Below are 55,266 nucleotides of genomic sequence, written 5' to 3' on the forward strand. Positions count from 1 at the left end.
AGTGGCTTTCTTCGGAGCAGCCTTCTTAGTGGCTTTCTTCGGAGCAGCCTTCTTAACGGCCTTCTTCGGAGCAGCCTTCTTAGTGGCTTTCTTCGGAGCAGCCTTCTTGGCAGCCTTCTTCGGAGCGGTTTTCCGTGCCGGACGCTTCTTCGCTCCGGAAGCCTTATTCGATGTCGGCTTAGCTGCGGCCTTCTTCTTGGGCGCAGCCTTCTTCTTGGACGCTGGTTTCTTTTTCTTCGTAGCCACGACATGCCTCCGGAACTGGGTGTGTCCGAACGGGAATTCAGGGGAATCGTTGTTACGAAACACCAAACGATGATTCCGCGCAATAGGGATGAGAGGCATGTGCACCGTATACAGTGCTGCCCCAGACTTTCCGCTACGATATCTCGTGCGATAGGTTCTTAGAAACGCATTGGGGATGGGGGGCGTAACGTGCTGACACCGACAGACTTCCTGCACGCACTCCGGGAGCGCGGCACAGTGCACGTAAGATGCGTGCGCTTTCGCCACAACCGCCACACGGTGTGGTCGCTGACACAGCGAGGTACGGTGTTGAACGTCCACGCCGCCTACCGCCGTGCGACACCAAGCCTGCTGGACGCGTTCGCCAGAATAGCGATCGAGGGAGGTATCACTTCTCGACATTCGCGCGCAGCCGCCGAAGAAATCAGTGACTGGCCTGACCTCAAGACAGCCCTCGCCGACCTGCGCCGGCAGCACGCAGACCGCACTGCAGGCTCAGTAGGCGGTGGCGCTGCACATTGTTGCGCCACTCCGGATCAACACGCCTACCTACGGACCTTGTATCACTTCTTCAATACCACTCGCTTCGACGGACGGCTTCCAGACAACGTGCCTGTTCGGCTCAGCAACCGAATGAAGTCAGCCCTCGGTCATATGATGCCGGGCGTCACGAAAGACGAAGAGCGTCGAGTGACCGAGATCGCGCTGAACGTTGACCTCATGCTCCCGGGGAATGGAGCGGAGCGTGCCGACACACTTCTCCACGAGATGGCGCACGTCGCTGACTACCTTGAGTCGGGGGGACGCGGTCACGGTGCATCCTGGAAGGCATGGGCGCAGGGGGTGGGTTGTCGACCCACGACACTGTATGACCGGCCAGTCCGATACCGGAAGCGGCGGCGGGATGCTGTCACGCGCGTTCCGCCTCTCCCCGCCGCGCTGTCCGCCCAGAGGTCCGCGCTCGCTGAAGCGGCTACTCAGGCCTAACGCAGTGCCGTCGCCTCTGGGCATCGGCTGATTGCGGATCGTAACAGTCCTCGCGGCACGTATACGACGCACCCCCCATACGCACACTTTCTAAGAACTCGCTGCGACTGAACCGGTCGACCTTTATCATGGGGCGCTGTTTTTCGAGCGGATAATCCCGACGAGGCCGAGATCCTGTCCGACTCTTACACGACGGGACCTAGCGGCCAGCCCCATCCCGAGCGAGGGCGACGACATTGTCGATCGTGAATCCGAACTTTTCGAAGAGAATTTCTGCCGGTGCGGACGCACCAAAGTGATCGAGCCCAATAGCCTGCCCACCGTCACCGATCCAGCGGTGCCAGCCGAATGTGCTTCCGGCCTCGACAGAAACGCGAGCCGACACCGAAGGTGGGAGGACCTCGTCTCGATACGTCTGATCCTGCTGACCGAAGAGGAACCAGCTCGGCAGACTCACTACTCTCGTCGGAATCCCATCGGCTTCGAGCACCATACGCGCGTCGACGGCCAGGCCAAGCTCAGTTCCACTCGCCATGAGAATCACCTCGGGTTCTCCACCCGTGGCCTCGGCTAACACATACCCACCGCGGCGAAGTCCGTCTGCAGACGCGAGCACATCTCCGGAGTTCTCGTCCGCTGCGGCACTTCCCTCGCGAGCGAGCACGGCCACCTTCTGGCGGCTCAACGCCAGGAAGGACGGGCCGTTCTTTCGTTCGATCGCAACCCGCCACGCCACCTCCGTCTCAGGGCCATCTCCAGGCCTCAGATCCATGACGTTCGGAATCGCGCGCAGCGCCGCCATATGCTCGACCGGCTGATGCGTGGGGCCGTCTTCGCCGAGACCGATCGAGTCGTGCGAGAACACGTACACAACCGGCTGCTCCATCAGCCCCGCGAGACGAATCGCCGGCCGCATGTAGTCGGAGAAGATCAGGAACGTCCCAGCGTAGGGGCGGACACCCCCGTGCAGGGTCATGCCGTTCATGATTGACCCCATTGCGTGCTCTCGGACGCCATAGTGGACGACCCGACCCGCCGGAGTAGCCGGCAGCAAGCTGTCAGCTCCCTTGATATCAGTCTTGTTCGAACCACCTAGGTCGGCCGAACCACCAATGAGGTTCGGCATGCCTGCGGCGAGTCCCTGGATGACTTTCCCTGACCAACCGCGCGTGGCATCGGCAGAGGTAGTCGCAGCCAAGTCAGGCACTTCTGCGTCCCACCCGTCCGGCAATCCACCAGCCATCACCTGCTCGTACTCACCCGCGAGATCAGGATGAGCGGACCGGTAAGCATCAAAGCTCGCCTGCCATTCAGTCTGTGCAGTCTTTCCCTTCGGCACGCACGAGCTCCAGTGCTCACGAGCCCCCGCATCGACGTGGAAGGGCTCGGTCGAAGGGTAGCCGAGGTTCGCCTTGGTCGCAGCGATCTCGTCTGCTCCCAGTGGCGTACCGTGCGATGCAGACGTCCCGGCCTTTCCGGGGCTCCCGTATGCGATGGTCGTGCGGAGGACGATGAACGTCGGGCGGGCGGTCTCGGCCTTGCCTGCGGCTATGGCCGCGTCGATCGCATCCACGTCGTTTCCGTCTTCGACATGGAGCACGTGCCATCCGTACGACGCGAAACGAGCGCCCTGATCAGTAGAGGTGGAGAGGTCGGTCCCGCCCTCGATGGTGATCCGGTTGTCATCCCAGATCCAGATCAATTTCCCGAGCTGCTGATGGCCCGCGATGGCTCCTGCCTCATGCGAGATACCCTCCATGACATCACCGTCGGAGCACAGCGCGATCGTGTGGTGGTCCACGACCTCGTGTCCCGGCCGATTGAACCGCTCCGCGAGCCAACGCTCAGCGAGTGCGAACCCGACTGAGTTGGCGATCCCCTGCCCCAATGGACCGGTGGTCGTCTCGACCCCAGGGATATGTCCGTACTCCGGGTGCCCAGCCGTGGGCGAGCCCCACTGCCGGAAGTTCCGGATATCTTCTTCCGAGACCTCGTAGCCGCTGAGGTGCAGGAGAGAGTACATGAGCATCGACGCATGCCCGATCGAGAGAATGAAGCGGTCACGGTCCAGCCACTGCGGATCACGCGGATTGTGACTCAAGTGACGATGGAAAAGCACATATCCCACCGGGGCCAGGGCCATCGGTGTACCCGGGTGCCCGGAGTTCGCCTGCTGTACGGCGTCCATCGAAAGAACCCGAATCGCATCGATCGCCAGCTGTTCGGTGCTGTTCATGTGACTCGCTCGTCAGAGTAATCCCTGGCCTAACCCATCCCGACCGTGGCGTTAGCCCACGACAAAATTCACGAGGCGTCCCGGCACATAAATCACGCGCCGCTCCTGGACCCCCTCCAGATGCCGACGCACATTCTCGTCGGCCCTCGCCGCAGCGACGACAATCGCCTCCTCGGCGTCCTTGGGCATCTGGATCGCAGCACGCCGCTTTCCGTTGACCTGGATCGCGATCTCGATAGTGGACTCGACCGCCTTTTCCGGGTCAAAGTCAGGCCAGTTTCCGCCATCGAAGATGCTGTCTTCATGCCCCAGGCGTTCCCAGAGCTCCTCTGCCATGTGAGGCGCAAACGGAGCAACCATGACGATCAGCGGCTCGACTTCGGCCCGTGCGGCGGAGCGTCCCCCGGATCGAATCACGTTTAGGCACTCCATCAGTGCCGCAATCGCCGTGTTGTAGCCGAGCTTTGGCAACTGGTCCGTCACCTGGCGAATCGTCTGATGAACCTTCCGTTCCACTGCCGCGTTCGGCTCTCTGTCACCGGCAGAGACCACGGTGTCCCAGAGGCGATGCAGGAAGCCGTGTGGCCCCTGGATCCCCTGCGGGCGATAGTCACCACCCTCCTCGAACGGCCCCAGGAACATCAGGTAAGTGCGGAAGGTGTCCGCACCGAATTCCTCAATAATCGGGTCAGGGACGATCACGTTCCCCTTGCTCTTCGACATCTTCGTGCCGTCGGCAATTATGAGCCCGTGCGCCCGGAAGACCTGGTACGGCTCTTCAAAGTCGATATGGCCCAGGTCCTTCAGCACCATCGTGATGAACCGTGAGTAAAGCAGGTGCAGCACGGCGTGTTCATTCCCACCGATGTACGTGTTCAGCGGCAACCACTTCTTCGTGATCTCAGGATCGAACGGCACATCGTCGAAATCTGCAGATGGGTACCGGATGAAGTACCAGCCCGAATCAAGGAACGTGTCGGACACGTCAGTCTCCCGACGCGCGCCTGCTCCACACTCCGGACACGTCGTCTTGTACCACTCTTCGACCCGAGCCAGAGGGCTGATCCCTGAATCATCGGGCTTAAAATCCTCAACTCGCGGCAGAATGACCGGAAGCTGATCCTCGGGTACCGCGACCGGCCCACACGCCTCACAGTGAACGATCGGAATAGGAGGACCCCAGTATCGCTGCCGCGAAATGCACCAGTCATGGAGGCGGAAATTGACCTTCGCGTCACCCCATCCCTGCTCGGCCGCCCACGCGGTGACCGCGTCCACGGACTCCTTCACGTCTATCCCGTCGAACAAACCGGAATGCACCAGCCGCCCAGCGCCAACGTAGGCTTCCGTCAGTGGCGTATCGGCATTGTCGTCAGGACCCGCGACGACGCGAACGATCGGCAACTCGAACTGCTCGGCAAACTCGAAGTCACGACTATCGTGGCCGGGTACCGCCATGATCGCGCCGGTCCCGTACTCCATGAGCACGTAGTCGGCGACCCAGATCGGGATCAATTGTCCCGTCGCGGGATTCCGACAGAAGCCACCCGTTGGCACACCAGTCTTCGTCTTGTCGGTCTTCTGTCGGGCCACGAGGTCCTTCTTCGCGGCCTTGTCGACATACGCATATACCGAGGGGCGCTGGCCGTCGTCAGTGACCTCCTGCACGAGCGGATGCTCAGGAGACAGAACAACGTACGTCGCCCCGAACACCGTATCCGGACGTGTCGTGTAGACCTCGATCTTCGTCCCGGTGGGCTCCCCGGCTGCGTCGACCACGGGGAAGTGGAGCTGGGCCCCCGTACTTCGGCCGATCCAGTTCGACTGCGCCTTGACCGTCGTGGTCGACCAGTCCAGGTCCTCGAGATTGTCGAGCAGGCGCTGTGCGTATTTCGTGATCCGGAAGAACCACTGCGTGATGCGTCGTTGTTCGACAGGCGTACTGCAGCGCTCGCACGCTCCTCCAACGACCTGCTCGTTCGACAGCACGGTCATGCATGAGGGACACCAATTGACCGGCGCCTCCTTCTGCTCGGCCAGCCCTGCCTTGAAAAACTGCAGGAAAATCCACTGCGTCCATTTGTAGTAGGACGGGTGGGTTGTATCGACCGAGTGCTCCCAGTCGAACATGCCGCCGATACGGCGCAACTGTCGCGTAAAGTTCTTGACGTTCGACGGGATCAGATCCATCGGATGCGTGCCGATCTTCAGTGCGAAATTCTCGGAGTGAATCCCGAACGCGTCGAAGCCCATCGGCTCGAAGACCGTCTTGCCGAGGAGTCGCTGAAAGCGGCCGTGCGTGTCTGCGCCTGCGAATGCGTAGATGTTGCCGACGTGAAGTCCCTCTGCGGACGGATACGGGAACATCATGAGGTTGTAGAACGGGTCCTCCGCGTTCCTCAGCTCCTCACGCGTGAGCGTGTTCGTGCCTCGCTCTTCCCAGAGACGCTGCCACTTCTCTTCGACTTCCGACGGGTTGTACCCGTCTTTTTCTTCGTGGGCCATGATCAGGCGGACTTCGTGACCGGCAGCGAGTTCATGGCCGCCGAGTCAGTACATGAGGACCACAGCGGGTAAGGCCGGTGATCCGAAGGAACCGCAAAGCTACATGGCGCGGGAAGTCGTCCCAAGGGGCGACAGCCCCGGTCAGATACGCCCCAGCTGTATCGTCAGGACAGCAGCCCGCGCGCCCGAATCGAAATCGTACATCATGGCCGCGCCCGTCAGCGTCATTTCGACATCGTTGTCCACGATGTCAAACACGTCGCCTTCAATGGTCAGGGTGCCAACCGTGATATCCACCGTCCCGCCGCCGGAGACTTCCATTCCCGCACCATCGGCAAACGTGGTGCTGATGATCGGAGGCCTCGGGCCGTAGTCAACCACAGCAGTGAACATCGCGCCGTCTCTTGCGACGAGATCAACTGACGGCTCTTCACCGGAGACGTCACTGTAGACGTAGCTCGACGCGACCCACAGACCGGAGATATCCCCGATGGCGAACCCCAGGACCGTGTCCGGCTGACAACCGGTCAGCGACACGCACGTGCTGACAATCAGGAGGTAACTCGTTCGCATCAAATCAGGTCTGTACGGGATCGGGACTTGGTCCAGCGCCGCGAAGAGTCCCGCAGCGACTCACTCATAGTGTATCTTCCGAGACAATGTCGAAACCCAAGAAAAAGATCTCCGGCGCGAGCCTGCGCAACGCGTTCGAAGAGATCATATGGCCGCGGAAGAATCTGATCGGAATCGGATTGATTCTGATCGTCATGAACCGCCTTTCAGGACTCGCCCTCCCGCTCGTGTCGCGCTACATCATCGACGGACCCACGACTGGCGATACCGACCGCCTTCCCTTCTACCTGAGCATTGTCGCAGGAGCTATCGCGATCCAGGCGTCGACGTCATACGCGATGACGATGCTGCTCAGCGTGGAGGCACAGAACCTCATCGCGAACCTGCGGTCACAGGTGCAGAAGCACGTGCTGCAGCTTCCCGTGCGCGTCCATGACAACACCAAGACCGGTGAACTGGTGTCCCGGATCATGGATGACGTCGAAGGTGTCAGAAACCTTGTGGGGACTGGACTCGTGCAGCTTGTCGGCGGGACGATCACCACGATCGTTGCGTTCGTATTCCTCATGCGTACGAACGTCGCAATGACAGGTCTGGCCCTCGTGCCACTCGCCGCGTTCGGCTTTGTGTCCATAAGGGCGTTTCAGACGCTGCGCCCCGCCTTCCGCGAGCGTGGAAAGATAAGGGCGGAGGTCATTGGCCGCCTGACTGAAGCCCTCGGTGGCATCCGGATCATCAAAGGATTCCACGCGGTCGACAAAGAGGGGGACATCTTCCTGGAAGGGGTCATGAAGATCTTCGCAAACGTGAAGACGACCCTCACCACATCGAGCCTGGTGACGAGTCTCGGCACGTTCTTCATAGGCATGGCGAGCGTTCTTATTCTCGGCTACGGAAGCCTTCTTATCGGTCAGGACCTGCTCACCGCAGGTGAGCTCATTTCGTTCATTCTCCTGCTCGGTTTCCTGATTGCCCCGGTCCTCCAGATGGCGAACATCGGGACCCAGATGACCGAGGCGTTCGCTGGACTCGATCGTACTGCGGAAGTCTTGGGCTGGCCCCAGGAAGACGATGACCCGGAGCGTACGGTGACGATGCCCGCGATCACGGGACATCTCGTATTCGAGGACGTCCGCTTCCGGTATGATGACGACAAGCCGGTACTGCATGGTGTTTCCTTCGAAGCGACGCCAGGCATGGTCGTGGCACTCGTCGGAAGTTCCGGTTCAGGTAAATCCACGATGGCCGGGCTCGCAGCGACGTTCCTGACGCCGGACTCAGGTCGCGTGGTCATGGACGGTGTCGACCTGCGCACGGTGAACCTCGCGAGCTATCGGAAGCAGCTTGGACTGGTGTTCCAGGACGACTTCCTCTTCGACGGGACGATTCGAGACAATCTCCGATTTGCGAGCCCCGAGGCGACGGACGCGGAAATCGATGACGCGGCAGAGAAGGCTTATATAAGGGAATTTTCCGATCGGTTCCCGGACGGCCTGGAGACGATCATAGGCGAGCGAGGGGTCAAACTGAGCGGTGGTCAGCGTCAGCGCGTAACAATCGCACGAGCCCTGCTCGCCGACCCACGTGTTCTGCTCTTGGATGAGGCGACGTCCAGCCTCGACACCGAAAGCGAAGCTTTGATCCAGGCGAGCCTGGACGACCTGCTTCGCGACCGTACCACCATCGTGATCGCACATCGCCTCACAACGATCCAGCGAGCAGACCTGATCCTGGTGCTTGAGGGCGGAGAGGTGGTCGAGCGCGGCAAGCATGATGATCTCATGACGGCCGAGGGCCGCTACCACCAACTCTACACCGTGCAGGCACGTATCTAGCACCCGTCTCAAGGGCGGTAACCTACCAGTCCCCAGTGATGGCCTGCACAGCTACCACTTCCGGCGGGAGGTCACCGGCCGTCATCGTCGATAAGAACGCGGCACAAAGTCCTGAGCGGCTCATCGAACCTGTTTCCCGGAAAGCGGGTGGGCACGGAGAGAGCGAAGGGTCAGCGATTGGGAGCTTCCGTGCCTTCCCAGGCACACCCCGTACTTACATCAGCTCCGATTTCAACACGCGCGGTCCAAGTGAAGACCGCCCCAACCATGCTGTCGCTACAGGGTCCGGCCTCGAACACGGCCCGTATCCTGATGGCTTCGGGACCGGTGGCTCGGGACTCGTAAGCCCAACCGTCCCCGAACCGAGTCGGAGAGGCGGGTTCGAATACCGTCTCAGGGATGTCCGGCGTGGACAGGAAGATCCCCGAAGGCGTGACCCTGAGGTGCCAGAACGGCTCCTCGCCGGAAGCTCGAAAAGCGAAAGTACTCACGTCCTCGCCGCAACCAAAACCCTCAGTCGCAGGCGCCGCGCGTCGGAGTTCCCGCACGGTCAACAGTCCCTCATAGGCAGCACCGAACCCGGTCTCGGGCGCCGGGCCCGAAAGGGCCTCGACCTCCACGAAGACAGGCGCATAGGGCTCTCCACTGAGCGCATCGTACACCTCCACCAACTCTCTCGTCGGGATCACCCAGAACTCACGGTCTTCTGCGCAGGGTTTGATGCTCCGAACCTCCAGACCCAAGACGAGAGACCCTCGGACTAAGGAGACACCCGAGGCACTCGGAGTGGGCTCGCTGGCGGTGACCGAGGCCGCCTCACTTTCGCCATCTGACACCGGCTCGCACGCAGCAGACCCTAACGCGACCGCGATCGCCGCGAGAGTCGCGAGCGGTCCCTGTCTGGACACACTGGAATTCTTACTCACTTTTCCGTCAGTTAACCTGGACCTAGCGGCAGATCCCGTTGAACGCGACGAGCATGGCCGGGATCCTGGTTGCAACATCATCCCCCGGGCCAAGCATCACATCACGAGACACGCAGCGCGGCCCAAGCGTGATGTCGAACTCCATGTGCACCGAGCGAATGCCGTCCATGGGATGGTAAAACGTCTTGGTCTGGTTCCCACGGAGGGATCCAAGGCGCTCACGCTGCCCGTCCACAATCAAGTAGACACGGGCGTCCTCGAGCTGCTGGTTCTGAATTTCGATCGTGAGAACCGTCGAGACATCGCCACTGAAGGGCTCGGGTGGGGGAGTTGCTACGCCGCCGCCGCATGCCGAACCCATGATGGCAAGGGCCGCTATCCCGAACACACTCGGTACAGATTTCGAAGACAGCATCGAAGAAACTCCGATTTCAAGAATTCAGAAACGGCCCATATCTGATTCAAACTGAATGACGAGTCAAAGAAACGCCATTGCACATAGGTCTTACTCGCCTAAGGTGAATAAATTACTCGTCCAGCGGGGAGCCCCTACTCGGCCGTGGCGGAAAATATGTCAAGCGGCGGCACCAAGCTTGATCAGCCTCGAAAGATCGATGCCAACCAACACCCGTCGGGGCCCATCTGAATGACTCGAAATAGTCGGGACGCGGCCAGAAAGACGGCCGCAACCAGATTCAGGGAGAGAATTCGAAGTCCGATGTTGGCTGTGAGGCAATCCAGTACAGCCGAACTCCGATTTGCCGCGTGGCCTCCGGACCACCAAAGGTCGATCATCGTCTACAGGCTCCCGTCGTCCGCACACGCGATACATCGGGGCTTCCTAGGGCAGCTCGCCAACCACGCCCTCGATAGAAGCGGAGAGCCGACCGCATGGCCGCCCCCCTCAGACAGCCCAGAATCGGACCGTCAGATCTCAGCCTTTCATCAGCCGATAATGAAGCCGGCCTTGAATACGATCGGATCGTTGTCGAGGTCCGGGAGGGATGGGTCGTCCTCAATAAACTCCACCGAGCCCTCGAGGAACAGCCTGCTGATCTGAACGCCCAGCCCGACAAATCCAACGTTCTCCAATCTTTCCAAGCCGCCGAGGCTCGTCGCGCTGCGCTGATAACCACCGAGGAGATACGGGGAAATAACCGGGACCGGGACACCGAGCTTCCCCATGACTGACGCCGTGTAGTACGACACCTCGGCATCGTCCGTAAAGAAGTAGGTGCCCATCGCGTAGACGCCAATCGGAAACATTGGCACCTCAAGGCCAAGCCGGGCACCTGCGCCGAACTTACCGTTCAGCCCCAGAGTGTTGTCGATGGCGTCAGCGAAGCTTGAGACCATGGCCACATGAGGAGCAAACTTTAGCTGTGCGTCGACTGGCTTCGCCGAAACAGCGAGCACCCCGGCCACACCCAACACAAACACGAGACGTCGCACTAGGAATCTCCCTTCAGAACGAAACATACGCATACGAACAAACAAGTGGCCACGGAAGTTCATCCGCAACAGATAGCGCTTACCGGGCACCCCCACCGTACGCTCCATCGGCACCTCCGGTTTCGATAACTTTGGGGAGATCGAAAACCTAAACATGGGTTGCCGGTTGGCAGAGCATCTATGCTTAGGCAGCCCGGCAAGATCACCTAGAGTGGAATCCTCAAACCTTCGGTCGCGATTTCGAAGCCGCGAGACCGTACTTCCGCCGCTTCGGGGCTGTCCTCGAAGATGGCCGGATTCGTGTTGTTGATATGCGTGAAGACGACCCGGTCGCCCGACTCAACACGTTCTTGAAGCACATCCATCGAGTGTGGCATGAGCGGATGCGGAATGTCTTCGATATTTCGACCCGGCACTTCCGCACCTGAATAGAACGACCCATCGAGGAGGGCGGTGTCCACGCTCGCGACGACATCGGCTACGTCGAGCTCCCACCGTTCCCAAGAGTCGATGTCGGGCAGGTATAGGACGGTCTGGCTCGGTCCCCGGAACATCCACCCTACCGTATCGGCATACTCGGGGCGGTGCGGCACGAGGAGCGCCCGGGCCTCGAGTTGCGGGTCGATGTGTGTCCACGCGTCGGGCGTAATCGGATAGAGATCGAGACGTCCCTCACGCACCATCAATTCCCAGGGACCGTTCTCCCTCAGGTAGGCCGCCATTCGCTCAGTGCAGTACGTCGGCGTCGGAGCCATGCCGAGTCCCTCGCGCCCGAGGACGGCGAGACCCGCGTAGTGGCCGATGTGGGCATGGGTCAGGAAGATCCCATCGAACGGCCTTCGCTCCCCTGCCCTCGTCCGAAACCTGGGCTCGTCAATCAGGTCTAGCTGTCTGGTGATGTCCGGTGTCGCATCGACCAGGTAGAAGCGGTCGGCATCAGGATTCACGAGTGCGAGTGACGATGCGAAGCGGGGCTGCTCACGCTCACGAGCCTTGTTGCAGCGGTCCGCATAGCAACCGACCTGGGGCATCCCGGCATCCTGGGCGATGCCGAGCACGATGGCATATGGGTCAATGGCAATCTTGCTCGCCATCCGCATCGCAGCCGACAGCCCCGCAGGCCCTGCGGCGAATCCGACGCCAGCCATCCCTAGCGTCCGCACGAAGTCACGCCTTGAAGAGTTCATGTCGACAATCGAACCGACGAGTTACGGATCCGCGAGAGGCCACGTACTTTCCGAGAATCCAAAGTGTTCACGTGTTACCCCCCTGCGAGCCATGGCCAAGAAAGAATCCTTCGACATCACGACGAGTATCGATCTCCAGGAAGTCGACAACGCTGTAAATCAGGCGACCAAGGAGACGCTGACTCGCTATGACTTCAAGGGGACGAGTTGCGAGATCGACTTCGATCGGGCGACCAGTTCGGTGAAACTCGACGCAGACGACGAGTACCGTCTCACGCAACTCCTCGGCGTTGTGAGGGAGAAGCTCGCCCGCCGACAGGTACCGCTAAAGAATATTGATGAGGGCCCGGTGGAGGTCGGCTCACTCGGGCGTGCACGAATGGTGATCAGCCTCAAGTCAGGTATCGATCAGGAGACCGCCAAGAAGATCGTGAAGGACATCAAGGACGACGGCTTCAAGAAGGTGCAGGTACAGATCCAGGGCGAGGAATTGCGCGTCACCTCCGCGTCCCGAGATGACCTTCAGGCCGTAATGGCGTTTCTGAAGCCGAAGGACTACGGGGTCGAACTCATGTTCGGGAACTACCGGTAGCGGGGACTCCTTGCTGTGTCTCGCGCCCATTTTCGTCTTGTCGATCGCAGTCGGCGCTCGCTCGTCACACACACCTGCACAGTTGCCGGATGCTACCGAGGCTTATGACGATCCACATCAATGGAAATGTGGCATCGACGTTCACCGTCGACGTCCTGTCGTGACTCCGTGACCCAGTCTCTTGCGGAGACGGTCGACGCGCTTCGCCGTCGAGACATCACCGCACGACAGCTCGTGCAGGAGGCCGTCGAGTGCCATAAGGCGAGGGACGGAGCGCTCGGGGCCTACAAGCACTTCGACGCCGAGGGAGCCCTGACTCAGGCTGCCTCCGCTGACGCGGCCCTCGACGCGGCCGCGATCAAAACCAGAACCCCACTCGCCGCCCCCGCCCCACCACTGTGCGGTATTCCCATTTCGGTGAAGGATCTGTACGGCGTCGAAGGCATGCCGAGCTTCGCCGGCTCGGCTCGTCAGCTGCCGCCGGATCCGTGGTCGCAAGATGCCTGGATGATCGAGAGACTCCGTCGGGCAGGAGCTGTCATCGTAGGAAAAACCCACACAGTCGAGTTCGCATACGGAGGCGTGGGGTTCAACCCGCATTGGGGCACACCACGGAATCCTTGGGATGCCAGGGTGCCGAGGATTCCCGGCGGATCGTCCTGCGGGGCTGGTGTCAGTCTCTGGGAGGAGTCAGCGATGGTTGCCCTTGGCTCTGACACAGGCGGATCCATACGCATCCCGGCCGCCTTTACCGGCGTGGTCGGTCACAAGACCACGAAGGGCCGATGGCCAACGGACGGCGTGGTCCAGCTCAGCACGACCTTCGATACCGTCGGGGCGCTTACCCGTTCGGTCGAGGACAGCGTCCATTTCTTCGGATCCGTTGATCCGCGGTGGAGCGACCCATCCCTGCTCATGGAAGCGCTCGAGACGAGCATACTGGATGGGGTCAGAATCGGATTGCCTGAGTGCACCATCTGGGAGGCGTGTCAGCCCGACATCCGTGATGTCCTCGAGAGTACACTCGAGGACATCGAGAGCGGAGGCGCTCGCCTGAGGCGAGTGGTCGCAACCATGCTGGACGACGCGGCCGACCTGTACATGAGCTCGGGGATCGGGAGGGCGGAGATCAATGCCTTCCTGCATGAGACCCTGCCAGAGTGGCCTCCCATCTTGCACCCTACAGTCGGTCAACGACTCGACGGGGCCCTGCCCTTGAGCTCGGAAGAGTACCGCGCAGCAATCGCAAAGCACCGACGAATGGCCGCGTTCGCAGACACGCTCTTTTCGGACGTCGACGTGCTCGTCCTCCCGGCCAATCTCATCACTCCGCCCCCTGTCGCCGAGATCGAAAACGATCTCGACCGCTACGCCGAAGTGAACTACGCGACGCTACGGCCGGCCTGCGCCATCAATCTTCTCGCCCTGTGCGCGATCTCGATTCCCGTCGGACTCGATGCGACCGGGATGCCGGTGGGGATGCAGGTCGTCGCTCGAGGTGGTGATGATGAGTTACTCCTTGGCGTGGCCCTCGCCATTGAGCGAGCCATCGGAAACGGGCACGATCGGCTGGGTCAGCCTCCCGTCCCCTCGCTGTAGATCCAAGGGCCGACAGACCACACGACAGAAATCGAACAGCCTTGGATATCATCGAGTGAATCCGAGGACCTATCCTCGAGACGAAATGATCCGCGGATCCCTAGCGGTCGCCCCCCCAGCTCGCCTAAACAACCGGGACAACGAAACCTTCAGATTTCTGATCGGCGGCGGACCCTACAAGACCGACATCACAGGATCCACCCCGATCAAACTCGGCGATTAATTCTGGTACTATCTAAGCCAGGCCGACTCGCTTGCAAATTCAGCCGATACTCACGTGCCCCTGGCAGGACGCTCGTACCCCTATCCGATCGGCTTTTTCGAGCGGAGACGGTCCTGCTGCTCTATGTAGGAGAGACCACGTGAGATCCAGTCCGGGGCGGGCTCGCCTTTCAGGTAGTGCGCGAACCACTGCAAAATCCGATTCTGGTAGTCGAGCTGGTTCGGCTCGCGAGCAAGTCCGTGGTTCTCCCCGTCGTAGGACAGGAGCACCATCTCTTTTCCGGTCCGTCTCGCCGCATTGTAAAATTCGACGCCCTGATTGTACTCGACCGCTCCGTCGTTCGTCCCGAACATCATGAGCAGCGGAGTCTCCATGTTCTGGATGTTGTGAACGGGTGAGTTGGCCTCATACGAGTCCCAGTCTTCCCACCACGGAACCTGCATCCGGCCTTGGCTGATCTCGAAGATCCGCGCGTCCGTGCCTCCACTGTTCCAGTAGTAGGAGAGGTACATGCTCATGAGGTTCGTGAGCGGAGCCCCCGCGACGGCTGAGGCGAATAGATTGTCCTGCGTGACAAAGAACGCGGTCTGATAGCCGCCCCAAGAGTGCCCGATCAGTCCGATCTTCTCTTCGTCAATCGGCGCCTGAGCCACGGCCGAGGCGACGGCTGGCCGGAGTGTCTCGACGTTCGACTGCCCCGGACGCCGGTCGCGGTACACGATGTCCGGCCTCAGGACGAAGTACCCGTCCTGGCTCCAGATCTGCTGGTTGTAATACTGCGTCGGATCCGGGATCTGATACTGGTGCATACCCTGCGAGAGTAACTCGTAGTGGTACACGATCATCGGGTATTCCTGAGACGGATCGTAGTTGGCCGGATACGTCAGAACACCCTGGAGTCGGCGTCCCCACTCGTTCACGTAGTCGACCAACTCGGTGCGCCCCCATGCATAGTCACCATGGAACGCATTCGTCGTTGTAACCTGACGTGGATCCGAGAGGTCGGGGCCGGCCACGAAGTAGTCCGGCGAGTCGCCGAAGGCCTCCATGCGGAACGCATACACTTCGGCGTCCTCAGCCTTGAGGAACGGCACGTTGAAGCCGCCGAACATCCGGTCCTCCCACACGAGCGTCTCCGGCTCGTCACCCGGCTCGGCGCTCGCGAACCCAGCGGCCTTCGTCCACTCGCTGTACATGGCATAGTAGAGATCTTCGTCTGCCGGGAAGCCTTCGCGATCCTCGTCACGACTTGCCACCCGGTACCTGATCTCATCAGGCGTGCCGTGGGTGAGTGCCTCACCGCCCGAGCCGTCGAGCTCCACCTGCCATACGTCCCACCGATCGTAAAGGAGAACCGCCTGGTCGTCCGCAAGCCATCCAGCGAAGCCGAAAGGCGGCATCTGCTCACGAGTCGGCGTGACATCCAGATTCACGAAGGCAGTCGCTACGCTCTCGGTCAGGTTGTGGGTCTCTCCTCGCTCGATGTCGTGGGCGAACCAGTCGTTACCGGAAAACCACGTGATGTATCGACCTCGGGGACTGCCACTACCCACGATGGTGACCCGTTCTTCGACGAGCATCTTCGCTCCAGTGGCGACATCGATCGTATAGAGGTCTGCGTACTGCTGCCGGAACATTGCTTCTTCGTCGTAGGGGCTTTCGTCGCGTCCCATGACGTGACGTCCGCCGGGCACCATCGACGTGATCTCAGTCAGGTCGTCACCGAGCTGAACGAAGGTGCCCGTGTCAACATTCCAGGCGGAAAGGAAGTTGATCTGACGAAGCTGGCGGTCACGAACCCGCTGGCCGGGGACCGGGTCGAGGTCCCGTGAATGCCAGATCTCGACGCCCGCCACGTCGTCGTCGTTGCACTCAACAGTGGCATCGTCGCTGCCCTCAGCTTCGTCGGACTCGCTGTCGGGCTCGTCCCCGGTGGACGCGCATTTCGGAGGCGCAGGCCGGCGAGCCTGAATCCCGACGAAGAGTGTCGCACCGTCTTCGGACCAGCTCGGGTCACGAAATTCGACGACCCGCATCGAGCCCGGGAAAGACGCATTCGTTTCCGGATCTAGCACGCGCTTTTGCAAGGCATCACCCTCGAGCCCTTGCCATACCAGCGCCACGTGCGCCGTGTCTTCAAACGCTTCGCTCTCCACGGTCCTGTAGACGACCAGGTCATCTGCATCATCGCGCCACGAGAGGTTGCGATACGTAGCCTCGGCCGCATCCAGAGAGCGGATTCGGCCGGAGGCTGGATCATAAAGGGTGATCCCGTTGCCAACGCGGTCGTCCGCATCGGTCGCAAGCGCGAGCAAGCTGCCGTCATCCTGCCAGGCCATCTCGGAAATGTTTCCGAAACTCATGTCCGAGCCTGAGGAAAGGTCGTGTACGACTACGTCGACGCCCTCGCTCTCCTTGTCCTCGGGCTTGTAGCGTTGGAGCGCCAAGAACCGACCTTCGCCGGAAAACGTGAACGATTCGAAATCATCACGTTCTGCCTGAGCGCCGGTCCCGAGATTCAGGAGCCCGAGCTTGTTGTACACCTGCTCGTCGCGTGCCTCCGCAGCATCCCGATCGTCTTCCGACGTCCCGATCGAATAGGCGACCCACTGATTGTCCGAGCTGAACGACGGACGGCTTCCAAATGGAACGATGACGACCGAGTCGGATGTCGTGCTGTGAATCCGCAGTTCCCCCTCATCACTCACTCGATCAATCGAGACGGCCATCCAGGCGCCATTCGGGGAAAGGACCCCGGCACCAAGTCGCTCCCACTGGTCGTAGTCGTCAGGTGTAAGGGTCGGCTTGTCCTGTGCCATGAGAGCGCCCGAGCTGACCAGGATGCCGACAACGGCAGCCGTGCACGTCTTTTGAATCATCATTCCATATCTCCTTCGATTTTTTCGAATGCTACTGCTCTACCGTCCCACGCGCTCATCCAGGATCTGGAAGAAATACTGGACGCCAATCAACCCGCTCGTCGCCCCCTCGGCCGGTCCGCCACGCTGGAGCATCAGCAAAGCGCTGATCGTCCGCGGCGACGTTGCTGTGGTGCTTAAGATCCTCGACGAGGAATACGGTGGCCATGCCGCCTCCCCGATTCATGGTCGACTCTGTGTCGGCCCTCGAGGGTAGCGAAGCTACCGACGAGATCGTCGAGAACCCGGTATTTATTCGCAAGTTCAAAGGGCCTGAGGAGCACTCTCGGCTAGCGAATGATCCGCAGGAACTTCGGGTCGGCATGAAGGCTTTCGAAATTCCCGTCTCGGGGCAGCATCGTGCGCCGCCCGGGATTCAGCTCGACGGCCTGGCTCAACGAGGCAAAGGCACCGTCGCGATCGTCCATCCGGAGCAGCACGCTTGCAAGTGCAACGTGCGCATTGTCGTTGCCAGGTGACTTCTCGACGGCAGCCTCAGCCACTCGGAGGGCTCCGGTGAGATCTTCAGCCTCGATCAACGGTCCGATATCACGGATGATCTCACCCGACCGCTGCAGGTCCAGAATCCGACGCAGTTCGGCGAGCGGAGTTCGATGGTCGTCGACACGGATGTCTACCACTCGGTCGTGGAAGGCCTCACGAACGCGAGGCGCCACCACGAGGATCGCACCCGACTGCATGCCGCGGGCGTCCCCACCCGCACCTTGAGCGGCATCGAGCGCATCCATCAGCCGTTCCGCAAGCGAGCCCGATGACGCCTGGAACGACGCGACCATCGCGTCGACGACCTCAGGCCCTGCCAGAATGTTGCCCTGAGCGCAGAAGTCCACACCGCAGGTGTGACCGTGCCAATCGTTCGTGCTCTCACCAGTCCACGCAGCTGTACGTCCCTGAATGTCGATGACGGCGTTCTGCCGTCTGTCCCGACCCTCATCCGACCGGACGAGCTGATCGAGCGCCTCTTTGGGAGAGTATCCACGCTCGATGAGGTCGATCGTCATCGGCCCGTACATCGGATTGGCCGAAGCCTGATGAGCGATGATCGCGACACCACCCTTGGCGGTCATCGCCCGATTCCCGGCACCGAACGCCTTCGACTGCACGCCCATGCCGAGCTCGCCAGTTGCTCGGTCGAGCGCGATGATCGAGAAAGTGGAGAGGTAGTCGTCGGTGTAGTCCGAGTAGGGATCGGCGACCTGCACTCGCTGGGCGAGGGCCCCTGTCGCCGAGGCCGCGTATGCGACCCCGGCAATCAGGAAGACTGTCTTCGACAGGCGTCCCGAGGCTCGACTGATCATCCGGCGGCCTGCATCTCCGCGGCCACCGCCTGAACCTCATCGAGGACGCGAAACAGGTTGCCGCTCCAGATCATCCCGATCTGCTCTTCCGTATAGCCACGGCGCACGAGCTCAAGCGTCACGTTGAACGTCTCGGACGCGTCGTTCCAACCGGTAACGCCGCCACCACCATCGAAATCAGAACTGATACCAACATGCTCAAGGCCGATCAGGTTCACCAGATAGTCGATGTGATCGACAAAATCCGACACGCCGACGGGAGGGGTAACCGGGTCCACCTCAGCCTCGACCCGTGCCGCAGCGGCATCCTGAACGCTCTGGTACTCGGCCATGAACGTCTCCTGCTCGGCCGGACTCATCGCGGACATGGCGCGGAACATTGCACCGCGGCCGCCGGACGGCATCTCGAAGCCCATCTCCTCAGCGACCTCGGCAATAATCGCTTGGGACGCCTCGTTGTGAGCGGTGTTTTTCCCAGGGCGCAGGTAGCTACGGAAGGCTACGGTCTGGATCACGCCACCGTTCTCCTTCAGTGCCATCAGGAGTTCGTTGTCCATGTTGCGGCTGACGTCGCCAACGGCACGGGCGCCCGAATGTGATGCGATAACCGGAGCGCGGCTGAGCTGCATCGTCTCGAGGTTCGCCACCTTCGACGGATGCGAGAGGTCGATCATAATGCCCCACTTGTTCATCTCCGTGACGACCTCACGGCCCAGATCACTCAACCCGTTATGGAGCCAGACGTCGTCCCTCTCACCCGTATTCGAGTCGGAGAGCTGGCTGTGGCCGTTATGGGCGAGAGACATGTAGCGGCCACCACGTTCGGCGAACTCCTGTACCCGGCCAGCGTCCATGCCGACCGGATAGCCGTTCTCGATCCCGATCATGGCGATCTTCTTGCCCTCGGCATCGAGCCGGCGGACGTCATCCGATGTCAGAGCGAGGCCGATCTGGTCGGGCGCGATCTCCTCGGTCAGCCGGTGGATCGCATCGAACTTCTCGACGGCCTGTGCATACGCATCGTTGAAGCCGGCATCCGTCAGCTCGCCCTGGCCGACGTAGACGATCATGAAGGACACGTCGAGACCACCAGCCTCCATCTTCGGCAAGTTCACCTGGTTGCCGAGATCCATCGTGTAGTTCTGCTCAGCAGTGAAGTTGGCAGCGCTGATGTCGTTGTGGGTATCCAGGGTGATCACGCGCTCGTGGATGCCTCGTGCACGAGCTACGAGATCGGCTTCAGATTCCTGCACGGGCTCACCGCCACCGCAGCCGACGAGCGTGGCCAAAGCCACAAACGGGAGAATGCGCGAACGGCGAAAGTAGGTGTCAGTCTTCATGCTCATCGGTTCGGTCACTGTGGGGTGGTTTGAGGAGCCCAAGATTGTACGCGACTGCCCGGATGCAGGCCACGGGCCCACAGGATTAGCGGCCCGTGCCCGCTCTCGTGTTCGGAGCCTCAATCCCCACCCAGTCACGCCGCTCGAGGGGTCGCTGCTCGGGCCATGTCTCGTTGAGCGTATCGCCCTCGTAGAGGCGGCCGTTCTTCATCACCTGTGAAATGGTGTTGGTATTCCGAATGTCATCGAGTGGATTTCCGTCCAGGATGACCAGATCGGCCAGCTTGCCGGGCTCGATAGTGCCGAGGTCGCCATCGAGCCCGATCGCCTCGGCACCGAGGATCGTGGCCACCCTCAATGCGTCGTACTCGTCCATTCCACCGGACTGAATCGACCAGAGCTCCCAGTGATAGCCGAGGCCCTGTAACTGCCCGTGACTGCCGACGCCCGCGCGGCCTCCAGCTTCGACCAAGGCCTTCACACCCTCCGCATGACGCTGGAAGACATGCTCATCGTCGCGGAACCACGCCGGGCGGCGCCTGCTCTTCTGATCAAGCTCGCCGTGCGCGGTGAAGTACTGGAGCTTCGGATCGTCATGCGGATTCTCACGCGAGTAGTAGTAGTTCTCACCCCACGGACCGCCGTACGAAACCAGCAGCGTGGGCGTGTACGTCGTCCCGATCGTCGTAAACGCCTCGACGACGTCTGAGTAGAACGGCGCGATCGGTAGCGAGTGCTCGAGCCCCGGGTACCCGTCGAGCGTGGTCGTGAGGTCGTATTTGAACATCAGGCCACCCTCGAGCGTCGGCATGATGCCCTGCTCTCTCGCGGCCATGACCACCCACTGCCTCTGCTGACGATTCCCGGCCATGTACATCTTGATGGTATTCGTGTCGTAGTACTCGCTGTACCTGCGCATGATGTCGCGCGCGTGGTCGAGGTCGCGGATCGGGTCCTCGACGTAGTCACCGAAGATTCCAGGGCCCGTCGAGTAGATACGCGGCCCAATCATCTGGCCTGCCGTAACGAGGTCGGAGTAGGACAGAACGTCTGTCGTGGCCGTCTGTGGATCGCGCGTCGCGGTCACCCCGTATGCGAGGTTCGCCAGGTAGATCCAGGACTGCGTCTTGTGGAGGCCGGACGCCGACCACATGTGGGAATGGGTATCGACGAATCCCGGCGTGACAGTTTTTCCAGAGATGTCGATGACGTCCGCCCCACCGGGGACATTGACCGAGCCCTGAGCACCAACTGATTCGATCCGGTTGTTTCGGATTACGATGTCGGCGTTTTCGATCACTTCACGTCCGTTCATCGTCAGCACACGTCCGCCGCGCAGCACGAGCACGCCCTCAGGCGTATCACGGGGTGCCTGAATCAGGACTCGCTGCTCGGAGGCGCGATAGCCCGCGTCGTCGTCTACGACGTCTTCTGCGTCTTCTACCCGGGCCGCCGCCTCAACGGAGTCCGCGTACGCCTCCGAGGCGTCTAGATCGTACACGAAGTGCGCGTTTCCGACGGAGTAATGGACCGTCCGACCGTCCACGCCCCAGCGAGGGAAGTCGCCACCGATATCGGTGAGCCTCTCTGCCGGAAAGGCAGCGTCGTCGGGTTTGGCCACAGAGATATTGGGTGTGTCTCCTCCGACCTGAGGCACGGTAACCACGTAGATATCGTCGTTGACCTTGGCCAAGGCCCGGTCGCCACTCGGAGCCATGAGGATCTCGGAGGCGCGATTCGCCTGAGTGCTACCCGGCCTCGTATTGCCAACCACGGTCACGTGCGCTTTCTCGTCCGTGCCGTCCCATCGAATCGAAACGACGCCACGCGCCTCATGGTGGAAGTAGATCCGGTCGACTCCCTCCACGAAGTGCGGTGCCTGCCGCCCGCTCGCGGCGGTGATAACCGTCGCACCTCCGCCAGTGGCCGGCACCCACACGATGTCCATCTCCGCGCCACTGAACTGCGGACCATCTGACTCCTGGAATGCCCGTGCCGGATTGCGCATCGCCACGATTCGATCCCCCGTCCCATTCCAGGCCACCTGCTGATACTGGGCCGGTGCAGTCGTGAGTTGCTGCACATCGTCACCATTAGGGCGTGCCTTCACGATATGACCACCGGTCGCATCCCAAGTGACGTACGCGATCCACTCGCTGTCGGGCGACCAGGCCGGTTGTGCCTGCGTACGATCCGATGGGTCGACCATACGCGGAGTGCCGCCCGGATAGTCCATGACGTAGAGATCGTCCAGCGCCACGAAGGCGAGTCGAGACCCCTCGGGGGACGGGACCCCGTCCCGGATCTGGCGCACGGTAAACGTCGGTGTGTCCTCGATCGGGTAATCGAACTCGACCAGGGGCCCTGCAGCCACATCAGCTCGTACTCGGAACGGGACCGCGATTGGGTCAGCACCATCCGTGACTGGGATACGCCAGATCTTCCCACCGTAGGATGCGACAACCTCCCTCGAATCCGGAGTAAAACTCATGCCCGGATAGGCGTCCCGATCTCCGACCGACTCCTGATCGTCCCGCTGCACAGGGTACGCAAGCCAGCGCTCGTCACCCGTCGCGAGGTCACGGAGCCGAAGGCCAGTCTCGTTCTCGTATCGCGAGGCATAGACGAGCCACGCACCGTCGGGTGAAAGCGTCGGCCGTACCGCGGATCCGTAGCGCGACGTGCGAGTGAAGACTTCCCCGGTCTCACGATCGTACACAGCGATCTGATACTGAGGATACTGCGCGTTGTAGTCCCACGAGTTCCTGCGCTGCGCGTGCCAGATGTATCGACCGTCGGGGGATACTGCGGCCCCGTTGGTCTTCAGGTTCTCAGGTTCGTCCCTGAGCATTTGGCCCGAACCACCATCGACGTGTCCCATCCATAGGTTGACTGTCCCCAGTCGAGTCGCCCCTTTCGAGGCGACGATGTAGTCACCGTCCGGTGTCCAGTCCGGCGACATCCAGCTGGACCCATTCCCTTTCGTCACCTGCGTGGTGTCCCCGCTCGCTACATCAAGCGTCCACACGTTGTCCCCGCCGCTTCGGTCGGAGATAAACGCGACCTTCGTTCCGTCCGGGCTATACCGTGGCTGAGTGTCATAGGCGAGCCCCTCCGTAATCCGCGTCGCATCTCCACCGCCAAGCGGGACTGTGTAGAGGTCTCCGAGCATCTCGAAGATCACGCTCCGCCCGTCGGGACTGACATCAAGGGAGAGCCAGGTCCCCTCATCCGTGTCTAGTTCAATTGTTCGCGACGCTACGAGCGGCAGTGGCGCAGCCTCCTCCTTCTTTCTGTCGGCCGCTGTATCGGGAGCCTCCTGAGCGAAGGCAGTAACGGGCATGGCGACCAGGAGCAGAGCAGCCGGAATCGCAACCGCCAGAGCACGCTTAATGTTCTTGATTGATGGAAGCATCGAAAGACAGGGCATAGGGGAAATTCGAGTGCGGGGCGGAGAGTCACCCAAACGGAAGGGTTCCCAAAGGAAGAGCCTACCCAAGGGAAGGAGCGAAGGTTGGCGGACGACGCATCTGCGTCGCCTGCTCGTACGCATATGCGACGCGCAGGAGCGTCGGTTCGCTCCACGCCCGCCCGAAGAAGGACAGCCCGACGGGAAGCCCAGAAATCAGCCCCATAGGAACGCTGATGTCCGGGTATCCTGCGATCGCCGCCGGGCCAGCGCTACTACCACCCTCCAGACGATCTCCCCTGATGTGATCAGTCGGCCAGGAGAGATCCCTGGTCGGTGCGATGATCGCGTCCAGGCGGTGGCCATCCATGAGGCCGTCGATGCCATCTTCGCGGTTCGAGCGCTGAACGGTCCGCTTCGCCTCGACATAGGCTCGATCAGTCAACGGCCCACGCGCCTGTGAATCGTGCATGCGCTGTTGGCCGAAGTACGGCATCTCCCGGTCTGCGTTCGCCTCGTTGAAGGCGATCACCTCAGCGAGGCTCTTCACCGGTGCGTCAGGGCCCAGTCCCTCGAGATAGGCGTTGAGATCTGCCTTGAACTCGTACTCAAGCAGCACGAGTGACAGTGGATCATTCCATGCGGAAGCATCCAGGTTCGCAGGGTCCACGATGACGGCACCGGCATCACGCATGGCGTTGATCGCGTCGTCGAACAGCTCGATGATCCGGGGGTCGAATCCAGTGAAGCTACGAGCGACTCCGATGCGTGCTCCCCGCAGGCCGTCAGCGTCGAGGAACTGGGTGTAGTCCGTGTGGGCGTTCCCTGCGCTGGCGGCTGTCGCCTCATCGCGAGGGTCGACCCCCGTCAGTGGTCCGAGAAGAATCGCTGCGTCACGCACCGTGCGCGCCATCGGGCCGGCTGTATCCTGGGAATGGGAGATCGGAATGATGCCCGACCGGCTCCAGAGGCCGACCGTGGGCTTGATTCCGACCACGCCATTGATCGAGGATGGGCACATGATCGAGCCACCCGTCTCCGTCCCGATCGTGAGCGGTACCAAGTTGGCAGAGACGGCGACGCCCGAGCCTGAGCTGGAACCGCACGGGTTCCGATTCAATGCGTAGGGCATCCGGCACTGGCCACCGCGAGCGCTCCAGCCACTCGACGCAGCATAGCCACGGAAATACGCCCACTCACTCATGTTGGCCTTCGCGAGCACAATCGCCCCGGCAGCCTTGAGCTGAGCGGCGATATACGCGTCCTGAACAGGAATCGACCCCTCGAGAGCCAGCGAGCCCGCAGTTGTCGTCATGCCGTCATGTGTATCGATGTTGTCTTTGATAGCGACGGGGATGCCGTGTAGCGGTCCGCGCACATTCCCGGCGGCACGCTCGGCATCGAGCTCGTGAGCCAGCGCGAGCGCGTCGGGATTTGTCTCGATAATCGAGCGCAACTCGGGCCCTTGCCGATCGAGGGCTTCGATTCGCCCCAGGTACAACTCCGTGATCGAACGAGACGTGCGTTCGCCCGAGGCCATGCTCGCCTGGAGCTCGGTGACCGTGACCTCGTCCAGCTCGAACGGAGGAACCTGACTGTCCTGTGATGAAACTGTTGCCCCGCCGCTCGAGTCACCCCCGGGCGCGCACCCGGAGGTGCTCATCGCGAGACCCGCAGTCCCTGCTGCGGTCGTTCCCAGGAATCGACGTCGATTGATCATGTTGGCGGTGCTCCTTGCAGATAAATCGCTGATTAATGCGTCTGGGTCGGCTGTCTACCCCGCGTATCCCGGGCCTTTCAAGGCCTCGCCCGGTCGCTCGTCGGTGATCTCGCCGTCCTTCACTACTGCGATGCCTCGGACAAATACATGTGGAATTCCGTCCGGATACTGGTGAGGGTTATCGAATGTGGCCCGGTCGATGACCCGCGCTGGGTCAAACACGGTGAGATCGGCCACGAGCCCCGGTGCAATGCGACCACGATCGGTGAACCCAAGTCGGTCCGCGGGCACAGCGGTCATGCGACGCACCGCTTCAGGCAGCGTGATCACTCCGAGATCGCGCGCGTAGTGACCGAGCACCCGCGGAAATGTCCCGTACCCACGGGGGTGTGGGCTGGCCTCACCGTAGTGACTGAGGCCCCCATCCGACCCGATCATCCCGAACTCCGACTGCATGAGCGTCTGGACATCGCCCTCGTCGAATGCGTGGAAGATCGCGCTGCATCTCCCTGCCTGATCAATCTCGAGGATCAGATCAGCCACCGCTGTCGGCCCCTCCGTCTCACGATCGGCGAGAATGTCGAGCAGCGTCAGGCCCGCCATATCCGCAGGGAACGCGGCTCCTGCCTCATCATCGAAGCCACAGGACACGAGCTGGATCTTGGACGGGTCGTCAGCGAAGCGCATCTCGATCCACGTGACCATGTCCGTCACGATCCGGCGGCGTGTTTCTGGATCTGCGAGGCGCTCCGCAAGTCGATCGCCCTCCCGAGCCCATGGAGGAATAATGCTGGACAACCCCGTCGAGGACGCTGTGTACGGGTACTGATCGAAGGTCACATCCACACCCTCCGCACGAGCGGCCCTGATCAGGTCGATCGACTCCTGGGCGCGCCCGAAATTCCGCCATGCACCGATCTTGTGGTGCGTCATCTGCACCGGGATACCAGCCTCCCGGCCGATGCGAATCGTCTCTCGCACAGAGTCAAAGACTCCTTCGCCCTCATTGCGCATGTGCGAGATATAGATACCCCCGGCCGCCGCGGCCACGAGCGAAAGCGCTACGACCTCCTCGGTCTCGGAGAAAGTCCCGGGCACGTAAAACAGCCCGGTCGACAGTCCCAGCGCCCCGGCAGCCATGCCGCGCTCGACGAACGCCTCCATCTCTCGGAGCTCTTCCTCCGTGGGCGCCCGGTCTTCGTTGCCGATCACCTCGGATCGAATGGAGCCATGCCCGACAAACATCGCGAAGTTGGCGGAGGTGCCGCCGTTCGCCGCGAGCGAGTCGTACCATCTCTCGAGGTCGAGTGGTGAGCCTCCGTCGTTTCCCTCGACCAGAGTCGTGACCCCCTGCCTTACGAAGTTTTCCGCCGAGGGGATTTCGAAAATCGTCTCACGCGAGTGCGTATGTGGGTCGATAAATCCTGGCGCAACCACGTGGCCCGTGACGTCGATACGGTCGACGGCCGTCCGCCCGCTCAGGTCACCCACCTCGATGATCAGACCGTCACGTACTCCGACATCCGCGAGAAGGCCTGGGGCTCCGGTCCCATCGAGAACCGTCCCTCCTTGAAGAACGAGATCGAACTCCTGAGAGCAACCGCCGAGGCCAACCAACAGCGCGGCGAGAAGCGAAGTGCGACGAACGAACGGGTTTGTCTGCTTCATATGCTCTCCGAATAGGCCCGTGAGCTTACGTAGTGGTTCCTGCCATCGCTACACGTCAGGCGCCGATCAGCACCAGAATGACCGAGATCGTCACCATTGAACCCACCGTCGTCAGAAGTACGGACCGAGCCGCGATGCCGGGTGCTGCGTCGTAACGCGCTCCGAATAGATAGACATTCACTGCGCTGGGCATCGCCGCGAGAAGGACTGCCACGGACATCCACAGGCCAGACAACCCGAGCAGCGGTCCCGCGATCAGCCAGACGAGAAACGGATGCACAATGAGCTTGAGCGACGACAGCGCGACTGCGGGTGCGACATCGCCCGTCAGGGGGTAGCCCGCGATCGAAGCGCCCATCGCGAACAGCGCGCACGGAACGGCGGCGGCACCCAGGAAGTCCAGCATACCGGCGGCCGGCGGCCAGATCTCGATTCCCGTGACGTTCAGAAGCAGTCCTGTGAAGATTCCGAGGATGATCGGGTTGCGGATCACATCGACGAGAACGCGAGCCGCACGCTGCCCGAATGATCCCTCGCTCCCTTTCCCAGCCTGGATCAGGATCACCGTAAGGGGCATGAACGTCGCCGAATGGAATCCGATGATCAGAAGCATGGGGAGAGACGCTTCCGGGCCGAGCGCAGTGAGCACGATGGGTATCCCCATGAGCACCAGATTCGAGAACGCGGCACCCATGCCGAAGATCGCCTGCTCCGAAAGCGACCGACCGAAGACGAGGCGGCCGAGGAGCGCACCGCCACCGTAGACGAGAAGCGATGCCCCGTAGAACGCGATGAGGAATCTCCAGTCCATATCAGGCGGAAATTCCAGCGCCACCATGCTAGTGAGAAGCAGCGACGGGATCGAAAAATTGAAGACGAAGAGAACGAGTCCCTTCACACCCGTCTGCTCCATGAGTCCAACGCGCACAGCTGTGAAACCAAGCGCCATGAGCCCGAAGATGGGCACCATCGTCTGCAACAGCATGCTCACGCGATCACCGCAATCACGCCGTCAGTAACCGGTAGTGATGTGGTGCCAGCCGATGGCCCGGTCCATCGGACGCCAGCCCGCCTTGGTCATCTCGATGCGGCAGCGCGATGAGCGCCGCGACGATCTTCAACGAAGCTGTAAGGAGCGCCCGTTCAACCGGATCGGCGACTCCCCATGGTCGATCCGGTCCGACGAGTTCCCATAACCAGGGCAGTCCCCAGATCGCGAATCCGATGCCGGGGGTCAGGTGGCCGCCGAAGGTGCCCGAGGGCCCAGCCATCATCTCATGATCCACGGGAGTCGCTCCGGGTGGTTACTGTGGTGGTCTCAGCGCGGATTCGACGGGAAAAATGATCAGTCTCGGCGGTGATCACCACCTTAACAGTGCCGAGATGCCCGGCATGTCTTCTCTGGTGCGGAATACGTAGAGACTTTCGGCGACGAAGGATGACTGACCGCCGTGGTCAAGATATATGACGCGAGCTGGATTGCCGGTGCTCTGCACCTGCCCTACCATCAACCTGCACCCTTCAAGGAGCGCCCTTCGTGAGTCCTACGGAGCTTCCGACCACCACGATCTTGCTGCCCGAGACCCGGCCCCGATGGTCTCGCCGCGACTTCATTAAAGGCGTCATTGCGTCGGGCGCGACTGTGTCTGGCCTCACTTGGTTCGGCACCGGCGTACGAGGGCAAAGCCAGGCGGGAGGTCTTGAACGCCTCGTCACGCTCACGGTCAACGGGCAGACCCGGCGGGTCGACGTGCTACCGAATGAGACCCTAGCGACGACGCTGCGCTATAAGCTCGGACTGACCGGAACAAAGATCGGGTGCGATCGGGCAGAATGCGGTGCCTGCACCGTGATTCTCGGGGATACGACGAGCTACTCGTGCTCGACGCTGACCCACCGGGTGCGCGGCCGGGAAATTCGGACCGTCGAGGGGCTGGAATCGGAGGATGGCACGCTGCACCCGGTACAACAGGCGTTCATCGACGAACTCGGGCCCCAGTGCGGGTTCTGCACGCCGGGTCAGGTCATGTCCACTGTTGCGCTGCTCGAACGCAATCCTTCGCCCACCCGCGACGAGGCTCGCGATGCACTCGCCGGCAACCTCTGCCGATGCGGGGCCTACGACCACTACCTGAACGGCGTCATGCGCGCCGCACAGGAGGCCTGAGATGCCAGAGCTGATCGGAAAGGACTTCACTCCGCCGGATATCCGAGCCAAGGTGACGGGGGCTGCGAAGTACGCGGAAGATTTCCGCATGGATGGCATGCTCTTCTGTCGCCTCCTCAAGAGCCCCATGCCGCACGCAGTCGTCAGAAGTATCGACGCTCGGACAGCGCTCGCGATGGACGGGGTCGTGGCGATCCTCACCGCCGCCGACGTGCCAAAACAGCCCGCGCCCGGCAACAGCATCCTGACGAACGAGCCTCTCTTCGTCGGCGACCCGATCCTCGCGGTCGCGGCCGTCGACGAGGAGACCGCTCAGAATGCGATCGACGCGATCGTGCTCGACCTCGAGCCGCTCCCCTTCTGCACCGACCCACTCGACAGCCTGAGGCCCGACGGGCCCAACGCGAGGAGAGACGGGAACACCTTCTCTCGCGACGAGGGCGTTTTCGAACAGAAATGGTCGACTGACGATTTCCTGGACAGTTCCGATTCCGAGATGCCTCGCGGAGCACCTGGCGCGGAGTGGACGTACGGCGATCTCGATGCCGGATTCGCGGCCGCGGACCTGGTCCTCGACGAGAGTTTCGTAACCGCGAGCACAGCACACCATTCGATGGAGCCACGGACCGCCTTCTCATACTGGCAGGGTGGGAAGTGCTTCGTCCACGGCTCGACTCAGAGCCAGTCGATCGTCCATCCCGGATTAGCGAACTATATCGGGATTCCGCCTGAGGACCTGGTTTTCGTTTCGGAGTTCTGCGGCGGCGGATTCGGATCGAAGGCGGGAGCCTATCCGATCATGTCGATCCCGGCGCATATGTCGAAAAAGACCGGACGTCCGGTCATGATGCGGATTAGCCGCGCCGAGGAATACTTCCTTGGCTCAGCCCGGTGTGGATTCCAGGGCCGCATTCGAATGGGCTTCCGCGCCGACGGCCGGGTCACGGCCGCAGACCTTTACATCGTTCAGGAGAACGGGCCCTACAGCGGCTTCGGCGACATGGGGAGCGCCGCGGGGGCGGTCTCACTCGTCTACACTCCCGAGGCCATGCGCTATCGCGGGATCTCGGTACTGACCAACACCCCACCGCGCGGAGCTCAGCGGGGACCTGGCCAGAACCAGATCGCATGCGCGGTCGAGCCGATCATCGACAAAGCCGCGCGAGAACTGGGGCTGGACCAGATCGCGATCCGACGCATAAACGCTCCGGACAGCAGTGCGAAGTACAACGGCAGCCAAGGTCCGGTCACGAGCGCACATCTTGGCGAGGCTCTCGATCTCGGACGAGAACGATTCAACTATGACGACCGACGCGCGCGCAGCGGTCAACGAAATGGATCCAAGGTTCGAGGCGTCGGCGTGGGCCAGGCCTTCCACTCGGCGGGTGCGAGCGGATTCGACGGGCTCGTGCGGATCGACGAAGACGGGAAGCTCCACATTCACACTGGTGTCGGGAATCTCGGGACGTACTCCTACGCCGCGACCTCTCGTGTAGCCGCTGAGGTCCTTGGGTACGACTGGGACAACTGTGTCATCCACAGGGGTGACTCCAGCCGGCACCTCCCCTGGAACAACGGTCAATTCGGCAGCAACACGTCGTTCACCATGACGAGGACCAACTACGTCGCTGCGATGGATGCGTTGAGCAAGCTGAAGCAGATCGCCGCCATCAGGATCGGCGGTCGAGAAGCCGACTGGGACGTCTCCGGCGAGAGTCTGGTTCACCGTGAAAACCCATCCTGGCGAATGACGTACTCGAGTGCAGCTCGTTGGGCGATTCGCATGGGCGGTCACTACAGCGGGGAAAACCTGCCAGCCGACCTGAACGCGATGACGCGACGATCGGCGGAGGCGCTTGCGGGCACTGGACTTCTCGGCGTCGCCCGAGACAGCAACCGGCACACAGGTACTGTCCCGGCACTCGCCGCGGGCTTCGTAGAGATCGAACTGGACGTCGATACAGGGCGCGTGGAGATCATCGACTACCTGGGCGTCGTAGACTGTGGTGTCGTACTCCACCCACAGAGTCTGGGCGCGCAGGTGCGCGGCGGAGCCGTCATGGGCTTCGGCATGGCTCTCACGGAACGGCACGTCTACGACCGACGGTGGGGCTTGCCGGCTGGCATAGGACTCCATCAGGCCAAACCGATGACCTACCTCGATGTCCCAACCACCATGGATTGGGCGGCAGTGGGCATTCCCGACCCCCAAAATCCGGTTGGCGCAAAGGGAATCGGAGAGCCGCTGATGGGATGCGCGGCCTCCGCCGTCCTGTGTGCGGTCTCGGACGCGCTGGGCGGTCACTATTTCAACCGGACCCCGATCGCGACGGACATGATTATCAATGCCGCCAACGATCGCGAGCCGTCGCACCGACCGCTCGCGGTCAACACGCAGTAGGAAAGGCCGATGCTGAAAGATGCGATGGCAGGCTTCGAGTTCTATCAGCCTGCGGACCTGGACGGCGCAGTCACCTTGATGGATCGCTTTGGACCGGATGGCTGGGCTCTCGCGGGTGGATACGACAGCCTCGACTGGTTCAAGGAGCGCGGTAAGTCTCCACTGGCTGTGATCGATCTCGAAGGGGTGACAGAACTCCGTGGTATCCGGGCCTGGGAGGGGGGGCTCGAGATCGGTGCGATGACCACTCTCAGCGAGGTGGTCGACGACTCGGCAGTGCGCACGCAGTTCCCACTGCTCTCAGAGGCTGCGGGCCGCGTGGCGAGTCCACAGATCCGCAACGCGGGGACGCTCGGTGGAAACGTCTGTCAGGATGCGCGTTGCTGGTACTACCGCTACGGGGTGAATTGCTATCGGGCGGGCGGGAATACGTGTTATGCCGCAGCGCCCGATGCCATGAACCGCGAGCACGCGATCTTCGGGGCCAGCCGCTGCGTGGCGGTATCACCCTCTGATACCGCGCCGGCTCTCGTGGCCTTGGATGCGTCGATGGTAGTGCGCAGCGCAGGAGGCGAGCGAGTGATCAAGGCGGAAGACTTCTTCATGCAGCCATCCGTGGACATCACACGCATGACGGTGCTCGAGCCGGGAGACCTCCTGGTGTCGATTCGGCTGCCGGCAGCCTGGACCGGCGCAGACTACTACTTCGAAAAGGTCGCCGATCGCGACACGTGGGACTTCGCGCTCGCATCTGTGGCTGCGGTCTTCCGGATGGACGGCCCGACGGTGGCTGAGACACGCATCGTATGTGGGGCCGTGCAATGCGTGCCTCGGCGATTCTCATCGGTCGAGCGAATCGTCCGCGGCCAGGCACGCACCCTCGATGTGGCTGAAGCAGCAGCGGCTGCGGCCGGGCGGGGAGCAGACCCGCTCGCACACAATGCATACAAGGTGCCGCTTACCGAGCGACTGATACGGCGAGCGGTCGAAGCCGCCTAGCTGAAGGCCGCCTGGTTCGAGATCGCCTAGTTCGAGATCTCGTGGCTAACGGACCCTGAGGTGCTTCCGTAGCATCCGGGGACCGACCTCTGCTCCATAGATGTTGCCGAGTGCGTCGACCGCGACTCCTTCTGCGGCTGTCGTTCCGCGCACGCCAAGCCGCCACTGCGGATCCGGAATGAAGGCAGTAATGAGGCCGTCGTGCACGCTGCCAACCCGGATGCCACGGGAGAAACCCATGTTTGACATGCTGCCTGCGTCGGTCGACTCAGAGTCCGCTGAGTAGAGGACATCGTTCTGGTCGATGAAGAGGCCGCTAGGGCGCCCGAACTGGGTCCAGGTCAGAAGGTGCTCACCGTCCTGTGTGAACACCTGGATTCTGCTGTTGCCTCGGTCACCTACGAACAGGCGGCCCCGAGAGTCCATCGCGAGCGCGTGCGGATCACGGAACTCTCCGTTCTCCTTCCCAGTTTCGCCCCATTGGAGAAGGAATTTTCCTGAGCTGTCGAACTTCACGACCCGATTGTTGTTTCCGGCCCCGTGTCCGTCCACGACGAAGATCGATCCATCGGGAGCCACCAGGATGTCGGACGGCTGGGTGAACGTGTCCTCTCCACTGCCAGCCACCCCCGCCTGACCCAGGCTCATGACGAGTTCTCCGTCGGGACTGAACTTGTGAACCTGATGGCCACGACCGTCGGCCGAGCCACGCGCATCCGCAACCCAGACGTTTCCGTCCGAATCGACGTGTAATCCGTGGGGCCAGACGATAATCCCGGCACCGAAACTCCGAACGAGTTCACCCTCACTCGAAAAGAGAAGGATCGGGTCCGCATCGGAATCTTCGCACAGGTTCGCTCCACAGCGCTCGCCCACCCACATGTGCATGCCATCGGCAGCCGGGTAGACCGCGCTCGTCGACCCCCAGGTGCGTCCCTCCGGAAGCTGACCCCATACGCCCTCGACCGTGCGGTACGGGTTGGATGCATGGTTCTGCGCCGCAGCGTCAGGGGCAGGAAGAAGCAACGCTCCTAGAAGCAGCGTGAACTGAAGGCCAATATTCACTGGGCGTCGCATTTCGATCTCCCGGTCGCACCTGATTGACTGCACTCAATGACCTGCAACCTGAGGACTACGCATGCCCGAAGCCAGCGACGGTGCGATCGTTGCGACGAACGGTGGCGTGTTCGAGCCGTCCAGTCTTCAACGTGGGGGGCGACCGTGGAGGCCAGTTGAGATCCAACCGCCTGAGCGAACGATGCAAGTTGCGATATCATCGCCGATCCCGACCTCGCAGACCTGCCACGTCCAGGCACCTCGCTGAGCCTCTCCAACAGCCAGGTGGTCCTGAATGGCGGAGGCAAACGCAGGCCCCCGCCCGTTCCTTGGCGTGATCTCATAGACGAACACAAGATTCGCGCCCTGCGCTAGCGCATCGGACAGGACACCTGAGGCCATAAGCATGGCCACCAGGCCTATGACGCACTTCGTACGCAGGTGCATCTCCCCTGCTTGTGGTCGGTGCCGAATGGACGAGCGGGGTATCGCGCAGTGAATACGCGATACTCGGTGAGGCCCGTCCCCTGGCGCACCCGCCCGCCCGTGCACGCCTACGTTGCCGCGGCCGGGGCATCCGAGCTTGCCCCATCTCCACCACATCAGGGGCCTTGTCGCAACGTCACCTGCTCATAGGTTGGCTTCCCTGCGGTAGCCATTCTCATCGCCTCAGTCCGATGCACTTGAAGGAGCCTAGCATGCCACTCGTCCATTCGTACGTCCCGACCCGACTTCGGTCCGGCGTCGTCGGACTCATCGCCCTTCTCGCAGTCGTGATGCTCCCTGCGCCCGCCGTGGCCCAGGACGCGATCCCGACAATCGAAGACCGAACCGCCGGCATGGACCGGATGGACGGCTTCTTCAACATCTTCTGGGATGCCGGCACCGGCTCCCTCTTCTGGGAGATCTCGGCGCTCGATACCGAATTTCTCTACCAGATCTCGATGGGGTCGGGATTGGGCAGCAACCCGATCGGAATCGACCGGGGACAGTTGAGGGGAACGCACATCCTCGAAGCCCGGCGCATTGGGCCCCGCATCCTCTTAATGGAGCCGAACTACCAGTTCGTGGCTCAAAGTGACAATCCGGTCGAAGTGCAGGCGGTCCGGGATGCTTTCGCACCGTCGGTTCACTGGGGCTTCGACATCGAGGCCGCGACGGGCGATCGAGTCCTCGTGGACGCAACGAGCTTCTTCCTTCGTGACGCACGCGGCGTAGTCGACCAGATCGCTGCAAGCGGCCAAGGCACCTTCACGCTCGACGGCTCTCGCTCGGCAATTCACATGCCTGCAACGGCGTCCTTCCCGGAGAACACCGAAGTCGAGGCGATGCTCACCTTCACGAGCAGGAATCCCGGTGGCCTGGTAAGAGGGGTCGCAGCCTCGGCCAACGCGATCACGCTCCGACAGCACCACTCCTTCATCCAGCTTCCTGGCCCGGGCTTCAAGACTCGCATCGCCGACCCGCGCGTTGGCGTGAACGGACCAACGCTGTACGACTACGCTACCCCGATCGACGTCGACACCCGGGTGCGTCTCTCCGCGAGACATCGCCTCGAGAAGGCCGACCCCAGCGCCGCAATGTCTCGGGCTGTTGAACCGATCGTCTACTACGTCGATCCAGGCACGCCGGAGCCGGTACGGTCCGCCCTGGTGGAAGGTGCCGGGTGGTGGGCAGACGCCTATGAGGCCGCAGGCTTTACCGACGGATATCGCGTAGAGGTCCTGCCCGAAGGCATCGACCCGCAAGACATCCGCTACAACATGATCCATTGGACGCACCGTCGAACCCGTGGCTACTCCTACGGAAACACGGTCATCGATCCTCGTACTGGCGAGATCGTTCGAGGTGTCGTGAATCTCGGCAGTCTGCGTCTCCGCCAAGACTATCTGCACGGTCAGGGCATGGTGCCACCATATCCGACCGGCATCTCCGCACCACAGCAGGACCCGGAGCTCGGCGAGTTCGCCGACGCACCATCCTACGAGTATCTGGCACAGGTCGCCCCCGGATCTGAAGCGATCGAGATGGCTCTCGATCGCGTCCGCCAGCTGTCAGCCCACGAAGTGGGGCACACGCTCGGATTTCCGCACAATTACATGTCGAGCAGCTACGGACGCGAAAGCGTCATGGACTACCCGGCACCCCGCGCGGAGATCGACGGGAATGGCGACATCGACCTCTCCAACGCCTATGTGCAGCGGATCGGAGAATACGACAAGCTGTCGGTGAACTGGCTCTATCGTGAGTTCCCTGCGGGCACGGATGAAACTGCAGCGCTAGCTGAGATCGCAGCCCAGGGCGTGCGCGACGGACTCATCTACATGGGGCACACGAACAACAACTTCATTGGTGCCGGCCACCAGTACGCCGGCGTCTGGGACAACGGCGAAAATCTTGTCGACCACCTGAAGCTGGAAATCCGGATTCGGGAGATCGGGCTGAACCGCTTCGGCACCGACGTTCTGCGGGCCGGAGAGCCGATGTCGAATCTGGAGTACGTACTCCTTCCGCTCTACATGCACCACCGCTTTCAGCTCCGCTCCGCCGTGCAGAGTCTCGGCGGGGCCGACTACCGGTACGCGCTCAAAGGCGACGGACAGACGCCCTTCACTATCATTGATGGTGACGAGCAGCGCGACGCCATGGAGACGGTGCTTTCGACGATCTCGCCTGAATTCCTCGCACTCTCGCCGGAACTCATCTCAATGATTCCACCCCCGGCCTTCCGGCACGGCGAGGGAGAATCCTTCCCCGGAAGAACCGAGCAGATCTTCGACCCGATCGGTGCCGCCGAGGCCGCGGCAGCGTTCACCGTCGGTGAGGTTCTCCAGCCCGCCCGAATGGCTCGCCTGGTTCTCTACGGCAGCATTGGCGATTACCCGGATCTCGAGGAGGTCGTCGATCGACTCATGGCGGTCAGCTGGGGCATCGACGACACTTCGAACGAATACGAGACCCAGGTCGTACATGCGGTGCAGCGCACCGTCGCTGACCAGATGATGAGGCAGGCTTCACTCAACGGAAATCCGGCCGAGGTTCGTGCGATCCTAGCCGATCGTCTCGAGGCGCTGGCAGTTGAGATCGAGGGCTACGGAACGCCCACACCTCACCAGAGACTGGTTGCCGGGGATATCCGGCGCTGGCAGTCCGGCATCGAGAACACAGTTCCCGGGCCGGCGATCCAGCTCCCGGCAGGTGACCCGATTGGCGGCAGCCCACGAGGTGGAAGCCCTCGGGGTGGTGGACGCTGATCTGACATCACACTTCGCCGGCGAGTGATCTCGTCAAACGAACGATGCCCCCGGAAGCCAGGCTTCCGGGGGCATCTTCGTAATCATGCCGACAAACAGTCGGTCATATCATCCTCGAGGCCGATCAGACCGCGCAGGCCATATCGTCACCGCAGCACATTGGCGACTTGATCTTGCCGTGGCCCTCGGGGCACTTCGAGACCTGAACCTCAACGCCTGAATCTGTCGTGATCGTGTCGTTCACAAGCTCACTGTCGCAGGTGGCGCAGGTCATGTTCACGCTCATGCCGCACTTGTCGCAGGTGTACGTCGCCATGGGCAAGTTCCTCTCCTGAGTAGGTCCGATATCGAGTGTGGGGCGCGGACATTAGCGAATCCTCCCGCTTCCGTCACGGCCAAGGCGTTCAACGAACACCGACCCACCCTTTCACCGAGTCGAACAGCCCAGCCGAGTCGTACCCGACACCGTCCTTGAACACGAGCGTCATCGCACGCAGCGCCTCAGGATCGGCTCCGGGGTCTCCCCACATCAGCACGAGGTCAGCGCGCTTACCGACTTCGATCGTACCGATCTCGTCGCCCTGTTCGAGGTACTCGGCACCATTCTTCGTGGCGACCTCGATGGCCTGCTCAACAGTCAGCCCGACCTCCATCAAGAGCTGCACCGCGCGCTGATTCGCATACCCAGGCACCACGTCGCCACCGCCGGTTGGGTCCGTGCCGAGTACGAGCGTACCGCCGGCGTCATAAAACGCCTTCTCCATGGCCATGTACTGCCGGAGAAGCTGGCCTCCGGTCTCGCTCGCCCGATCGAGTCCCGCGATGACCCGTTCGTGCAGCTGCGGGAGCATGGCCTCCTGCGCCCCCTCAGGAGGCGGCGACCGATCGGGCGCGCGACGCTCTACAACGGTCAGCGTCGAAGTCAGCGCCACGCCCTTCTCAATGAGGTGATTGGAAACATCGGTAAACGCCGCACTCGCAACATCCAGATCCAGGTAGCTCTGGTTCGCTCCGCGCGGGCACGAGTCAGGCTCCTTGCCTTCGACCCAGTCCGTCGCTGCGAAGAAGCCATGCTCCAGGTTGTCGATTCCGAGGTCCGCGGCCTCCCTGTACGTGATCGAACACAGATGGCCGGTGACTTTAACGCCGCGCGCGTGCGCAGCATCGATGGCCGCCCCGAGCGTGGCTCTGTCGATGAGGTTGTAGGCCTTGAACGAGGTGACGCCCTGGTCGATCCAGAAATTGACGTGCGCGCGAGCCTGCTCAGCTGTCTGCAATTGGGGCATCGCCCGCACAAATCCGTTGGCGCCCTCGAGATAGGGCCCGGTGACGTTTATGTGCGGCCCCACGATAAGGCCTTCCTCGACGTGCTGTGCCACCCTGAGGTCGGTATAGGTATCCACGCTCCCGCCGGTTCTCATCGTCGTCACACCACCGGCGAGATAAAGCGGCGGAAACGAGATCTCGTTCGTGTTGTAACGTGCCTGCCCAGACGGGTAAAAGAGGTGCTCGTGTAGCATCACGAAGCCGGGCATCACTGTTTGACCCGTACCGTCGACGATTTCGGCTCCTGACGGACTGCCGATCTCCCCAGAACTTCCGACGCGGACGATGCGTCCCTCGCGAATCTCGATCGACATGCCAGTGCGGGCGGGCGCGCCGGTGCCATCGATGAGTCGCACGTTCTGGACTACGACATGGTCCGCAGAAACTGACACGAACTCCTGCACCTGCGGGGAGAGATCGTCGTAGCTCTGGGCGGCGGCCGTGCTGGCCAGGGACAGGCTCACCGTGACCAGCGCCACGAGCCAGGCCTCTCGTCTGTAGTGCCTCAACCTCGTCATGCCATCTCCTGAGTTCGGCCGTCACCAGCCAAGTAGTATGTGGGTGGGCGCCTGCACTTGATCAGGTCCCAAACTGAAGCGGGGCCCTCGGCTCAGCCGAGGGCCCCGCATTCATGTCATCCGGCGCGAGCGCCGTCAGCGGTACTTACTGCGGCAGCACCATGGCAAAGTTTCCACCATTAGCGTTCACCACGATGTACTGCCGACCGTCGTGCTCGTAGGTCATCATCCCGTAGCGATTGGACGCCGGGATCTCGACACGGCCGAGCTCCTCACCCGTCGCCTTGTCGATGGCGAAAAGGTGCGGGTCATTGTCGCTGTTGTGTCCGGCATACACGACCATGCCCGGAGTCGCGAAGAGTGCGGCCTGACGGCCTGAACCAGTCCTCGGGTCAGGGCCACTGCTCACCGCCGGGTGCTCGAGCACATTACGCGGCGTATCCCCGATGGGGACATACCAGAGGTGGTCACCCGTATTGAGGTCGATCGCCGTGATCCGGCTATACGGCGCCTTCCAGATGGGCAGACCCTCCACTCGACCGGGGCTCGCTGCGGAGCCCGGTACCCATGCGTTGATCGTCGTGCCGGTCGGCTGCGTCGTGAGATCATCGGCCACGCCACCGTCATCCTTCTCGGCCCCGGGAATCATGATTCGTGACCCACAACCCTTCTGCGACGGCACGTATATGATGCCTGATTCAGGATCGAAAGCCGGCGTACCATCGATGTTCGTTCCCCCGACATCAGCCGGGCACCAGAGTGCCGCGCGCTTGCCGATGTCGTTGTCGCGATGAAGCGGCGGCATAAAGAGCGGTCCGATCTCGAAATCCTCGAGCGCCTCGATCGCTTTCTGACGAAGCTCCGGCGAGAAGTCGATCAGCTCGTCCTCGCTCAGCCCCTGCATGTCGTATGCGGCCGGCTTCGTCGGGAACGGCTGCGTCGCTGCAAGCTGCTCTCCAGGAATTTTCGACTGAGGAACAGGACGATCCACGATGGGCCAGATGGGCTCACCCGTCTCGCGATTGAAGACGTACAGGAAAGCCTGTTTCGTCGCCTGAGCAACGATCGGCGTCCGCACACCATCAATCATGACGTCTCCGAGCACCGGTACCTGAGGTGTGTCGTAGTTCCAGATGTCGTGTCGGACCAGCTGATAGTGCCAGCGACGCTCACCCGTCTCGACGTCCAGCGCGAGAAGACTTCCACTGAAAAGGTTGTCGCCGGGTCGGAAGCCACCGTAATAATCCTGCGTGGCCCCGTTGGTCGGGATGTATACGAGTCCGAGATCCGGATCTGCGGAGAGCGGGGCCCAGGATGAAATGTCACCGGTCCACTCCCAGGCGTCGTTCTCCCAGGTCTCATGGCCGACCTCACCCGGTCCCGGGATGACGTCGAACTTCCAGAGGTGCTCACCCGTCCGAGCATCGTACCCGAGGATGTCACCTGGAATCATCTCTGCGCGGGTCTGGTTGTACCCCTGCTCAGCCGAGTTTCCGACAACCACCACGCCGTTGACGACGATGGCCGGCGAAGAACTCGTGATGTAGCCCTGCTCCAGCGGGATGCCATCCGCAGCGTCATCGTACTCATACCCGAGGCCATTCGGCCCGAGTAGATCCACGACGCCTGTCGCCGGGAAGCCCTCGATGTCGATCTGGCCGCCAAAGCCCTCGATGTGCTGCCCGGTGTGGGCATCGAGCGCGTGCAGGAAGAACGCCGGTGAGATCAGATAGACGACGTCGCGACCATCGATGTTGGCGTACGAGACACCCTTACCGTGGTTCTTCCGCATCGAGTAGGCCCACCGGAACGTCTCAGGCTCGGTATACGTCCAGATCTCCTCACCCGTGCCGGCGTCGGTCGCCACCACGCTCCGGTGCTCGGAATGCACGTTGATGAGCATGCCATCGACGTATACAGGGGTCGAACGTGCGTTCACGGAGCCGAGGTGCGACGCGTCATACTCCCACGCCACTTCCAGGTCCGAGAAGTTGTCGCCGTTGATCTGAGTCAGCCCGCTGTAACGCTGGCCTGACATGTTTCCGGCGATGTTCGCCCAGTCGCCGTCGGACGTGATCCCTGCCCCGCGATCGCCGCCCATAGACGCAGAATCTCCGCAGGCAGCGCCCAGGAGGACGAACATGCCAAGCGCGAGCCAGCGCATCGGGGAGGATGTCGAAATCCCAGTGCCCATCTGCAAGCCTCTCGATGAGGTGAGCGCCTTGTTCAGGCGCGTTTTCGAAGCGTTGGCATAATGCCCGCCCGATCCTGTTCTCGCCAGTATTGGCCACGCTTTTTCGATCGCCCCCCCCTCACATCATCGCTAGCACCACCGTACTCGAACCCGCTACTACACAACTGTTTCTCCGTTCGCTTCCACCTAGGAAGGAGCGTAAGCGTCCACGCGTCTGTCTGCTCGAACAGGTAGGTCGATGAAAGGATATCCCCGGCGTCGCCGACCGGATCTACCGGCATCACTTCGACGCCTTCGCCCTTGTGATTCCGAAGGCCAACGCTCTCTGTGCTTTCAGAGACGTAGCCCGAGATCACCGGTTAGTCCATCTGTCGACGATCGGCCACGGCATCCGAGGACCCTCGGTATGGAAGGTGGCTCACTGGATCTCTCATCTTCGTGTTGGGATAGGCGGACCGACCGCACCCAATCGCACGCACATCCGGCCGCGACACCGTCCGCCACAGGGTCGATTCGGTGACACACAACGTTATCCGCACTACGTTTTTTCCTCTCGTGCCAAGGGCCAACTAGGCTCCACTGGACAAAATCCGAGCTACTGAGGCCCGCATGAAGCGCATCTCTACTGTGACCGCACTCCTGCTGACCGTGGTCGGCTGCTCCGGTTCCGAATCAGCCGAAATAAATGCAGGAGTGCCTGCCGCTGATCCTCTCGACGCGTACACACCGACCGCGGCACAGCATGCCGAAGTCGTCGGAACGCTGCAGAGACTGTTCGACGCGCTCGAGTCAGGCAACGAAGCGCTGCTACGATCCGTGACGGACGCCTCCGTGGTGATGCATTTTTCGGAGACCCGCGACGGGGCCACGACCTTCGGAAGCGCGACGCTCGACGGCCTCGCGACGAGAATCACATCGAGCGAAGTGCCGCTCATTGAGCGGATGTGGGACCCGACCGTCGTGGTGAACGGGCCGCTGGCGACGATCTGGACGCCGTACGACTTCTACGCCGGAAAAACATTCAGCCATTGTGGTGTGGATGCGGCCAACATGCTCCGCACTGAGGAGGGCTGGCAGATCGTAGCCCTGTCATGGACACGCCTCCAGCCCCCGACATGTGAGCTTCACCCCGACGGCCCACCCGCGTCCTGATCAAACGAAGCCATCACCACCTGGGGCAGGGGCATCTGTGCGCCTCCGAATCGCATACGTCGCTCTCTTCGTCACGCTGACAACTTCCTGCTGAAAGCCTGTGCACCCAGAGCGACTTGAGGCTTGTGTCCGTGCAGTGTGGCTTCGAGAGGGCCTTTGAATTTCCCGAGACTGAGTCAGCGCTACGTCGACGGTGTTCTGGTGGAGACTCCAGAACACCAACTCTGCTATTCCAGGCTCTTCCTGAGCGTGTCGACGGTCATGGAGAAGCTCCGCATACCGGAAAGCGGATCGTAGGCGACCAGCATCGCGCCTCTGTAACCAAGTCGGTCGGAGCTCGCTCCGGAGAACGCCATCAGGGTCCGCGCGAGCCCTTCCTGGGTCTCCCTGCTGAGCTCTCCACCTGACGTACCAGCGAAGGCTTCGTCAAAGAGTGCATTGAGCGGGAGCCCCTGAGGCTTCGACTCAAGCAAGGCCAAGGTCACGATCGCGACCAGCGCGTTGTGCGGGAAATTGAAGTGGAGCGCGAGGGGTGCGTAGCCGCTCCGCTCGGGACGAAACGCTTCCAGGTCCTCCAGCAGCCGTCCTCCGTGCTCGACGAGCAACCTGCGCACCTCGGCATACTCTGTCTCGTACGGCTGGAGCAATGACGGCACCGTGCCCCGAAACGCCCAGGGATCCGCGGCCAGCGCCTGTAGAAGAGAGCCCAGGATCGCGTCCCGATCTGCAACTTCGCCTAGGTCATCCCCAGCGACTCCGGCCGCCTCATCTGGAACGGACCCCGTGTATGCTTTCATCAGCGTGCGTGTCGCATACAGCAGCCAAGGATAGTCACCCACGTTGTCGTCCCGCATGCGAACCACGTCTCGTCCGTACATCAGCCAGAAGCCCCAGCGCAGGTGCGCACTGAGGACAGCGGCGCTCACTCGTGCGAACTCGAGTTGATGCGACCAGGCCAGAGTCGAGACGCGTTCGATGATTCTGTCGTAGGCCTGCTCCTCGGGGTGAAACTGGGACAGCGCATAGATGAGGAGTGTCTCCGCATTGGACACGAACTGATGCCCACTCCCCTGTTCCCCCTGGAGTGTCGTCACGAGACCTGTCAGCCGGTCCAGCAAGGCATCGAGGTCCTCTGCATCCCACACGCGCATCGCACAAAGGGACAGGAGGTGCAGAAAGTAGTAGTCGAGGAGGATCTCCAGCGTCATGCGATGATCCGGGTCTTCCACCTCCACACGTTCGAAGAAGTCCAGAAGCAGTACCGGAACTAAATCCTCAGTGAAGCGATGCGTCTGATGATTCCACGAGTGAAGAACTCGGAAGCCATCTTTTCGGGTACGACCGTCGAGCTTCCGGACCAGGGTAGCGAGTCGTCCGGACACACCGTCGAACCGGTGATCCGCCATCGCCGACCTCAACGATGTCAGCTTCGTCGAGAGGTCCGCGCCTGTTGAGAAGCCATCGACGAGGCGGGCTCTCGTGCCGTCCCCCAGCATGGCTTCAAGCAGGTCGCAGAGCTCGAGCACCTCGGCGGCACTCGATGCAGCATTCGCGGGGGCACCCGAATCAGGCATATGTGTCAGCGGTTGAAGTAAGTGCGTAGCTCATCCGGATTGCTCGTGTGGGTCATCGCGACCATGAGCAGTACCCGGGCCTTCCACGGACTCAGATTGTCCGCCTGAACTGCCCCCATCTCGAGGAGATCGAGGTTGTTCGCGTAGAGCGGTACGATCCTGCCCGTACTAACACGAGAGGCTACGACAACTGGAATCCCGGCTGCTCTGACCCGTCTCAAGGCCTCGAGCGTGGGTGTGCTCACATGGGCCAGACCGAGACCCGCTACCACGACGCCGTCGAGATTACCGTCTGCGAGGAGCAACTCGAGCGCTCGCCCGTCTGAGCCGGCGTATTCGCTGATGAGTACGACGTTCCCCAGTTCAGGGTCGTCTGGCAGCGGCACGGTCTGTCGACGCATGGGCGCACGATAGAAGCGCACTGCCTCGATGTCCGCGACGCCAAGCAACCCGAAGTCGAGTGTCTGGAAGGTTTCGACGTCGAGCGTGTTGGTCTTCGTGACTTCGCGCGCCGCGTTGATCTGACCGTTCATGACAACCATCGTGCCCATGCCCACAGCTTCATCGGAGACGACGACCCGCACGGCGTTCAGCATGTTCCTTGTGCCATCAGTGTCGTACATCGTAGGTGCGCGCTGCGCACCTACAACGACCACCGGCTTCTCGCTCATGACCGTCAAGTCGAGGAAGTACGCCGTCTCTTCGAGGGTATCCGTCCCGTGCGTGACCACGATCCCTGCCACACCAGGCTCTGCAAGCAACGCGTTCGCCCGTGCAGCCAGCAGCAGCCAGATGTCCGGGGTCATGTCCCGGCTATTCACGTTCGCGATCTGCTCTACGGACACCTGTGCGATCTCGCTCAGCCCCTCGACCGAGCTGACGATCTCGTCCCCTGTCAGTGCCGCTCGTAGTGCGCCGATCTCCTCATCGTAAGTACTGGCAATCGTGCCGCCGGTCGCAAGGACGACCACGCGGGGCAACTCAGCGACTTTAACCCCGGCCGTGGTGCTGGCCGTCACCGACTGGGCTGAAGCGCCCGAGGTGCCGAGCCGCCCTGAGCGAGCGCTTGGACTTACAAGGACCGAAGCGCTGCCGAGCAGCATAAACGCTGTCGCTATTTGTAGAAGATGAGCGCGCATCATGCGAGATCCACCGTGCCATTGGGCGTATTCAACGTCGCGATTACCCGAGGTGATTCGCCGCCTGAAACAGACGTGTCGAGTCCGAGAGCCTGGAACCACCCACGAACGATGTCCGGCTCAGGATGTTCGACCCTCACACCCTCCAACGAGCACACCGAGGGAAGATGGGTACCGGGGTGCACCGTGTCCCCCCAGTCGATAAAGAAAGGGATCACGCCGCCGGCGCGGTCCGCCCATGGGTCCGTAACCGTCCAACGCAGAGCACTGCCGTCCGGGCGCACCCTGCCACCCTCCGACAGTTCGCCGAGGTCGATACCGGCCTCACGTCCCGTGGCCACCAATCCCGACAAATCGCTCGCCTTCGCACACCATGTGACTAGTCGCATCTCCTTCAGGTCGCTCAGACCAAACCATCTGGGCCCAGCAGGATCAGGCTCGTCAGGGTCCACGCTGACCACCTCCATATAGCAGTCCGGGCCAAAACCGATCAGTCGATTGCGGGTGCCGAAGCCGAGGTGCCGCCCGCCTGGTGACATCTCCACACCGAGGCGCTGCTCGATGTACTCGACGCCATCGTTCAGGTCGGGTGAGGCAAAGACTAGATGGTCCATTCATGCTCTCCAGGTTGTAGAATTTGAATGTCCTCAATCACCTCACTGCTCGCGAGCGCCGCAGCGTAGCCTACCGCCGTCTTGAAGTAGCGGAGGCGTTTCGCGTCGATGGCTGCCTGGATGTTCAGCTCTCCGACGTCGCCCTTCATGAGGCGCAGGCCCGCCCCATGCCGCTTGGCGAGCGCCTCCTTCGCCGTCCAGAGCCTCATGAACTCGGCATCCGCCTGCTCCCGGCTGAGTCCGGTGAGACGGCTGGCTTCGGCAGCCCCGAACCAGCGCGTCGCGATCGCTTCGGCTCTGGGTACGGTCCGCACCTGCTCGACGTCGATGCCGAGGCTCCTCACCCCTCCTAGCGCCACGGCGAACAGGTCGCCCGTGTGCGCCACCGAAAAGGCGAGGGGTGTGGCATCCGGTCTCCCGATCGGGACATAAACGGGCTTACCGCCGGGCGCGACTACGACCCTCACCTCTCCCGGTGCGCAATCCGCCTGACGACCCAGGAGCACTCGTACGGCAGCATGTCGAGCCAGCAGAATTCGACCGCGCGCGGGATCCGCCATGCTGTCGGCCCGCCGCCGATCCTCTTCGGTTGGGAGATCGGTATCAGCGAGCGCCTCAAATGCTTCGTCCGTCACATCGACAAGCCACACGCACGGCCGCCGCGGATCGATCATTTACGCTCCCGAACGCACTCGAACCGCAAAGCACGGGACTTCATAAATTCGGAGGCCGTCCACCCACTGCGTACCGAATATCTCCACCGTGACGGACTCGCCTTCGACGATGTCGACCTTGAGAGCCTCTACCTCCGTGACGACTTCATCGCGAGATGGAACGACCTGTCCGCGGTACTTCCAGGAAACAGGGAAGCCCACGATCGGATGCTCCCAGACTGGATTCTCGAGACCGTCGAGCCATCCCTTCAAATGGACGAGTGCACGAGCAGACTGGACGAGCGCCTCGAGTCCGAGCGAACCGGGCTGGACCGGGTCGTCGTAGAAATGCGCCTTGAAGTACCAGTTTTCGGCACGGATTTCCTGTAACGTCCGAATTCGACCCAGGCCGGCATCTCCGGCGTCCGGCCAGAATCCAGTGACCGCGTCCAGCATGCGGATCGCACCAGACTCCATCCCAGGCAAATGCGCGAGTTCTCCGCCATCAGGGATCAGAGACATAGGGGCGAGGTCAGAAGGCTCGATGAGGCGAGCCCGCATCTCATCGGTCATGGGAAGACCCTTCTGTTCTTCCAGAATCTTCGGACTGAAGAACCCGAAGTCCGTCTTGAGGGTCAGCACAACACCCTCCGCATCGCGACAGGTGACGTTAAAGAACACGATGCTCGTCCCGCCGGCCTTTGCGAAACGAGTCAGCTCTGTTGTGAAAGTGAGCGTGCCGATGTCCGGCCCGATGTCCTTGTAGATGGTGCAGTCATCTCCGTCGAGATTCCGGAACGCGACGTCGCCTTCCGTATCCGCGAAGAAATTGAGGTAGCAAGAGAACCAGCCGCAGGGCTGGAGCAGAGCCTCCACAACGACCGCGAACGGCATCGTACCCTGCCCCTCTGCGAAGTACCACGCGTCCGGGTCAACTTCGAGGGTCGATACGAGCGTGCCGGAGTCCGAGGCGGAGCCGGGCGCAACGTCGACTTCGACGATGCTGCTCATGAAGTGGTAAGGAGGACCAGGCAAGCGCGGACATTTCAGTGCCCCGTCATACTTCTCAAACATCGTCCCGAACGCGTCGCTCGGCTTGCCCCAGGCACAGGACAGCAACGCCCCGTAGTCGCCGCGCACATCGCTGTTTCCTGGTCCGACGAGCCGGATCGGCTCCGCACCCTCCAAGAACTCACCCTTCGTCGTCAGTGGGTAATCCGGAACCAGCCGTAGGCCGAAGCGTCGGCACTGGAAGACCTTGAAGCCATCACTCGTACACAGGAGCGACGCGTAGACCTCGGGGAGGTCACCATCGATGACCTCCTCGATGAACACTTCGTAATCCAGATCGTGCGGGCCCGTGGGAATCACCTGGCCGCGGCAGAGGAAGCGCGCCATCTCACCGGGGACCGGCTCGAAGCGCCATCCGTCGCGCGGGAGTGTGAAGCCCATCGCGGCCATCGCGAACGACAGTGCCTGAGTAGCTGCATCGGCCATCAATGTGCCGGGCATGCACGAGTCATTCTTGAAGTGCCCGTCATAGAACCAGGCATCGGCAGGTACGTGCGCCTCAGCACGGACGTAACCACGTCCCCACGGTCCACCTTCCGGCTCGAACTCCGGTACCGAATCGATTAGACGCAGCAATCCGTTAGGTGTATTCGGCGTGCGGGTGTGGCATGAAGCCAGCTCGAAACCTTCCCCGAAGCAGGCGAAGGCATCCCCTTCGACCCATGCACCGAACTCCTCTGACGTGAAGCTCCGCTTGGTGCTCAACATCGGCGCCGGATCGAGGCGAGCGTCCGGATCGGGCGTGTCCTCGGCGGCATCCCAAAGGACACCACCAGAACCAGACAGCTCCTCTTCGGTGAAGAATCCGGCCTGTCCGTTTCGTACAGAGATCAGCAGCCGGTCACCGACGTAGCAGTCGTAGTGGAAGAAGAAGAGACGAACGTCACCAGTCTTCGCATGACCATCGACGTAGATGTCATACGTGAGCGTCTCACCCGGCGCCGGCAGGTCGCCGTGGAACGTCAGGTCACACCCGAGCAAGCGGTATACACGATCTCCCTTGTTCAGGAAATCAGCGCCCAGCCATGAGATCAACAACAGGTCGGCCTGACCGGACTCGATCACGACGCCCGGGGCCATCCGGCCCGTGTGCAGGTACCACGCGTCTTCTTTGACGTCCGTCTCCGTGACGACACGCCCTTTCTTCATCGTCCCCGGCTCGCCCTCGATGAGCAGCGCACGATCGGTGAAGAGGAGCGGCGGCTCCGGCATACGCACCTGACGTGCGTATCCATCCTGCTGCTCAAATAGTTCGCCAAAGATCTCGGAGATCTTTCCTCCCGAGTGTATCTCAAGCTGTTCGCGGGTGAGGAAGACTGTGTCCGGCAGTTCGTCACGGTTGATCGGTGGTGCAACCGGGATCACCGGTGACGGCGCAGCGGACGAAGCCTTCTTGTCGGCCTTCGCCGGAGCTGCCGGAGCTGCCGCGAGGGGTGCCACTGAGGGCGCCGGAGTGTGCGCAGCAGGTGTCGCCGGCGCATCCACGACCACGCGCAGATCTGGAGCGCGCGGTGCGGCCGGTGTCGAAGTTGGAGCCGGCAGAGCAACACTACCGGAGTCCACGACGGCGCTCAGTCCGAGCGACAGGAAGGCATCGTGCGTCTCCTTCTGCTCGCGCAGAAAGTCTGCATGGACCTGGGCGATGGAATTAAACAGGTCGAGCGCGGCGTTTCCGGTCGGCGCCTGAAGAGCCTCGGCCGCGATCGAACCCGTGCCACCGGCCGAAGGCGTCACGGGAATCGCCGCAGGTGGCGACGCCGGCACTACGGGAGCGTCCGCAGCAGGTGTGGTCGGCGCACCGGGACTGAACTGGTGGCGCACATCGTACCCAACGCCCGATGAGGGCGGTGGTGCCATCGTTTCCCCATCTGGGGATGAAGTCGTTCCAGGCATCTCGTTCACTGCTTCAGAATGCGACGGGGCGGGCGCAGACGGCGCCACGACCTCTGTTTTCAGTACAGCGTTCTCGCCAAACGTGGCGGGCCAGACGACGGCTGGTGGGTGCGCAGCCAGCCGCAGGAGTGAACCCGCTGGCTCTTCGAGAGGCTGACCGCCCTCCCGGAGACCGCGCAGACGGTCGACAAACGTCTCGAGTTGCATGGGCACGCCCGTCGCCCAGAGCTTTGCGACCGACCGACCCACCGCTTCGAGACCCGCTCCTTCATGCGGATCGAGTGCCACAGCCATGTGGGGTCGCCCTTCCAGAATGCGACCCACGGCCCCTGTGACAATGGCTCGTGGCCCGTGTTCGACGAAGATCCGAACGCCGTCCGCGTAAGCCTGCTCGATCGTCTTTGGGAAGTCGATCGGATCGATCGCCTGCTGCGTGATCGCGTCAGCGGCGGCCTCTCTGGTCGGTACATAGGCACGGTTTCCGGCATTCGTGTAGAACCGGATATCGGGCACCTCGCGCGTGTCGCGCGAGTGAATGTCATGCCAGGTCTTCTTGAATGGGGCCAGTGGCGCGGCGTGAACGATCATGTCCAGGCCGAGCTGAATCGCCTTGTTCCGTCCAACCGCCTCAACCACTCGATCACAGCCAGCAGCGTCTCCGCCGATGACCACGTCTTCGTAGTGGTGGATAACCGTTAGATAGACACGATCCTCGCCCTCCATCGCCGCCTCGACGACCGCGAGCGGAGCGGCAATGCGGAAGTTCTTCCAGTCGGGTAGCTCGCCTTCGGGCAGTCCCCAGTATGTCGCCGCAGACCGGCACTCGCCGGTCAACTGATTCACGTACATCTCGGACGTATTGATCTCGACGAGCATGTCATCGAGGTCGTGCCAGACACCGAACGCCATGAGGGAGTTCGTCTCACCCGACGAGAGTCCAAGAGCAACCTGAGGTCTCATGCCGAGGATGTCGCGCGTGAACTCCGTGTGCGCCTGACAGACAAAGGACGAACCCTGTAGCTGGGTCGCCGGCGAGAACGGCTCAACGTCGGCTCCGTACAACGTGGCAGCGAGGCTCGGAGTTCCGTCGAATTTCACTGCGAGGTTGTGACCAATCTTTGGGAAGGCGAGGAGGAGATCTCTCGCCGCGCCTGGGTAAGCGGCCGCCGCCCCGGTGTAGCAGAACGCGACTTCGCCTTCCGGCCTGCCTTCGCCATAGAACAACCCCGGTGCAGACGGCACACGTCCTTCCGCCAACTCACCGGCGGCATGGGCTCGGAGACGCTCCACTTCTTCGAAAGTTTGCCCCACGAGGGCCAGTCGAACGCTGCCCTGATGGACCTGCAGGCCAGCAGCCACCGTCGCAGCTAATTCGCTTATCGAATCAGCGGCATGGAAGTGGATCACAGGCGCGTCGACAGGCGAGATGGCATCCGTCGTAGCCGCAGGAGCTGCCAGCTGAACGGTCGACGCGAGCCCCGAGTACGAGGTCACGGACGCGGTGGTGTGAACCAGGTCCTGACGTCGAGGAGCAGGCCACGCGCCCTCTCGATCAATCACGGCGCCCAGGTGGGCCGTGACTGCGCCCGCTGCGACGTGAAGCAGCCCCGACGCTCCGTGGGCGTGGCCGAACCGCGCCGTCACTTCGCTCTCACCGGTCTCCGGCACGAGGGCGAGGTCTACCGCTCCGACTTCGGGCTCGTCCATATCCTCGACGAGCGAAGCGAAGATGGGATAGCCCTTCTCGGTCGCATCACGCTCACGCATGAGGACCATCGCGACCGCCACATCTCCGGGTCGCTGGCGATCTGCGGGCAGCACGGATGCCGCTGCAGCGCGGTGCGACAGCTCGTGGGAGAAATCCGATGCCCCCACGAGAGCCGCGTCGATCTCACCGGCCTGGAGCGCACGGACTGCGAGCTTCAGCGCGTCGAGGCCAGACAGCTCCTCGCTCGCAACCGTAAAGCCAGGGGCGCGCCAATCCTGCTGTGCGTGTACGCGATTCGCAGGAATGTTCGGCATGCAGCCGATCACTCCGGCAGCCGTCAGATGACGCGCCGCCCGATCATTCACATCGCGCCAACCGGCCATATCGGCGTCGGGGCCAAGCAATTCCCGAAGCCGAACACGCAATCCGTGTCGAGCTACCTGAGGATCGACGCACATCCCAATGTAGACACCCGTCCGATCAGGATTGAGGCCGCCGACCTGACCCAGGGCCTCTTCGACCACTTGGAGGATCGATGTCTGTTGGGCAAGGCTTTCCTGCAAATCATTCGGAGGAAACCCGAGCTTCGTCATCGAAAGGACGATCTCTTCGGTCCGCGTTGACTCCTCTCCTCTCGCCTCGACCAATCGACGCACGAAGGCCGGAAGCCCGACCTGGTCGCCCGCGATCACACCGAGGGCCGAGATTGCCACGGCCTGCGCGATCTTTTCGGCAGGATCAGATCGCGGCAAAGACACCGCAGGTGCCTCGCCCGTCCATTCCTCGACGATCAGGTGGGCGTTGTTCCCGCCAAAGCCGAAGTTCGAGATCGCCGCGCGGCGCGGGCCCTTGCTCTTCCAGGGCTCGGCTTCAGCCAGTAGACGGAAGCCCTGCTCATCGATCATGCTGAGCGGATCATCGCAGGGCGTTGGTGGGAGGAGACCCGCTTCGAAAGCGCTGAGCATCTTGAGGAGGCTCGCGACTCCCGATGCAGTAATCGGATGCCCGATGTTGCCCTTCAGTGACCCGATCACCGGCTTAGGTCCGTCACCCCAAAGCAGAGCAAGAGACTCGAGCTCGATGCTGTCGCCTCGAGGCGTTCCCGTGGCGTGGCACTCGATGAACCCGATGTCCTGAGGGGTTAGTCCGGCCTGGGCGTACGCGGACTTCATGGCCCGCACCTGTCCGTCCGCCGAGGGGGCAAGGAATCCACTCTGCCGCCCGTCGTTAGAGAGGCCGATCCCGCGAATGACTCCGAAGATCCGGTCGCCCGACTCCACAGCATCGTCGAGCCGCTTGAGTGCGACTAGTCCCGCACCTTCAGCGGGGAGCAATCCGTCTGCGGCCTTGTGGAACGGACGTGACTGGCCTGTCGGGCTCAACGCCTGAAGCGCGGTGAATCCCAGGTGAATAAAGAGTGGATCCGCACGTGCCACACCGCCCGCCAACATGAGGTCGGCTTCGCGGTCCTGGAGGCGCCGACAGGCGATCTCCAGGGCGTAGAGTGAGGACGCGCAGGCAGCGTCGAGCGCAAACACGTCCCCTGTGAGCCCATATGCAGCCGCTACGACATGCGCCGGCCCACCCGAGGAGAAGCGATTCCGGGCATCGGACCTGCCATCATCCAGGCCAGGCTTCGGCGCATTTTGTCCCTCGCCAAGCCAGAAATCCTCAACGAAGCGAGTATGCTCGACTGTCGGATATGAAAGGTTGCCGATCACCAGCCCCGTCCCAGGCGGCGGTGTATCAACGCCCGCTTCCCCGAGAGCGACCCCCGCGCAATGAAGCAGCCACTGGGTCAGCGTGTCGAGACGGTGAGGCTCATCGATGCGGTCGGCAAGCGTAGATACGTCGAAGACCTCGTCGAAGCCGGTGACATACCCACCACGATTGCTCACGACGTGCTCTGCACCGACACCTGGCGACTTGTCCGCCAGCAGCTTCTCGGAATCGATCCCCCAAGCTCCGGCAGGCGCCTCTCCAATAAGAACACGGGCGTCCCGAACGGCTTCGAACAAAGCCTCAGGGCTCAGCGCCCCGGGCAACACGCAGGATCGCCCAACAACCGCGATGGGCTCAAAACTACTCATGTACGACTCCGTTCAACTTTTTCGATCAGGCGCCCGGCGCGTCGAACTGCACTTCGCGCAGCTCGGCAACGAGGTCGCCATCTTCAGTCGCAAGAATGAAATCGAACAGCGTGCCTCGCTCCGTCTGCCGTGCCCGGAACGCCGACCTCAGCTGCTCAGGAATCGACTCGAGGTGGTGCACGACCATCGTGCCCATGCTGGCGATCTTCTCCATGGCACCGGCCTTCTGGTGCGTCCAGAGCTCTCCGAGTTGCAGGAGCCCCTCGAACGTCGCCGGGTCAAACCCACGCGAGAACGCCTTGGGCGGCCACCCAAGACTGGTGGCACTTCTCAGCAACGCCATCCCACCCTCTTCGGATACGCCCTCCAAGTCGACGATCGAGCGGTAGGAACTCGCGTTCCCGAGAACCTCATAGGCGCCTTCCGGCTCGAACGGCCACGGCTCTAGGCCACCTGACGGGACCGACGGTGGCGGGGTCGCGCCATTCTCATCGTACCGAACCGTCGTCTCATGGTGCACCGTACCTACCGCGTCCTTGAACATGAGGCGGTACCCGGGGATCGCACCCTCGATCGGATGAACCTCGACGGTGTGACCACCCTCCGACGGGTTCGTGTCCTGACCGGGCATCGCGATCACGAAGTCTTCCAGGTACATGCGCATGGTCCGGACAGGCTTGAGGGCCTGTCCGATCCGCAGCGCAAAGTCAGCAACCATCGCAGGAGCGAGTCGGCCATTCGCCGATCCGTTGCCCGCAGCCTCGAGCGCTGTCGCGGCCGGGAACGAAAGCGTGTGCATGCTCGCCGGGAAAGAAGGAGCCGCGAGCACGACGCGCTCGACGCCCTCACCGTCCAAACTGAGCTCATCGACAAAGAACTGAGCGCCGAGATCGACATCAAGAAGCGCGATGCCCTGCTTCTCGAAGTGAGCGGCCAGGCCTGCATCGACCATTCCGCCCGCCCACGGGCCCCAGTTGTAGGACCGCACCCGGCACCACTCGCCGCGGCGTTGTGCCTCAGCGGCAGCAACCTTGTTGAGCACTTCATTAGCAGCAGCGTAGGCCGACTGGCCTGCGTTTCCAGCTCGTGCTGCGATCGAAGAGAAGATCGCGATCAGTTGGATCGGGTCCTCTTTCGTCGCCTCGAGCAGTACGGACAGACCGCCGACCTTCGGGCCGAACACATCTGCTACCCGGTCGGGCGTCATGTCTACGATCGCCTTGTCACGCAGCACCCCGGCCCCATGAACGATGCCGTCGATCGAGCCCCAGGTCTGGCGGACCTGATCGAGCGCTGCCTGAACCTGCGCAGGATCGTTGACGTCCGCGCTCAGATACATGGCGTCGACGCCGCGGGCGTCGAGATTGGCCAATGACATCTGCACCTCGGCACTCGCCGCGAGTGACTGCGCCTGCTTCTGAATGCCTGTGAAGTCGACCGTCTGGCCCTTCTTACTCGCGACAGCCGCGAGGGCTCCCGTGATCTGCACGGAGTCGGTCGAGAGAGGAACGCCCTCAGGCCACTCAGCAAGAGCTGACCGCCCAAGGAGAGCAAGCTTCACATTCCACTCTTCGGCGAGGCGCGCGACCGAACTTCCGGTAACGCCTCGCGCTCCGCCCGACACGATAATCACGGATCCAGGCTCGAGTGCCGCAGACTTTGTTCCGGTCATCGTCAGCGGCTCGATCTGCACGACCGCCCGGGCGCCGTCGGCCCCAATGCCAACTTCGAGGGCCGGACCGCCAAGGAAGAGTTCGTCGATAATCTCGGCCGCCGCGGTCGAGGGATCGGCTACATCGATGGCCTTGAGTGATGCACCGGGCCATTCGCGCGCCGCGGTCTTCACGACACCTGCCAGGCCACCGGTCCACGCTCCGGCTCCGGGATCGCCGGCGAGACCGAAGTCCCCGCCAGTCGACTGGATCGTAACGAAGACCCGCTCTGACGACTCCGGGTGCTGCGCGACCATACGGGCCGCCTGAATCGCATTCTGGTGAACGGCGATCGCGCCGTCTGCGCCGACCTGATGACCTCCCAGGCCCGCCAGGCTAATCACGGCCCGGGCAGAAGCCGACGGGACCTCAACAATGACCGGCTCGAGCCCGCGTTCCTTGAGTCCTTCTGCAAGCTCGCCCGCCAACTCCGTGTGCTCTGATGTAATCTCGACCGAGGTACCCTCGGAAAGCCCAGCGAGACCGAACCCAGGCCGGAGCTCAGAAACGATCCGCGGAACGAACGCAGAGACGGTGGTGGCATCCACGACCATCGGTGTCACCGCAGAAGAAGCGACCGGCGCCGCTGCTGCTGCCTGCGGAGCCACCTCAACTACTGGCGCCTCGACAACGGCAGGAGCCGCCGGTGTTTCTACCGGAGCCGCGATACCGCCAGCCAGCCTGTCCGCTACATCCCGTAGTGTGCGAAGCGTGGCCAACTCAGACGGAGCGATCTCCGGCATGCCAGGGATTCGCTCCTGGAGCTCGGACAGAATCTCGACCTGCTTGATCGAATCGATTCCGAGACCGGCTTCCATTTCCATGTCCAGATCGAGCATTTCGACCGGGTAACCAGTCTTCTCAGCTACGACCTCGAGCGCGAGCGCCGTCACGTCTATATCGGGCGTTGCGGCTGCAACCAATGCCGCAGGTGTCGCAGGTGCAATGCTCGGTCCCGCCGCTGCCGCAGGCATACCGGCGATCAGCTTGTCCGCGACATCACGCAGCGT

At 62.1% G+C, this 55,266-nt stretch carries 38 protein-coding genes; 9 read left to right on the forward strand and 29 right to left on the reverse strand.

Annotation, left to right across the window (positions count from 1 at the left end):
- Nucleotides 1–246 (reverse strand): hypothetical protein (locus tag OSA81_10580; GenBank protein MDE0899453.1); only part of this gene is annotated, 246 nt, incomplete at its 3' end.
- A 189-nt stretch (nucleotides 247–435) separates the two neighbouring features.
- On the opposite strand from OSA81_10580, the gene OSA81_10585 reads away from it, so the two are divergent.
- Nucleotides 436–1,233: a SprT family zinc-dependent metalloprotease gene (locus OSA81_10585; protein MDE0899454.1), complete on the forward strand. Its 798-nt coding sequence runs from the start codon at nucleotides 436–438 to the stop codon at nucleotides 1,231–1,233.
- A gap of 199 nt (nucleotides 1,234–1,432) precedes the next feature.
- On the opposite strand, the gene tkt is transcribed toward OSA81_10585, so the two are convergent.
- The 3 genes from tkt to OSA81_10600 form a co-directional block, all read right to left on the reverse strand.
- The gene (gene tkt, locus OSA81_10590; protein ID MDE0899455.1) at nucleotides 1,433–3,469 is read right to left on the reverse strand and encodes a transketolase; all 2,037 of its coding nucleotides are present in this window, start codon (nucleotides 3,467–3,469) and stop codon (nucleotides 1,433–1,435) included.
- Nucleotides 3,470–3,520: 51 nt separating this feature from the next.
- On the reverse strand, nucleotides 3,521–5,974 hold the full coding sequence (gene leuS / locus OSA81_10595; GenBank protein MDE0899456.1) for a leucine--tRNA ligase: 2,454 nt from the start codon (nucleotides 5,972–5,974) through the stop codon (nucleotides 3,521–3,523).
- Between the two features lie 141 nt (nucleotides 5,975–6,115).
- Nucleotides 6,116–6,547: a hypothetical protein gene (locus tag OSA81_10600; protein MDE0899457.1), complete on the reverse strand. Its 432-nt coding sequence runs from the start codon at nucleotides 6,545–6,547 to the stop codon at nucleotides 6,116–6,118.
- An 86-nt stretch (nucleotides 6,548–6,633) separates the two neighbouring features.
- Between OSA81_10600 and OSA81_10605 the strand changes: the two genes are divergently transcribed.
- Complete coding sequence (locus tag OSA81_10605; GenBank protein MDE0899458.1) at nucleotides 6,634–8,382, forward strand: ABC transporter ATP-binding protein; 1,749 nt, start codon at nucleotides 6,634–6,636, stop codon at nucleotides 8,380–8,382.
- 170 nt (nucleotides 8,383–8,552) lie between these two features.
- Here the strand turns inward: OSA81_10605 and OSA81_10610 are convergent, their stop codons facing one another.
- The 4 genes from OSA81_10610 to OSA81_10625 all read right to left on the reverse strand — a co-directional run bounded on the left by OSA81_10610 (nucleotide 8,553) and on the right by OSA81_10625 (nucleotide 11,947).
- Nucleotides 8,553–9,308: a hypothetical protein gene (locus OSA81_10610; GenBank protein MDE0899459.1), complete on the reverse strand. Its 756-nt coding sequence runs from the start codon at nucleotides 9,306–9,308 to the stop codon at nucleotides 8,553–8,555.
- A 22-nt stretch (nucleotides 9,309–9,330) separates the two neighbouring features.
- On the reverse strand, nucleotides 9,331–9,723 hold the full coding sequence (locus OSA81_10615) for a hypothetical protein (GenBank protein ID MDE0899460.1): 393 nt from the start codon (nucleotides 9,721–9,723) through the stop codon (nucleotides 9,331–9,333).
- A gap of 530 nt (nucleotides 9,724–10,253) precedes the next feature.
- Entirely contained in the window at nucleotides 10,254–10,868 is a 615-nt protein-coding gene (locus tag OSA81_10620; GenBank protein ID MDE0899461.1) for a hypothetical protein, read from the reverse strand.
- A gap of 98 nt (nucleotides 10,869–10,966) precedes the next feature.
- Complete coding sequence (locus OSA81_10625) at nucleotides 10,967–11,947, reverse strand: MBL fold metallo-hydrolase (protein ID MDE0899462.1); 981 nt, start codon at nucleotides 11,945–11,947, stop codon at nucleotides 10,967–10,969.
- Nucleotides 11,948–12,038: 91 nt separating this feature from the next.
- Here OSA81_10625 and OSA81_10630 point away from each other — a divergent pair, with 91 nt between their 5' ends.
- Together OSA81_10630 and OSA81_10635 are read left to right on the forward strand one after the other, a co-directional pair.
- Complete coding sequence (locus tag OSA81_10630) at nucleotides 12,039–12,539, forward strand: YajQ family cyclic di-GMP-binding protein (protein ID MDE0899463.1); 501 nt, start codon at nucleotides 12,039–12,041, stop codon at nucleotides 12,537–12,539.
- A 168-nt stretch (nucleotides 12,540–12,707) separates the two neighbouring features.
- Nucleotides 12,708–14,138, forward strand: a complete 1,431-nt coding sequence (locus OSA81_10635; GenBank protein MDE0899464.1) for an amidase — start codon at nucleotides 12,708–12,710, stop codon at nucleotides 14,136–14,138.
- 303 nt (nucleotides 14,139–14,441) lie between these two features.
- Here OSA81_10635 and OSA81_10640 read toward each other — a convergent pair whose 3' ends face one another.
- The 9 genes from OSA81_10640 to OSA81_10680 form a co-directional block, all read right to left on the reverse strand.
- Nucleotides 14,442–17,243, reverse strand: a complete 2,802-nt coding sequence (locus OSA81_10640; GenBank protein MDE0899465.1) for a prolyl oligopeptidase family serine peptidase — start codon at nucleotides 17,241–17,243, stop codon at nucleotides 14,442–14,444.
- Nucleotides 17,244–17,295: 52 nt separating this feature from the next.
- Nucleotides 17,296–17,466, reverse strand: coding sequence for a hypothetical protein (locus OSA81_10645; protein ID MDE0899466.1), 171 nt, complete (start codon nucleotides 17,464–17,466; stop codon nucleotides 17,296–17,298).
- 103 nt (nucleotides 17,467–17,569) lie between these two features.
- On the reverse strand, nucleotides 17,570–18,598 hold the full coding sequence (locus OSA81_10650; GenBank protein ID MDE0899467.1) for a DUF1028 domain-containing protein: 1,029 nt from the start codon (nucleotides 18,596–18,598) through the stop codon (nucleotides 17,570–17,572).
- Nucleotides 18,595–19,938, reverse strand: a complete 1,344-nt coding sequence (locus tag OSA81_10655; GenBank protein ID MDE0899468.1) for a dipeptidase — start codon at nucleotides 19,936–19,938, stop codon at nucleotides 18,595–18,597. The genes OSA81_10650 and OSA81_10655 overlap by 4 nt, the downstream gene beginning before the upstream one ends.
- Before the next feature lie 85 nt (nucleotides 19,939–20,023).
- Nucleotides 20,024–23,353, reverse strand: a complete 3,330-nt coding sequence (locus OSA81_10660) for an amidohydrolase family protein (GenBank protein ID MDE0899469.1) — start codon at nucleotides 23,351–23,353, stop codon at nucleotides 20,024–20,026.
- A 76-nt stretch (nucleotides 23,354–23,429) separates the two neighbouring features.
- Entirely contained in the window at nucleotides 23,430–25,067 is a 1,638-nt protein-coding gene (locus tag OSA81_10665) for an amidase (GenBank protein ID MDE0899470.1), read from the reverse strand.
- A 54-nt stretch (nucleotides 25,068–25,121) separates the two neighbouring features.
- The gene (locus tag OSA81_10670) at nucleotides 25,122–26,735 is read right to left on the reverse strand and encodes a D-aminoacylase (protein ID MDE0899471.1); all 1,614 of its coding nucleotides are present in this window, start codon (nucleotides 26,733–26,735) and stop codon (nucleotides 25,122–25,124) included.
- A gap of 55 nt (nucleotides 26,736–26,790) precedes the next feature.
- Entirely contained in the window at nucleotides 26,791–27,720 is a 930-nt protein-coding gene (locus tag OSA81_10675; GenBank protein ID MDE0899472.1) for an AEC family transporter, read from the reverse strand.
- 19 nt (nucleotides 27,721–27,739) lie between these two features.
- Nucleotides 27,740–28,021 (reverse strand): hypothetical protein, encoded by a 282-nt coding sequence (locus OSA81_10680; GenBank protein MDE0899473.1) that lies wholly within the window; start codon nucleotides 28,019–28,021, stop codon nucleotides 27,740–27,742.
- Between the two features lie 251 nt (nucleotides 28,022–28,272).
- On the opposite strand from OSA81_10680, the gene OSA81_10685 reads away from it, so the two are divergent.
- From OSA81_10685 to OSA81_10695, 3 genes are read left to right on the forward strand one after another with little or no spacing between them, the layout of a single operon-like run.
- Nucleotides 28,273–28,902, forward strand: coding sequence for a (2Fe-2S)-binding protein (locus tag OSA81_10685; GenBank protein ID MDE0899474.1), 630 nt, complete (start codon nucleotides 28,273–28,275; stop codon nucleotides 28,900–28,902).
- 1 nt (nucleotide 28,903) lies between these two features.
- Complete coding sequence (locus tag OSA81_10690) at nucleotides 28,904–31,303, forward strand: xanthine dehydrogenase family protein molybdopterin-binding subunit (protein MDE0899475.1); 2,400 nt, start codon at nucleotides 28,904–28,906, stop codon at nucleotides 31,301–31,303.
- A gap of 9 nt (nucleotides 31,304–31,312) precedes the next feature.
- Nucleotides 31,313–32,302 (forward strand): xanthine dehydrogenase family protein subunit M, encoded by a 990-nt coding sequence (locus OSA81_10695; protein ID MDE0899476.1) that lies wholly within the window; start codon nucleotides 31,313–31,315, stop codon nucleotides 32,300–32,302.
- A gap of 45 nt (nucleotides 32,303–32,347) precedes the next feature.
- Here the strand turns inward: OSA81_10695 and OSA81_10700 are convergent, their stop codons facing one another.
- Entirely contained in the window at nucleotides 32,348–33,379 is a 1,032-nt protein-coding gene (locus OSA81_10700) for a peptidyl-alpha-hydroxyglycine alpha-amidating lyase family protein (protein MDE0899477.1), read from the reverse strand.
- A 126-nt stretch (nucleotides 33,380–33,505) separates the two neighbouring features.
- Complete coding sequence (locus tag OSA81_10705; GenBank protein ID MDE0899478.1) at nucleotides 33,506–33,805, reverse strand: hypothetical protein; 300 nt, start codon at nucleotides 33,803–33,805, stop codon at nucleotides 33,506–33,508.
- A 251-nt stretch (nucleotides 33,806–34,056) separates the two neighbouring features.
- Here OSA81_10705 and OSA81_10710 point away from each other — a divergent pair, with 251 nt between their 5' ends.
- Complete coding sequence (locus OSA81_10710) at nucleotides 34,057–36,612, forward strand: zinc-dependent metalloprotease (GenBank protein MDE0899479.1); 2,556 nt, start codon at nucleotides 34,057–34,059, stop codon at nucleotides 36,610–36,612.
- Between the two features lie 124 nt (nucleotides 36,613–36,736).
- Here OSA81_10710 and OSA81_10715 read toward each other — a convergent pair whose 3' ends face one another.
- The 4 genes from OSA81_10715 to OSA81_10730 all read right to left on the reverse strand — a co-directional run bounded on the left by OSA81_10715 (nucleotide 36,737) and on the right by OSA81_10730 (nucleotide 41,006).
- Nucleotides 36,737–36,928: a hypothetical protein gene (locus OSA81_10715; GenBank protein ID MDE0899480.1), complete on the reverse strand. Its 192-nt coding sequence runs from the start codon at nucleotides 36,926–36,928 to the stop codon at nucleotides 36,737–36,739.
- Nucleotides 36,929–37,016: 88 nt separating this feature from the next.
- On the reverse strand, nucleotides 37,017–38,456 hold the full coding sequence (locus tag OSA81_10720; protein MDE0899481.1) for an amidohydrolase family protein: 1,440 nt from the start codon (nucleotides 38,454–38,456) through the stop codon (nucleotides 37,017–37,019).
- Nucleotides 38,457–38,601: 145 nt separating this feature from the next.
- The gene (locus tag OSA81_10725) at nucleotides 38,602–40,620 is read right to left on the reverse strand and encodes a PQQ-binding-like beta-propeller repeat protein (GenBank protein ID MDE0899482.1); all 2,019 of its coding nucleotides are present in this window, start codon (nucleotides 40,618–40,620) and stop codon (nucleotides 38,602–38,604) included.
- A gap of 62 nt (nucleotides 40,621–40,682) precedes the next feature.
- Complete coding sequence (locus OSA81_10730; GenBank protein MDE0899483.1) at nucleotides 40,683–41,006, reverse strand: hypothetical protein; 324 nt, start codon at nucleotides 41,004–41,006, stop codon at nucleotides 40,683–40,685.
- Nucleotides 41,007–41,259: 253 nt separating this feature from the next.
- Here OSA81_10730 and OSA81_10735 point away from each other — a divergent pair, with 253 nt between their 5' ends.
- Nucleotides 41,260–41,802, forward strand: a complete 543-nt coding sequence (locus OSA81_10735; protein ID MDE0899484.1) for a hypothetical protein — start codon at nucleotides 41,260–41,262, stop codon at nucleotides 41,800–41,802.
- Between the two features lie 227 nt (nucleotides 41,803–42,029).
- Here the strand turns inward: OSA81_10735 and OSA81_10740 are convergent, their stop codons facing one another.
- The 6 genes from OSA81_10740 to OSA81_10765 all read right to left on the reverse strand — a co-directional run.
- Nucleotides 42,030–43,376 (reverse strand): hypothetical protein, encoded by a 1,347-nt coding sequence (locus tag OSA81_10740; protein ID MDE0899485.1) that lies wholly within the window; start codon nucleotides 43,374–43,376, stop codon nucleotides 42,030–42,032.
- 5 nt (nucleotides 43,377–43,381) lie between these two features.
- Nucleotides 43,382–44,518, reverse strand: a complete 1,137-nt coding sequence (locus OSA81_10745) for an asparaginase (GenBank protein ID MDE0899486.1) — start codon at nucleotides 44,516–44,518, stop codon at nucleotides 43,382–43,384.
- Complete coding sequence (locus OSA81_10750; GenBank protein ID MDE0899487.1) at nucleotides 44,515–45,129, reverse strand: VOC family protein; 615 nt, start codon at nucleotides 45,127–45,129, stop codon at nucleotides 44,515–44,517. The genes OSA81_10745 and OSA81_10750 overlap by 4 nt, the downstream gene beginning before the upstream one ends.
- Nucleotides 45,117–45,803: a 4'-phosphopantetheinyl transferase superfamily protein gene (locus OSA81_10755; protein MDE0899488.1), complete on the reverse strand. Its 687-nt coding sequence runs from the start codon at nucleotides 45,801–45,803 to the stop codon at nucleotides 45,117–45,119. The genes OSA81_10750 and OSA81_10755 overlap by 13 nt, the downstream gene beginning before the upstream one ends.
- Nucleotides 45,804–52,544: a beta-ketoacyl synthase N-terminal-like domain-containing protein gene (locus OSA81_10760; protein ID MDE0899489.1), complete on the reverse strand. Its 6,741-nt coding sequence runs from the start codon at nucleotides 52,542–52,544 to the stop codon at nucleotides 45,804–45,806. It abuts the gene before it with no gap.
- Between the two features lie 25 nt (nucleotides 52,545–52,569).
- Nucleotides 52,570–55,266: SDR family oxidoreductase (locus OSA81_10765; GenBank protein MDE0899490.1), on the reverse strand; the 2,697-nt coding region annotated here is incomplete at its 5' end.

This window comes from Longimicrobiales bacterium (assembly GCA_028823235.1).
Lineage (GTDB): Bacteria > Gemmatimonadota > Gemmatimonadetes > Longimicrobiales > Gaopeijiaceae > UBA2589.

Bases quoted from the DNA above. Each gene is read 5' to 3' on its own strand.
- OSA81_10675 (MDE0899472.1), bottom strand. From the start codon at position 27,720: ATGCTGTTGCAGACGATGGTGCCCATCTTCGGGCTCATGGCGCTTGGT.
- OSA81_10660 (MDE0899469.1), bottom strand. From the start codon at position 23,353: ATGCTTCCATCAATCAAGAACATTAAGCGTGCTCTGGCGGTTGCGATT.
- OSA81_10630 (MDE0899463.1), top strand. From the start codon at position 12,039: ATGGCCAAGAAAGAATCCTTCGACATCACGACGAGTATCGATCTCCAG.
- leuS (MDE0899456.1), bottom strand. From the start codon at position 5,974: ATGGCCCACGAAGAAAAAGACGGGTACAACCCGTCGGAAGTCGAAGAG.
- OSA81_10645 (MDE0899466.1), bottom strand. From the start codon at position 17,466: ATGAATCGGGGAGGCGGCATGGCCACCGTATTCCTCGTCGAGGATCTT.
- OSA81_10640 (MDE0899465.1), bottom strand. From the start codon at position 17,243: ATGATGATTCAAAAGACGTGCACGGCTGCCGTTGTCGGCATCCTGGTC.
- OSA81_10750 (MDE0899487.1), bottom strand. From the start codon at position 45,129: ATGGACCATCTAGTCTTTGCCTCACCCGACCTGAACGATGGCGTCGAG.
- OSA81_10715 (MDE0899480.1), bottom strand. From the start codon at position 36,928: ATGGCGACGTACACCTGCGACAAGTGCGGCATGAGCGTGAACATGACC.
- OSA81_10705 (MDE0899478.1), bottom strand. From the start codon at position 33,805: ATGCACCTGCGTACGAAGTGCGTCATAGGCCTGGTGGCCATGCTTATG.
- OSA81_10745 (MDE0899486.1), bottom strand. From the start codon at position 44,518: ATGATGCGCGCTCATCTTCTACAAATAGCGACAGCGTTTATGCTGCTC.
- OSA81_10615 (MDE0899460.1), bottom strand. From the start codon at position 9,723: ATGCTGTCTTCGAAATCTGTACCGAGTGTGTTCGGGATAGCGGCCCTT.
- OSA81_10670 (MDE0899471.1), bottom strand. From the start codon at position 26,735: ATGAAGCAGACAAACCCGTTCGTTCGTCGCACTTCGCTTCTCGCCGCG.
- OSA81_10665 (MDE0899470.1), bottom strand. From the start codon at position 25,067: ATGATCAATCGACGTCGATTCCTGGGAACGACCGCAGCAGGGACTGCG.
- OSA81_10735 (MDE0899484.1), top strand. From the start codon at position 41,260: ATGAAGCGCATCTCTACTGTGACCGCACTCCTGCTGACCGTGGTCGGC.
- OSA81_10720 (MDE0899481.1), bottom strand. From the start codon at position 38,456: ATGACGAGGTTGAGGCACTACAGACGAGAGGCCTGGCTCGTGGCGCTG.
- OSA81_10700 (MDE0899477.1), bottom strand. From the start codon at position 33,379: ATGCGACGCCCAGTGAATATTGGCCTTCAGTTCACGCTGCTTCTAGGA.
- OSA81_10695 (MDE0899476.1), top strand. From the start codon at position 31,313: ATGCTGAAAGATGCGATGGCAGGCTTCGAGTTCTATCAGCCTGCGGAC.
- OSA81_10650 (MDE0899467.1), bottom strand. From the start codon at position 18,598: ATGATCAGTCGAGCCTCGGGACGCCTGTCGAAGACAGTCTTCCTGATT.
- OSA81_10690 (MDE0899475.1), top strand. From the start codon at position 28,904: ATGCCAGAGCTGATCGGAAAGGACTTCACTCCGCCGGATATCCGAGCC.
- OSA81_10725 (MDE0899482.1), bottom strand. From the start codon at position 40,620: ATGCGCTGGCTCGCGCTTGGCATGTTCGTCCTCCTGGGCGCTGCCTGC.
- OSA81_10710 (MDE0899479.1), top strand. From the start codon at position 34,057: ATGCCACTCGTCCATTCGTACGTCCCGACCCGACTTCGGTCCGGCGTC.
- OSA81_10655 (MDE0899468.1), bottom strand. From the start codon at position 19,938: ATGAAGACTGACACCTACTTTCGCCGTTCGCGCATTCTCCCGTTTGTG.
- OSA81_10620 (MDE0899461.1), bottom strand. From the start codon at position 10,868: ATGGAGCGTACGGTGGGGGTGCCCGGTAAGCGCTATCTGTTGCGGATG.
- OSA81_10600 (MDE0899457.1), bottom strand. From the start codon at position 6,547: ATGCGAACGAGTTACCTCCTGATTGTCAGCACGTGCGTGTCGCTGACC.
- OSA81_10740 (MDE0899485.1), bottom strand. From the start codon at position 43,376: ATGCCTGATTCGGGTGCCCCCGCGAATGCTGCATCGAGTGCCGCCGAG.
- OSA81_10625 (MDE0899462.1), bottom strand. From the start codon at position 11,947: ATGAACTCTTCAAGGCGTGACTTCGTGCGGACGCTAGGGATGGCTGGC.
- tkt (MDE0899455.1), bottom strand. From the start codon at position 3,469: ATGAACAGCACCGAACAGCTGGCGATCGATGCGATTCGGGTTCTTTCG.
- OSA81_10605 (MDE0899458.1), top strand. From the start codon at position 6,634: ATGTCGAAACCCAAGAAAAAGATCTCCGGCGCGAGCCTGCGCAACGCG.
- OSA81_10755 (MDE0899488.1), bottom strand. From the start codon at position 45,803: ATGATCGATCCGCGGCGGCCGTGCGTGTGGCTTGTCGATGTGACGGAC.
- OSA81_10760 (MDE0899489.1), bottom strand. From the start codon at position 52,544: ATGAGTAGTTTTGAGCCCATCGCGGTTGTTGGGCGATCCTGCGTGTTG.